Source organism: Hamadaea tsunoensis DSM 44101 (genome assembly GCF_000428945.1).
GTDB lineage: Bacteria > Actinomycetota > Actinomycetes > Mycobacteriales > Micromonosporaceae > Hamadaea > Hamadaea tsunoensis.
In genome coordinates this window covers 57,672-115,031 of sequence record NZ_AUAX01000026.1, presented here as the reverse complement: position 1 = coordinate 115,031, position 57,360 = coordinate 57,672, and the positions used below count along the sequence as shown (strand labels likewise).

50 protein-coding genes (2 of these 50 running past the window's edge) are annotated in these 57,360 nt (G+C 71.0%); 31 read left to right on the top strand and 19 right to left on the bottom strand.

The genetic code is table 11. The annotated features are described in order from the left end of the window. Positions 1–1,776 carry the 3' portion of a bifunctional FO biosynthesis protein CofGH gene (locus G401_RS49600; RefSeq protein ID WP_034593659.1) on the top strand. Its footprint begins 702 nt before the window's first position, so 1,776 of the gene's 2,478 nt are visible here — the last part of the coding sequence; the start codon falls outside the window, past its left edge; the stop codon is at positions 1,774–1,776. Between the two features lie 272 nt (positions 1,777–2,048). Then, a complete protein-coding gene (locus G401_RS0130975) occupies positions 2,049–2,306 on the top strand; it encodes a WhiB family transcriptional regulator (protein WP_027345547.1) in 258 nt (85 codons plus the stop codon). Positions 2,307–2,364: 58 nt separating this feature from the next. On the opposite strand, the gene G401_RS0130970 is transcribed toward G401_RS0130975, so the two are convergent. Next, the gene (locus tag G401_RS0130970; protein WP_027345546.1) at positions 2,365–2,808 is read right to left on the bottom strand and encodes a metallopeptidase family protein; all 444 of its coding nucleotides are present in this window, start codon (positions 2,806–2,808) and stop codon (positions 2,365–2,367) included. Between the two features lie 107 nt (positions 2,809–2,915). Between G401_RS0130970 and G401_RS55145 the strand changes: the two genes are divergently transcribed. Next, complete coding sequence (locus tag G401_RS55145) at positions 2,916–3,275, top strand: DUF3499 domain-containing protein (RefSeq protein ID WP_084557804.1); 360 nt, start codon at positions 2,916–2,918, stop codon at positions 3,273–3,275. 34 nt (positions 3,276–3,309) lie between these two features. Here the strand turns inward: G401_RS55145 and G401_RS0130965 are convergent, their stop codons facing one another. The 3 genes from G401_RS0130965 to G401_RS0130955 form a co-directional block, all read right to left on the bottom strand. Beyond that, positions 3,310–4,644, bottom strand: coding sequence for an NAD(P)/FAD-dependent oxidoreductase (locus G401_RS0130965; protein ID WP_027345545.1), 1,335 nt, complete (start codon positions 4,642–4,644; stop codon positions 3,310–3,312). Next, entirely contained in the window at positions 4,629–5,978 is a 1,350-nt protein-coding gene (locus G401_RS0130960; RefSeq protein WP_027345544.1) for an aspartate aminotransferase family protein, read from the bottom strand. The genes G401_RS0130965 and G401_RS0130960 overlap by 16 nt, the downstream gene beginning before the upstream one ends. Positions 5,979–6,131: 153 nt before the next feature. Then, complete coding sequence (locus G401_RS0130955; RefSeq protein WP_027345543.1) at positions 6,132–6,608, bottom strand: Lrp/AsnC family transcriptional regulator; 477 nt, start codon at positions 6,606–6,608, stop codon at positions 6,132–6,134. A gap of 178 nt (positions 6,609–6,786) precedes the next feature. On the opposite strand from G401_RS0130955, the gene G401_RS49595 reads away from it, so the two are divergent. From G401_RS49595 to G401_RS0130920, 7 genes are all read left to right on the top strand, one after another. Then, a complete protein-coding gene (locus G401_RS49595) occupies positions 6,787–8,271 on the top strand; it encodes a gamma-aminobutyraldehyde dehydrogenase (protein WP_051367386.1) in 1,485 nt (494 codons plus the stop codon). 88 nt (positions 8,272–8,359) lie between these two features. After that, positions 8,360–9,601: an ABC transporter substrate-binding protein gene (locus G401_RS0130945; protein WP_084557803.1), complete on the top strand. Its 1,242-nt coding sequence runs from the start codon at positions 8,360–8,362 to the stop codon at positions 9,599–9,601. Between the two features lie 10 nt (positions 9,602–9,611). Next, on the top strand, positions 9,612–10,760 hold the full coding sequence (locus G401_RS0130940; protein ID WP_027345541.1) for an ABC transporter ATP-binding protein: 1,149 nt from the start codon (positions 9,612–9,614) through the stop codon (positions 10,758–10,760). Beyond that, positions 10,757–11,677: an ABC transporter permease gene (locus tag G401_RS0130935; protein ID WP_027345540.1), complete on the top strand. Its 921-nt coding sequence runs from the start codon at positions 10,757–10,759 to the stop codon at positions 11,675–11,677. The genes G401_RS0130940 and G401_RS0130935 overlap by 4 nt, the downstream gene beginning before the upstream one ends. Further along, on the top strand, positions 11,677–12,501 hold the full coding sequence (locus G401_RS0130930; protein WP_027345539.1) for an ABC transporter permease: 825 nt from the start codon (positions 11,677–11,679) through the stop codon (positions 12,499–12,501). Before G401_RS0130935 ends, G401_RS0130930 begins: the two co-directional genes overlap by 1 nt. A 255-nt stretch (positions 12,502–12,756) precedes the next feature. Then, positions 12,757–14,169, top strand: coding sequence for an NAD(P)/FAD-dependent oxidoreductase (locus tag G401_RS0130925; protein ID WP_027345538.1), 1,413 nt, complete (start codon positions 12,757–12,759; stop codon positions 14,167–14,169). A gap of 48 nt (positions 14,170–14,217) precedes the next feature. Further along, positions 14,218–15,441 carry a saccharopine dehydrogenase family protein gene (locus G401_RS0130920; protein WP_027345537.1) on the top strand — a complete coding sequence of 408 codons (1,224 nt, stop codon included), beginning with the start codon at positions 14,218–14,220 and terminating at the stop codon, positions 15,439–15,441. Positions 15,442–15,515: 74 nt separating this feature from the next. Here G401_RS0130920 and G401_RS0130915 read toward each other — a convergent pair whose 3' ends face one another. The 3 genes from G401_RS0130915 to G401_RS0130905 all read right to left on the bottom strand — a co-directional run bounded on the left by G401_RS0130915 (position 15,516) and on the right by G401_RS0130905 (position 18,845). Then, positions 15,516–15,989, bottom strand: coding sequence for a hypothetical protein (locus G401_RS0130915; protein ID WP_027345536.1), 474 nt, complete (start codon positions 15,987–15,989; stop codon positions 15,516–15,518). 148 nt (positions 15,990–16,137) lie between these two features. Further along, positions 16,138–17,409 (bottom strand): 4-aminobutyrate--2-oxoglutarate transaminase, encoded by a 1,272-nt coding sequence (gene gabT / locus G401_RS0130910; protein WP_027345535.1) that lies wholly within the window; start codon positions 17,407–17,409, stop codon positions 16,138–16,140. A 2-nt stretch (positions 17,410–17,411) separates the two neighbouring features. After that, entirely contained in the window at positions 17,412–18,845 is a 1,434-nt protein-coding gene (locus G401_RS0130905; protein ID WP_027345534.1) for a gamma-aminobutyraldehyde dehydrogenase, read from the bottom strand. Between the two features lie 126 nt (positions 18,846–18,971). On the opposite strand from G401_RS0130905, the gene G401_RS0130900 reads away from it, so the two are divergent. The 6 genes from G401_RS0130900 to manA all read left to right on the top strand — a co-directional run bounded on the left by G401_RS0130900 (position 18,972) and on the right by manA (position 25,410). Next, the gene (locus G401_RS0130900) at positions 18,972–20,408 is read left to right on the top strand and encodes an aldehyde dehydrogenase family protein (protein ID WP_027345533.1); all 1,437 of its coding nucleotides are present in this window, start codon (positions 18,972–18,974) and stop codon (positions 20,406–20,408) included. 91 nt (positions 20,409–20,499) lie between these two features. After that, a complete protein-coding gene (locus G401_RS0130895) occupies positions 20,500–21,879 on the top strand; it encodes a phosphomannomutase/phosphoglucomutase (protein WP_027345532.1) in 1,380 nt (459 codons plus the stop codon). Between the two features lie 139 nt (positions 21,880–22,018). Next, complete coding sequence (locus G401_RS57965; RefSeq protein ID WP_027345531.1) at positions 22,019–22,180, top strand: Trm112 family protein; 162 nt, start codon at positions 22,019–22,021, stop codon at positions 22,178–22,180. Continuing rightward, positions 22,180–23,379 carry an SIS domain-containing protein gene (locus G401_RS0130885; RefSeq protein ID WP_034593658.1) on the top strand — a complete coding sequence of 400 codons (1,200 nt, stop codon included), beginning with the start codon at positions 22,180–22,182 and terminating at the stop codon, positions 23,377–23,379. The genes G401_RS57965 and G401_RS0130885 overlap by 1 nt, the downstream gene beginning before the upstream one ends. Next, positions 23,376–24,320 carry a cation diffusion facilitator family transporter gene (locus G401_RS49590; protein ID WP_034593657.1) on the top strand — a complete coding sequence of 315 codons (945 nt, stop codon included), beginning with the start codon at positions 23,376–23,378 and terminating at the stop codon, positions 24,318–24,320. Before G401_RS0130885 ends, G401_RS49590 begins: the two co-directional genes overlap by 4 nt. Before the next feature lie 7 nt (positions 24,321–24,327). Continuing rightward, entirely contained in the window at positions 24,328–25,410 is a 1,083-nt protein-coding gene (gene manA, locus G401_RS0130875; RefSeq protein ID WP_027345529.1) for a mannose-6-phosphate isomerase, class I, read from the top strand. A 172-nt stretch (positions 25,411–25,582) separates the two neighbouring features. On the opposite strand, the gene ahcY is transcribed toward manA, so the two are convergent. Then, positions 25,583–27,034 (bottom strand): adenosylhomocysteinase, encoded by a 1,452-nt coding sequence (gene ahcY / locus G401_RS0130870; protein ID WP_027345528.1) that lies wholly within the window; start codon positions 27,032–27,034, stop codon positions 25,583–25,585. A gap of 450 nt (positions 27,035–27,484) precedes the next feature. Between ahcY and efeU the strand changes: the two genes are divergently transcribed. The 3 genes from efeU (at position 27,485) to efeB (ending at position 30,831) form a co-directional block, all read left to right on the top strand. Then, a complete protein-coding gene (gene efeU / locus G401_RS0130865; RefSeq protein WP_027345527.1) occupies positions 27,485–28,360 on the top strand; it encodes an iron uptake transporter permease EfeU in 876 nt (291 codons plus the stop codon). Positions 28,361–28,376: 16 nt separating this feature from the next. Further along, entirely contained in the window at positions 28,377–29,504 is a 1,128-nt protein-coding gene (gene efeO, locus G401_RS0130860) for an iron uptake system protein EfeO (RefSeq protein WP_027345526.1), read from the top strand. A 61-nt stretch (positions 29,505–29,565) separates the two neighbouring features. Then, on the top strand, positions 29,566–30,831 hold the full coding sequence (gene efeB / locus G401_RS0130855) for an iron uptake transporter deferrochelatase/peroxidase subunit (protein WP_034593655.1): 1,266 nt from the start codon (positions 29,566–29,568) through the stop codon (positions 30,829–30,831). A 31-nt stretch (positions 30,832–30,862) separates the two neighbouring features. On the opposite strand, the gene G401_RS49585 is transcribed toward efeB, so the two are convergent. After that, positions 30,863–31,825, bottom strand: a complete 963-nt coding sequence (locus G401_RS49585; RefSeq protein ID WP_034593653.1) for an RDD family protein — start codon at positions 31,823–31,825, stop codon at positions 30,863–30,865. A 36-nt stretch (positions 31,826–31,861) separates the two neighbouring features. Between G401_RS49585 and G401_RS0130845 the strand changes: the two genes are divergently transcribed. Both G401_RS0130845 and G401_RS53555 read left to right on the top strand, forming a co-directional pair. Beyond that, the gene (locus G401_RS0130845) at positions 31,862–32,884 is read left to right on the top strand and encodes a stage II sporulation protein M (protein ID WP_245601898.1); all 1,023 of its coding nucleotides are present in this window, start codon (positions 31,862–31,864) and stop codon (positions 32,882–32,884) included. Positions 32,885–32,946: 62 nt separating this feature from the next. Further along, the gene (locus G401_RS53555) at positions 32,947–34,137 is read left to right on the top strand and encodes a hypothetical protein (RefSeq protein WP_157546601.1); all 1,191 of its coding nucleotides are present in this window, start codon (positions 32,947–32,949) and stop codon (positions 34,135–34,137) included. A gap of 204 nt (positions 34,138–34,341) precedes the next feature. On the opposite strand, the gene G401_RS0130835 is transcribed toward G401_RS53555, so the two are convergent. Genes G401_RS0130835 through G401_RS0130815 form a run of 5 tightly spaced genes read right to left on the bottom strand, consistent with a single transcriptional unit; the run spans position 34,342 to position 39,526 of the window. Next, complete coding sequence (locus tag G401_RS0130835) at positions 34,342–35,655, bottom strand: DUF58 domain-containing protein (protein ID WP_027345522.1); 1,314 nt, start codon at positions 35,653–35,655, stop codon at positions 34,342–34,344. Beyond that, positions 35,652–36,647, bottom strand: coding sequence for an AAA family ATPase (locus G401_RS0130830; RefSeq protein ID WP_051367385.1), 996 nt, complete (start codon positions 36,645–36,647; stop codon positions 35,652–35,654). Before G401_RS0130830 ends, G401_RS0130835 begins: the two co-directional genes overlap by 4 nt. After that, positions 36,640–38,058, bottom strand: coding sequence for a DUF4350 domain-containing protein (locus tag G401_RS0130825; RefSeq protein ID WP_027345520.1), 1,419 nt, complete (start codon positions 38,056–38,058; stop codon positions 36,640–36,642). The genes G401_RS0130830 and G401_RS0130825 overlap by 8 nt, the downstream gene beginning before the upstream one ends. Beyond that, positions 38,055–38,711, bottom strand: a complete 657-nt coding sequence (locus G401_RS0130820) for a DUF4129 domain-containing protein (RefSeq protein ID WP_027345519.1) — start codon at positions 38,709–38,711, stop codon at positions 38,055–38,057. Before G401_RS0130820 ends, G401_RS0130825 begins: the two co-directional genes overlap by 4 nt. Next, a complete protein-coding gene (locus G401_RS0130815; protein ID WP_245601897.1) occupies positions 38,708–39,526 on the bottom strand; it encodes a hypothetical protein in 819 nt (272 codons plus the stop codon). The genes G401_RS0130820 and G401_RS0130815 overlap by 4 nt, the downstream gene beginning before the upstream one ends. 155 nt (positions 39,527–39,681) lie before the next feature. Between G401_RS0130815 and mtrA the strand changes: the two genes are divergently transcribed. The 5 genes from mtrA to hpf all read left to right on the top strand — a co-directional run bounded on the left by mtrA (position 39,682) and on the right by hpf (position 45,621). Then, the gene (mtrA, locus tag G401_RS0130810) at positions 39,682–40,371 is read left to right on the top strand and encodes an MtrAB system response regulator MtrA (RefSeq protein ID WP_027345517.1); all 690 of its coding nucleotides are present in this window, start codon (positions 39,682–39,684) and stop codon (positions 40,369–40,371) included. Positions 40,372–40,495: 124 nt separating this feature from the next. Continuing rightward, complete coding sequence (gene mtrB, locus G401_RS49575; RefSeq protein ID WP_084557816.1) at positions 40,496–42,160, top strand: MtrAB system histidine kinase MtrB; 1,665 nt, start codon at positions 40,496–40,498, stop codon at positions 42,158–42,160. Then, entirely contained in the window at positions 42,160–44,115 is a 1,956-nt protein-coding gene (locus G401_RS0130800) for an LpqB family beta-propeller domain-containing protein (RefSeq protein ID WP_027345516.1), read from the top strand. Before mtrB ends, G401_RS0130800 begins: the two co-directional genes overlap by 1 nt. 108 nt (positions 44,116–44,223) lie before the next feature. Continuing rightward, positions 44,224–44,814 carry a ComF family protein gene (locus tag G401_RS0130795; RefSeq protein ID WP_211240889.1) on the top strand — a complete coding sequence of 197 codons (591 nt, stop codon included), beginning with the start codon at positions 44,224–44,226 and terminating at the stop codon, positions 44,812–44,814. 201 nt (positions 44,815–45,015) lie between these two features. Continuing rightward, a complete protein-coding gene (gene hpf / locus G401_RS0130790; RefSeq protein WP_027345514.1) occupies positions 45,016–45,621 on the top strand; it encodes a ribosome hibernation-promoting factor, HPF/YfiA family in 606 nt (201 codons plus the stop codon). A gap of 75 nt (positions 45,622–45,696) precedes the next feature. On the opposite strand, the gene G401_RS0130785 is transcribed toward hpf, so the two are convergent. Both G401_RS0130785 and G401_RS49570 read right to left on the bottom strand, forming a co-directional pair. Next, on the bottom strand, positions 45,697–46,812 hold the full coding sequence (locus G401_RS0130785) for a GNAT family N-acetyltransferase (protein WP_051367382.1): 1,116 nt from the start codon (positions 46,810–46,812) through the stop codon (positions 45,697–45,699). Then, the gene (locus G401_RS49570) at positions 46,809–47,381 is read right to left on the bottom strand and encodes a GNAT family N-acetyltransferase (protein ID WP_051367381.1); all 573 of its coding nucleotides are present in this window, start codon (positions 47,379–47,381) and stop codon (positions 46,809–46,811) included. The genes G401_RS0130785 and G401_RS49570 overlap by 4 nt, the downstream gene beginning before the upstream one ends. Before the next feature lie 171 nt (positions 47,382–47,552). Between G401_RS49570 and secA the strand changes: the two genes are divergently transcribed. Beyond that, on the top strand, positions 47,553–50,402 hold the full coding sequence (secA, locus tag G401_RS0130775) for a preprotein translocase subunit SecA (RefSeq protein ID WP_027345512.1): 2,850 nt from the start codon (positions 47,553–47,555) through the stop codon (positions 50,400–50,402). A 95-nt stretch (positions 50,403–50,497) separates the two neighbouring features. Here secA and G401_RS0130770 read toward each other — a convergent pair whose 3' ends face one another. Beyond that, positions 50,498–51,016 carry a DUF6912 family protein gene (locus G401_RS0130770; RefSeq protein ID WP_027345511.1) on the bottom strand — a complete coding sequence of 173 codons (519 nt, stop codon included), beginning with the start codon at positions 51,014–51,016 and terminating at the stop codon, positions 50,498–50,500. A gap of 138 nt (positions 51,017–51,154) precedes the next feature. Between G401_RS0130770 and G401_RS0130765 the strand changes: the two genes are divergently transcribed. Together G401_RS0130765 and G401_RS49565 are read left to right on the top strand one after the other, a co-directional pair. After that, complete coding sequence (locus G401_RS0130765) at positions 51,155–51,415, top strand: helix-turn-helix domain-containing protein (RefSeq protein WP_027345510.1); 261 nt, start codon at positions 51,155–51,157, stop codon at positions 51,413–51,415. Between the two features lie 109 nt (positions 51,416–51,524). Further along, positions 51,525–51,992 (top strand): Rv3235 family protein, encoded by a 468-nt coding sequence (locus G401_RS49565; RefSeq protein ID WP_157546597.1) that lies wholly within the window; start codon positions 51,525–51,527, stop codon positions 51,990–51,992. Between the two features lies 1 nt (position 51,993). On the opposite strand, the gene G401_RS0130755 is transcribed toward G401_RS49565, so the two are convergent. After that, the gene (locus G401_RS0130755) at positions 51,994–52,890 is read right to left on the bottom strand and encodes a hypothetical protein (RefSeq protein ID WP_027345509.1); all 897 of its coding nucleotides are present in this window, start codon (positions 52,888–52,890) and stop codon (positions 51,994–51,996) included. A gap of 194 nt (positions 52,891–53,084) precedes the next feature. On the opposite strand from G401_RS0130755, the gene pruA reads away from it, so the two are divergent. Continuing rightward, on the top strand, positions 53,085–54,713 hold the full coding sequence (gene pruA / locus G401_RS0130750; protein ID WP_027345508.1) for an L-glutamate gamma-semialdehyde dehydrogenase: 1,629 nt from the start codon (positions 53,085–53,087) through the stop codon (positions 54,711–54,713). A gap of 139 nt (positions 54,714–54,852) precedes the next feature. Further along, positions 54,853–57,105 carry a helicase-associated domain-containing protein gene (locus G401_RS0130745; protein ID WP_027345507.1) on the top strand — a complete coding sequence of 751 codons (2,253 nt, stop codon included), beginning with the start codon at positions 54,853–54,855 and terminating at the stop codon, positions 57,103–57,105. On the opposite strand, the gene G401_RS0130740 is transcribed toward G401_RS0130745, so the two are convergent. Beyond that, positions 57,075–57,360, bottom strand: partial view of an N-acetylglucosamine kinase gene (locus G401_RS0130740; protein ID WP_027345506.1) — the final stretch only. 704 nt of this gene lie beyond the right edge of the window; only the last 286 of its 990 coding nucleotides appear in the window; its start codon lies off the right edge, out of view; the stop codon is at positions 57,075–57,077. The genes G401_RS0130745 and G401_RS0130740 overlap by 31 nt on opposite strands.

Genomic DNA, 57,360 nt, shown 5'->3' with positions numbered 1-57,360 from the left:
CGGGTCGACGCGATCTTCGAGATGCGCCGGGCGGCCCGCGCGTACGGGCACGTCCAGGAGATCATCGTCCAGAACTTCCGGGCCAAGCCCGACACGGCCATGCGGTCCGCGCCCGACGCCGACATGCTCGACCTCGCGGCGACCATCGCCGTCACCCGGCTGGTCTGCGGGCCGGCGCTGCGCATCCAGGCGCCGCCGAACCTCGTCGCCGAGGCCGGCGACTACGGCCTGCTCATCCGGGCCGGCATCGACGACTGGGGCGGCGTCTCCCCGGTCACCGCCGACCACGTCAACCCCGAGCGGCCCTGGCCCCAGATCGAGCTCCTCGCGCAGCACACCGCCGCCGCCGGGTTCCAGCTCCGCGAGCGCCTGACGATCTATCCCGCGTACGCGCGGCGGGGGCTGTCGGGTGAGCCGTGGCTGGATCCCCGCCTGCACGCGCACGTGGCGGCCCTGATGGATCCGGCGACCGGACTGGCGGTCGAGTCCGCGATCCCGGAGGGCCGGCCCTGGCAGGAGCCCGAGGAGGCGTACGGCGGCCGGACGGATCTGCACACCGCGATCGACGTCAGCGGCCGGACCGACGACCGCCGCTCCGATTTCGACTCCGTCTACGGCGACTGGGCGGCCCTGTCCGAGACCGTGCCCAGCGTGACCGTGCCGTCCCGAGTGGACTCCGTCATGGCGGCCGCCCTCGACCGCGCGGTACGCGATCCCGCCGCCCTCCTCGACCCGGCCCACGAAGCCGAGGCGCTGGCCCTGTTCGCGGCCGACGGCCCGGAGCTGGACGAGCTGTGCCGCATCGCCGACCACCACCGGCGTACGGCGGTCGGGGACGATGTGACCTATGTGGTCAATCGCAACATCAACTTCTCCAACGTCTGCTATGTCGGCTGCCGGTTCTGCGCGTTCGCCCAGCGGGAGCACGACGCCGACGCGTACCGGCTGAGCATCGACCAGGTGGCCGAACGGGCGGCCGAAGCGGCGGCGGCCGGTGCCACGGAGGTCTGCCTCCAGGGCGGGATCGACCCCAAACTGCCGATGTCGTACTACCCGGCCGTCATCGAGGCCATCAAGGCGCGCGTACCGGGGATGCACGTGCACGCGTTCTCGCCGATGGAGATCGTCACGGCCGCGGCCAAGGCCGGCGTCCCGATCGCCGACTGGCTGGGCCGGCTGCGGGACTCCGGATTGGACACGATCCCCGGCACCGCCGCGGAGATCCTCGACGACGAGGTGCGCTGGGTCCTCACCAAGGGCAAACTTCCGGCATCCCAGTGGATCGAGGTGGTTTCGACCGCCCATGCGCTGGGGATACGCAGCTCCGCGACCATGATGTACGGACATGTGGATCACCCGGGCCACTGGCTCGGGCATTTCCGCGTACTCGCCGCGATCCAGGACAGAACCGGGGGATTCACTGAATTCGTAGCGTTGCCGTTCGTCCACACGAACGCGCCGATCTATCTGGCGGGGATCGCCCGTCCGGGTGCCTCGTGGCGGGAGAACCGCGTGGTGCACGCGATGGCCCGGATCCTGCTGACCGGACGTATCGACAACATTCAGTGTTCGTGGGTCAAGATGGGCGACTCCGGCACCGTCGACATGCTCCGGTCGGGCTGCAATGACCTGGGCGGAACCTTGATGGAGGAGACGATTTCGCGAATGGCCGGATCGGAGCACGGCTCGGCGCGTACGGTGAGACAACTACAGGAGATCGCCGCGGCGGCGGGGCGCCCGGCCCGGCAGCGGAGCACGACGTATGCCCTCCTGTGAGCCGTCGTGGGGGAATTCAGTGCGCCAGTTTGCGCCGACCCCGCAGAATTTCTTGGTACGACACGCCGAGAGGGCGTAACCAATCGGGTCGGCGAACCGATAGGGCAGTGGCGGGGTGCCCCGGTACGAACGGTCCTGACTGGTCCGTTCGCCTTGACGATGCAGACGCGGCCTGCGTGTAATTCTCAGGGGTTGTTCCGATGGCGCCGACCGCTAGAGGGCAAGAGGGGGGATGCGCCGGCCGGACCGGCGCAGTGAAGGAGGCTGGTGCGATGGACGGCCGTCCCGTCGTCGCCGATCTGCTCGGCAACGCGCCTGAATGGCAGGAGCGGGCACTGTGCTCGCAGACCGACCCGGAAGCTTTCTTCCCGGAGAAGGGCGGGTCGACCCGCGAGGCGAAACGAATCTGCTCGCGCTGCGAGGTCAAGGCCGAATGCCTGGAGTACGCGCTGGGCCACGACGAACGCTTCGGCATCTGGGGTGGACTGTCCGAACGCGAGCGCCGCAAGCTGAAGCGCCGCGCGGCCTGAGGCAGGCCGGCGAAGGTTTGGGGCGATGCCCCGGCGGAGTGATCCGCCGGGGCATCGTTCATCTGATGTCCTCGGGATTCAGCCCGAGCAGGTTGGCCACCTGCTCGACGACCACGTCCCGGACGAGTTCGGCGAGATCGTCGCGGTCCCCGGCGCGGAATTCCAGCGGCCGCCGGTAGACCACGATCCGCGGCGGTACGCCGTGGCGCCCCGGCCGGCCGGGCAGCAGCCGGGCCAGCGGCACCGAGCCGTCCTCGAGCACGTCGGAGTCGTAGACGTTGAGATCCGGCGGAACGTCCTCGACGGCGAACTCGACGCCCTGCAGTTCCTTGGAGTACCGGCGTTCGAGTCCCTCGACGGTGTCGAGCACGAGATCGTCGAAGATCTCCGCCTTGGTCCGCGACATCGGTACGCTCGCCGGCACCAGCCGGCCCCGCAGGCCCCGGCCGTGCCGGTCGCGGTGCGCCCGACTGCGCGGTCGGGGGTGGCGAGGATCGGTCACGCAGCTACCCTAGCCCGGCCGTCCGGCGTACCGAGAGCGAGTTCACCCACAGTATTCGGGCGTGTCGGGGAAGTCCTGTTGGACACGACACGCTAACGTCAGCGGCCGTGAGGTCACCGCGACGCTGTTCCCGCAACGGATGCCCCCGGCAGGCAGTTGCGACGCTGACCTATGTCTATTCGGACTCCACGGCAGTTGTCGGACCTCTCGCCATCAATCAGGAACCGCACACGTATGACCTGTGCGAGACGCACGCGCGCAGCCTGACCGCCCCCCGCGGCTGGCAGCTCGTGCGCCATGACGGTGAGTTCGAGACACCCCCGCCCACGACCGATGACCTGGTCGCCCTGGCCGAGGCGGTACGCGAGGCGGCCCGCCCGGCGCCCCGGATCGCCCAAGACGGCACGCCGCTCCCGCCCACCCCGGGCCGCCGCGGCCACCTCCGAGCGGTCCCGCCACCCCAGTAGCGGCGCCGGCAGGCGTACAGAGGGGTACGCGGGGTCAGCCGCCCAGGAGGCGGTGGAACAGGGCTGCCCTGCGGGAGGGGTGTCCGGTGCGGGCTTCCTCCCGATCGGCCGCGCTCATCAGTCTGAGGCCCGCGTTCGCCCCGAGCCAGCGCAGTGGCTCCGGTTCCCAGCGCGGTGACTCGTGCCCGACCCAGGGCAGCGCGGTCAGCGAGGTCGTCCGCCGCAGGACGAGGTCGGCGAGCGTACGCCCGGCGAGGTTGGAGGCGGCCACTCCGTCGCCGACGTAGCCGCCGGCCGCGTACACGCCGTCGGGTCGGCGGCCCACCGAGGCGTGCCAGTCGCGGGCGATGCCGAGCGGGCCGCCCCACGCGTACGCGACCGGGACGTCGCCGAGGATCGGGAACAGGTCGCGCAGGGCCGATCGGAGCAGGTCGAAGACCCGGGGCACCCGGTCGTACGCCGGCCGGACCGCCGAACCGTAGTGGTAGGGGGCGCCGCGGCCGCCGAAGACGAGCCGGTCGTCGGCCGTACGCTGGCCGTAGATGATCAAGTGGCGATGGTCGGCGAACGTCTCCCGGTGGCGCAGGCCGATGGTGTCCCAGGTGGACTCCGGCAGCGGCGGGGTCGCGATCATCAGGGAGTACACCGGCACGATCGCCCGGCGCAGGCCCGGCAGCCGGGACGTGTAGGCCTCGGTCGCGCGTACGACGGAACGGGCGGCGAGAGTGCCGCGGTCGGTGACGACCTCGCGGGCGGTGAGGCGGACGGCCCGGGTGTGCTCGTGGATCGTGACGCCGCGCCGCTCGGCCGCCGCGGCGAGCCCGCGCACCAGGCGCAAGGGGTGCAGCGCGGCGCAGTGAGGGGTGTAGGTCGCGCCGCGCACGCCGCTGGCACCGCAGACGGCGCGGGCCGCTTCGGCGTCGAGCCACAGGTCGCCCTCCGCGCGGGCCCGTTCTTCCTGCGCGGGTGTACGCGCGAGCGTGATCGTGCCGCCGCGGGCGTAGTGGCAGTCGATGTCCTCGGCGTCGGCGACCCGGCCGACCTCCTCGACGGTGTCGTTCATCGCGGTCCGGAGGGCGGCCGCGGCGGCCGGGCCGTGGGACCGGGCGACCGCGGCGTCGGACATGGGCAGCAGGGCGGAGCACCAGCCGCCGTTGCGGCCGCTGGCACCGAATCCGGCGTGCTCGGCCTCGACCACGGCGATCCGCAGGCCGGGCTCGGCGCGCGCCAGGTAGTACGCCGTCCACAGCCCGGTGTAGCCGGCGCCGACGATCGCCACGTCGACGGTCGCGTCGCCGGCGAGAGGCGGGCGGGACCGGTTCGGGCCGCCCGTCTCTTCCCAGTACGAACCGATCACAGCAGCGCCCACGCGCGCGTGAGCACGTCGCGCAGGATCTGCTCCATCTCGTCGAACTGCTGCTGCTCGGCGATGAGCGGCGGGGAAAGCTGGATCACGGGGTCGCCGCGGTCGTCGGCGCGGCAGTAGAGACCGGCGTCGAACAGGGCCTGCGAGAGGAAGCCGCGCAGGATGCGTTCGGACTCGGCGTCGGTGAACGTCTCCCGGGTCGCGGTGTCCTTGACCAGTTCGATGCCGAAGAAGTAGCCGTCGCCGCGGACGTCGCCCACGATCGGCAGGTCGTACAGCTTGTTCAGGGTCGCGCGGAAGGCGTCGGTGTTGCGGCGTACGTGGCCGGTCAGGTCCTCGCGCTCGAAGATGTCCAGATTGGCCAGGGCGACCGCGCAGCTGACCGGGTGCCCGCCGAACGTGATGCCGTGGGCGAACATCTGCCCGTCGGCCAGGAACGGCTCGATCAGGCGGTCGGCCGCGATCATCGCGCCGAGCGGGGAGTAGCCCGAGGTCAGGCCCTTCGCCGTGGTGATGATGTCGGGCTGGTAGCCGTAGCGCTGGGCACCGAAGTACTCGCCGAGCCGGCCCCACGAGCAGATCACCTCGTCCGACACCAGCAGCACGCCGTACCGGTCGCAGATCTCGCGTACGCGCTGGAAGTAGCCGGCCGGCGGGGGCAGGCAGCCGCCCGCGTTCTGCACCGGTTCCAGGTAGACCGCGCAGACCGTCTCGGGTCCCTCGCGCAGGATCGCCCGTTCGATCTCGTCGGCCGCCCAGACGCCGAAGGCGGCCTCGTCGTCCTTGCAGAATTCGGGGGCGCGGTAGAAGTTCGCGTTGGGGACCTTGATCCCGCCCGGCACCAGTGGTTCGAAGTCCACCTTGAACGCCGGCACGCCGGTGATCGACAAGGCTCCCATCGACGTCCCGTGGTACGCGATGTACCGGCTGACGACCTTGTGCCGGGTGGGCTGCCCGATCCGCCGGAAGTACGCGCGGGCGAGCTTCCAGGCGCTCTCGACGGCCTCGGAGCCGCCGGTCGTGAAGAAGACGCGGTCGAGGTCGCCGGGTGCGAGCGCGGCGATCCGGTCGGCCAGCTCGACCGCCTTCGGGTGCGCGTACGACCAGAGCGGGAAGTACGCCAGCTCGCTCGCCTGCTTGTGGGCGGCGTCGGCGAGTTCCTGGCGGCCGTGGCCGGCGTTGACGACGAACAGGCCGGCGAGCCCGTCGAGGTAGCGCCGGCCCTGGTCGTCCCAGATGTAGCAGCCGTCGCCGCGCACGATCGTCGGCACGGCGCCGTCGCGGTACGCCCCCATCCGTGTGAAATGCATCCAAAGGTGATCGGTCGGGTTGGACATCACTGCCGCCTTCGTCCGGTCCGGGGCGGTCACCGCCCGCGTGGCTACCACGGTTATCGCATACGGCAGCCGGACTTGGCAACAAGAACAGTCGTGATGTTGGAGTTTGGCAACGAAATCCGAAGGCTTCTGCGGGAACGCCCCGGAAGCGGGTCAGACGCCCCAGGTGTAGGTCTGCTTGCGCAGCTTCAGGTACACGAAGATCTCCGCGCCCCGGACGCCCTTGACCGCGCGTACGCGCTGGACGATGTCGAGCAGGTGCTCGTCCCCGCTGGCCACGACCTCGCACAGGATGTCGAAGGAGCCGCCGGTGATCACCGCGTAGTCGACCTCGTCGATCTTGGCGATCTCGTCGGCGATCTCCTCCAGGTTCCCCGTCGTCTTCACCCCGACCATGGCCTGCCGGCCGAGCCCGAGTTGCAGCGGGTCGGTGACCGCCACGATCTGCATGACACCGGCGTCGATCAGCCGCTGTACGCGCTGGCGGACGGCCGCCTCGGACAGGCCGACGGCCCGGCCGATGGTCGCGTACGGCCGCCGGCCGTCCTCCTGCAACTGGGTGATGATCTGTTTTGCCACATCGTCCAGCAGGGCGTGCTGAGCGTTGTTGAGGTGACCGCGGGCCGACATGGCGACTCCCATACATCCGTGTACGCCGGGTTGTGTAACGAAACCGCAACCCACGGGAGCCCCAGGTCAACGCAATCCGTTGTCTAAGTCGAGAATCGCAACGGAATCACTTGTTAATGAGGTACCCGCGTGCCAGTATCAGGCGCACACGATACCGCCGACCCGCTGGGGAGCAGGCATGTCACATCACGTCATCGGTGCCGATTCGCTCACCGATGCCGGCGACGAGCGGTTTTCGGTCATCAATCCGGCCGACGGTTCGATCGTGAGCACGTACGGACTCGCGGACGCCGCCGCGGTGGACGAGGCGGTCGCGGCGGCGCGGAAGGCGTACCCGGAGTGGTCGGGGGCCACGCCGAAGGAGCGCTCCGACGCGCTGCACCGGTTCGCCGGCCTGCTCGCCGAGCGCGCCGAGGAGTTCGCCCACGCCGAGGTACGCCAGACCGGCAAGCCCATCCGGCTCGCCACGGAGTTCGACGTGCCCGGCACGATCGACAACACGGCGTTCTTCGCCGGGGCCGCCCGCAACCTGGAGGGCAAGGCCGCGGCCGAGTACTCCGGCGACCACACGAGCATGATCCGGCGGGAGCCGGTCGGCGTCGTCGGCTCGATCGCGCCCTGGAACTATCCACTGCAGATGGCGGCCTGGAAGATCCTGCCGGCGATCGCCGCGGGCAACACGATCGTCCTCAAGCCGGCCGAGATCACCCCGCTCACCAGTGCCCTGTACGCGCGGACGGCCCTCGACGCGGGCGTACCGGCCGGGGTCGTCAACGTGGTGTCCGGCCGGGGACCGGTCGCGGGGGCGGCGCTCGTCGCGCACCCCGGCGTCGACATGGTCAGCTTCACCGGATCCACGGCGGTCGGGCGGCAGGTCGGCGCGGCCGCCGCCGGCGCGGTCAAGCGGGTGCACCTCGAACTGGGGGGCAAGGCGCCGTTCGTCGTGTTCGCCGACGCGGATCTGGAGGCCGCCGCCCACGGCGCGGTCGCCGCCTCGTTGATCAATTCCGGACAGGACTGCACCGCGGCGACGCGGGCGTACGTGGCCCGGCCGGTGTTCGGCGCCTTCGTCGAGCGGGTCGCCGAGTTGATGGGGAGCGTCGTGCTCGGCGATCCCACCGATCCGGCCACGGATCTCGGACCGCTGGTGAGCTTCGCCCAGCGGGACCGGGTCGCCGGTTTCGTCGAGCGGGCGCTGGCCGCCGGGGCGAAGGCCGTCACCGGCGGGTACGCGCCGGGTGACACCTTGAGCGAAGGTGCGTACTATGCGCCGACGGTGATCATCAACGCGGCGCAGGACAGTGAGATCGTGCAGCAGGAGGTCTTCGGGCCCGTGCTGGCGGTGCTCCCGTTCGACACCGACGACGAGGCGATCGCGCTCGCGAACGACACGCCGTACGGGCTGGCGGCGAGCGTGTGGACCCGCGACGTCTACCGGGCCCTGCGCGGTTCGAGCGAACTGCGCGCCGGCTGCGTCTGGGTCAACGACCACATTCCGATCATCAGCGAGATGCCGCACGGGGGGATGCGCGGCTCCGGCTTCGGCAAAGACCTGTCGATGTACTCGTTCGACGAATACACGCAGGTCAAGCACGTGATGATCGATCGTACCGGGGTTGCCGCCAAGGGGTGGCAGCGCACTATATTCGCGGGACCACACTGAAGTGACCAGGTTCCCTGTTCCGCCGACCCGCCGAAGGGTCTTGATAACCCCGCATACCCCCGTGTTCCTGGAGTAGATAGGACCCCCGATGAGCTCGCGTCCCCGCAAGCCTCTGTCCCCGGAGGCACAGGCCCTGCTGTCCGCCCTGCCCACCCGTCGCGGACTGCTGCGCGGCGTCGCCGCCGGCGGCGCGCTGGCCGCGACCGGCGCCGCCCTGGCCGCCTGCGGCACGAAGCCGAAGAATCCGGGCGCCGCGAAGGCCAGTGCCGGCCCGATCTGCTCGACGCCGGACGCGTCGGCGACCGAGCGCAAGCTGACCTTCTCGAACTGGGTCGAGTACCTGGACACCGACGAGAAGGACCCGAAGAAGCACCCCACGCTCGACGCCTTCAAGGCGAAGACGGGGATCGCGGTGACCTACCAGGAGGACATCAACGACAACGACCAGTTCCTCGGCAAGATCCGGACGCAGCTCGGCGCGTGCCAGACGGTCGACCGGGACATCGTCGTGTTCACCGACTGGATGGCGGCCAAGTTCATCAACCTCGGCTTCGCGCAGAAGTTCGAGCCGACCAAGGTCGCGACGTTCCAGAAGAACCTGCTGCCCAGCCTGCAGCACCGCGCGTTCGACAAGGACATGGTGTTCGCGGCGCCGTGGCAGTCGGGTCTGACGGGGGTCGCCTACAACGCGAAGGTGGCCAAGGAGATCAAGTCCGTGGACGACCTGTTCACGCGGCCCGATCTCAAAGGCAAGGTCACCTTCCTGACCGAGATGAACGACACCGTCGGCCTGGCGCTGCTGGCCCTGGGCAAGGATCCGGCCAACTTCACCGAGGCCGACTTCGACGCGGCGATCGACAAGATCAAGAAGGCCGTCGCGGACGGGCAGCTCCGTCGCTTCACCGGCAACGACTACAAGGACGACCTGGCCAAGGGCGACATCGCGGCGTGCATCGCCTGGTCCGGTGACGTGATCCAGCTGTCGGCCGACAATGACAAGATCCATTTCGTCGTCCCCGAGGAGGGGCTGATGATCTGGAGCGACAACATGATGATCCCGGCGACGTCGAACCACTCCTCGAACGCCCAGGCGCTCATCGACTACTACTACGACCCGAAGGTCGCTGCTGAGGTCTCAGACTGGGTCAACTACATCTGCCCGGTGGCCGGGGCCAAGGAAGCGATGAAGGACGTCGACCCCGACCAGGTCGACAATCCGCTGATCTTCCCGGACGACGCCACGCTGGCCAAGACGCATCCGTTCATGACGCTGGCCGACAACGTACGCAAGGCGTACGAGGCCAAGTTCCAGGCCGTCACCGGGGCTTAGGCAGAAGTCGATGACCGTTCCGACCCAACCGACCGGCGGCCACGCCGGCGACCTGGAGCTGTCCGCCGTGACGAAGCGCTTCGGCGCGTTCACGGCGGTCGACCAGCTCAGCCTCACCGTCCCCGAGGGATCGTTCTTCGCGCTGCTCGGCGCCTCCGGCTGCGGCAAGACCACCACCCTGCGCATGGTCGCCGGGCTGGAGGAACCGACGGCGGGCACCGTCGTCCTCGGTGGCCGCGACATCACCCGCGTGCGCCCGTACGCCCGCCCGGTCAACACCGTCTTCCAGAGCTACGCGCTCTTCCCGCACATGACGATCGCCGAGAACGTCGGATTCGGGCTCAAGCAGAAGCGCGTCGGCCGCAAGGAGATCGCCGACCGGGTCCGCGAGATGCTCGCCCTGGTGGAGCTGACCGGCTTCGACCACCGCCGGCCGGCCCAGCTCTCCGGCGGCCAGCAGCAGCGCGTGGCGCTGGCCCGGGCGCTCATCAACCGGCCGCAGGTCCTGCTGCTCGACGAGCCGCTCGGCGCGCTCGACCTCAAACTGCGCCGCCAGATGCAGATCGAGCTCAAGCGCATCCAGACCGAGGTCGGCATCACCTTCGTGCACGTCACGCACGACCAGGAGGAGGCCATGACCATGGCCGACACCGTCGCCGTGATGAACGCCGGGCGCATCGAACAGCTCGGCGCGCCGACCGAGATCTACGAGTTCCCGACCACGGCCTTCGTCGCCAACTTCCTCGGGCAGTCCAACCTGCTCACCGCCTCGGTCACCGGGGCCAACGGCGGCGACGTGCTGGTCGAGGCGTACGGGAAGCGGTTCGCCGTGCCCGCCGGCCGGTGCCGGGTCTCCGACGGTTCCGCCTATCTCGGCGTACGCCCGGAGAAGCTGCACGTGGCCGTCGACTCCGCCACGGTGCCGGGCTCCCACATCCACGTGCCCGGGGAGATCACCGACTCGTCGTACGTCGGGGTGTCCACGCAGTACCTGGTCCGCGCCCCGTGGGGCGAGGAGCTGTCGGTCTTCGCCCCGAACTCGGGGACCGAGGGGCCGCTGCAGCCCGGCGCGCACGTGTCGCTGCACTGGCACCCGTCGCACTCGTTCCTGCTGGCGAGGGACAACGAGGTCGCCGAGCCGGTACTGGAAGCGGCATGAGCACCGTTCTCGCCACGAGCGCGGGGTCGGGCACGGCGTACGAGCCGCCGCCCGAGCCGGTCGCGGGCGGCCGCCGTCGCCGGTGGCTGCCGTACGCGCTGCTGCTGCCGGGCTTCGCGTGGCTCGGACTGTTCTTCGCCGCGCCGATGGTCTCGCTGTTCACCACCAGCCTCTACGACCCGAGCGGGTCGGAGGAGACCGGCTACCAGCTGACCTGGGCGTTCGGGAACTACTGGGACGCCCTCGACCTCTACCACGAGCAGTTCCTCCGGTCCCTGCTGTACGCGTTCATCGCGACCGTGGCCTGCCTGATCCTCGGCTACCCGCTGGCGTACGCGATCGCGGTCAAGGGCGGCCGCTGGAAGAACCTGATGCTGGTCGGCGTCATCGCGCCGTTCTTCACCAGTTTCCTCGTGCGTACGCTGGCCTGGAAGACGATCCTCTCGGACCACTGGATCGTGGTCGGCGGCCTGAAGCGGGTGTTCGCCCTCGGGGACGACTTCCACCTGATCAACACCGAGTTCTCGGTGATCGCCGGGCTGACCTACAACTTCCTCCCCTTCATGGTCCTGCCCCTGTACGCGTCCCTGGAGAAGCTGGATCCGCGGCTGCTGGAGGCCGCCAACGATCTCTATGCCACGCCGTGGCGGACGTTCCGCCAGGTGACGCTGCCGCTCTCGCTGCCCGGTGTGGTGAGCGGGACGCTGATGACCTTCATCCCGGCGGCCGGTGACTACATCAACGCCGAGTTGCTGGGCAATCCGAAGACGACGATGATCGGCAACGTGGTGCAGTCGCGGTTCCTCACGATCCACGACTACCCGCTGGCGGCGGCCCTGTCGTTCGTGCTGATGGCCGGAATCCTGATCATGGTCCTCATCTACGTACGCCGCGCCGGTACGGACGAGGTGGTGTGATGCGACGCGTCGGACGTTTCCTCGCCCGCTACTGGGTCATGGCCGTCGGGCTGGCCGTGCTCGCGTACATGGCGGCCCCGGTCGTGGTCGTGCTGCTGCTGTCGTTCAACCAGCCGGCCAACCGCAGCACCACGTTCCTGCTGGACGACGGGATCCACTGGACCCTGAACAACTGGACCGACATCTGCGGCGGCTCGGAGACGATCTGCCCGGCCCTGTCGACCAGCATCCAGGTCGGACTGATCTCGACCCTGATCGCCACCGTCCTCGGTACGCTCATCGCCTTCGCCCTGGTCCGGCACCGCTTCTTCGGCCGGGGCGCCTCGAACGTGCTGATCTTCCTGCCGATGGCCACCCCGGAGATCGTCATGGGGTCGTCATTGCTGGCTTTGTTCGTGTCGGCTGGCGTACCCACGGGTTTCGGAACTATCGTTATCGCACACGTGATGTTCTGTATCTCGTTTGTGGTGGTGACAGTGAAGGCGCGGCTGGCGGGGATGGACCCCCGCCTCCAGGAGGCGGCGATGGACCTCTATGCCACGCCGTTCGCCACCTTCCGCCAGGTCACGCTGCCGTTGGTCATGCCGGGCATCGTGGCGGCGGCGCTGCTGTCGTTCTCGCTGTCGTTCGACGACTACATCATCACGACCTTCAACTCCGGCAACGTCGTGACCTTCCCCCTGTTCGTCTGGGGAGCCAACCAGCGCGGCATCCCGCCGCAGGTCAACGCCATCGCCTCGGCCATGTTCCTGATCGCCTTCGTATTCGTGGCGATCGGCCAGATCCGCAACGCCCGGCGCGCACGCCGCGCCGCCACCAGCTAGCTTCCTCGACGCCCCGCCCCGCTCGCCCGCGCGTACGCCGGCGAGGGGGCGGGTTTTCGTATTTTCAGATACCTCCGCGCCCCCGGGCGCCGAACGTCCTACAGTGACGCGCCGGCCGGGGAAGCACCGCGGACCCGCGGGTAGCCGCCTCGCGGGGCCGGGCCCGGCGCCTGGCAGCCGGTCGAGCAGCTCGATCGGCCCGTACAAGAACCACACGCGCGGGCGTGTGCGAGAGAAGAAGAAGGTGATCGGCTCATGCGAGCCAAAGGATCAAATCTGTGGGCGTCGGCCCTGCGTGACGCAGCCCCGACGCCGTACTGGACGGACCGGCTGGACCGGCCTGTCGCCCGCGAGCCGCTGAGCGGCGGTGAGAGCACCGACCTGGTGATCATCGGCGGTGGCTACAGCGGGCTCTGGACAGCACTGCTGGCCAAGGAGCGCGACCCGCACCGGGACGTGGTGCTGGTCGAGGCCGGACTCTGCGGCGACGCCGCCTCCGGCCGCAACGGGGGATTCTGCTCGGCGAGCCTCACGCACGGCCTGGCCAACGGGGCCGAGCGCTTCGGGGCCGAGGTCGCCCGCCTGGAACGGCTGGGCCGGCGCAACCTCCACGAGATCGAGCAAACCCTCGACCGCTACGACATCGCGTGCGACTGGGAGCGCACCGGTGAACTCTCCGTGGCCGTCGAGGACTACCAGGTCGCCGACCTGCACACGGCCGCCGAGGACGCCCTCGACTTCGGCCACGACGTACGCCTGCTCGGCCGGGACGAGGTGCAGGCGGAGGTCCATTCGCCGACCTACCTCGCCGGGCTCTGGGACACCGAACGGGTCGCGATGGTCGACCCCGCCCGGCTGGCCTGGGGACTGCGGGCGGCCGCGATCCGCCTCGGCGTACGCGTCTACGAGCACACCCCGGCCGTGAAGATCGTCAGGGACGGCTCCGGGATCGCCGTGTTCACCCCGTTCGGGGTCGTACGCGCCCGGCACGGCGCACTGGCGACGAACGCGTACCCGCTGTTGCGGCGGTTGCGGCGGTATCTCGTTCCGGTCTACGACTACGCCCTGATGACCGGCCCGTTGACGGCCGCGCAGCGGGCGAGTCTCGGCTGGGACAACCGGCAGGGGCTCGGCGACATGGCGAACCAGTTCCACTACTACCGGATCACGCCCGACAACCGCGTGCTCTTCGGCGGGTACGACGCCATCTACCACTTCGGCAACCGGATCCACTCCGATCTGGAGCGTCGCTCGGCCACGTTCGAGAAACTGGCCGAACACTTCTTCGCGACGTTTCCGCAGCTGAAGGGTGAAGTCACCTTCTCGCACGCATGGGGCGGCGTCATCGACACCTGCACCCGGTTCTGCCCGTTCTTCGGCACGGCCCTCGACGGCCGACTGGCGTACGCGGCGGGGTACACGGGGCTCGGCGTCGGTGCCACCCGCTTCGGCGGCCAGGTCATGCTCGACCTGCTCGCCGGGCAGGAGACGGAACGCACCCGGCTGCGCTTCGTGCGCTCGAAACCGCTGCCGTTCCCGCCGGAACCGCTGCGTTCCGCCGGCATCGCCATCACGCGCTGGTCGCTCGCCCGCGCCGACGCCCAGCAGGGCCGCCGCAACCTCTGGCTGCGCGCCCTCGACCGGGCCGGCCTCGGCTTCGACTCCTGACTTCTCGCGCACTCCCAGACGGCCCGCGGGCCAGCAAGGACTTCCATCATGCGTATCCTGCTCATCGGTGCGGGCGGCGTCGGCAGCGCCGCCGCGGCCATCGCCGCACGCCGATCATTCTTCGACGCCTTCGTCGTCGCCGACTACTCCCTGGCCCGGGCCGAGAAGGCCGTCGCGGCCCTGGACATCCGGTTCACCGCGGCCCAGGTCGACGCGTCCAGCGCCGTCGCGGTCGCGGAACTCTGCCGCGAACACCGCATCACGCACGTGCTCAACGCCGTCGACCCGCGCTTCGTGCTCCCGATCTTCCACGGGGCGTACGCGGCGGGCGCCGACTATCTCGACATGGCGATGTCGCTGTCCACGCCGCATCCGGACCGGCCCTACACCGACACCGGGATCAAGCTCGGCGACGAGCAGTTCGCCGCCGAGCGGAAGTGGCGGGAGGACGGCCGGCTCGCCCTCGTCGGCATCGGCGTCGAACCCGGCCTGTCCGACATCTTCGCCCGTTACGCCGCCGACCACCTGTTCACCGAGATCGACGAGATCGGCGTACGCGACGGGTCGAACATCACGGTCGACGGCTACGAGTTCGCGCCGAGCTTCTCGATCTGGACGACGATCGAGGAGTGCCTGAATCCGCCGGTGATCTGGCAGGAAGGGCGCGGCTGGTTCACGACCGAGCCGTTCAGCGAACCGGAGGTGTTCGACTTCCCCGAAGGCATCGGCCCGGTCGAGTGCGTCAACGTCGAACACGAGGAAGTCCTGCTGATCCCGCGGTGGATCAGATCCCGCCGGGTGACCTTCAAGTACGGCCTGGGCGCGGAGTTCATCGACGTGCTCAAGACCATCCACAAGCTCGGCCTCGACTCCACCCGCCCGGTACGCGTCGGCGGCGTCGACGTGTCCCCCCGCGACGTCCTCGCGGCCCGGCTGCCCGACCCGGCGACGCTGGGCGACCGCATGCGGGGCAAGACCTGCGCGGGCACCCTGGTCACCGGAGTCGGAACGGACGGGGAGTACCAGGAGGTCTACCTCTACCACGTGGTCGACAACGCCTGGTCGATGGACGAGTACGGCCACCAGGCGGTCGTCTGGCAGACGGCGGTCAACCCGGTGATCGCGCTGGAGTTGCTCGCGTCGGGGCAGTGGTCGGGGACCGGGGTTCTGGGTGCGGAAGCGTTCGACGCGCTCCCGTTCCTCGACAAGCTCGGCGAGTACGGCAGCCCGTGGGGGATGCGGATCGGCGCGGCCCGGCTCGCCGACGCCTAGGGTTGCAGTGCTTTCGGGGCGGGGTCGTCGCATGATGCGGCGGCCCCGCCCCGACCTCCAGCCAGCGCTGTCGGCTAGCCGATCTTCAGGTGGTCCAGGATCAGATCGATCTTCCCGCCCAGTGTGTCGACCTTCTGGGTCAGCTCGCTGTGCACGCCGTCGATCTTGCTGTTGAGCTGGTTCATCCGCTCGTCGGCCGCCGCGAAGCCGCGGTCCATCTTCGCGTCGGCCTTCGCGAACTCGACACGCATCTGATGCTCGGCCATAAAGAACTTGGTATTCATCGATCGTTCGAGATCATCGGCACGAACCTGCGCCCTGGCGTCCACCTCTTCGATCCGGGTCTCCAGAGTGTCGAAGCGGCGAACCGTCTCCGCGCGAAACTCCGTGAACTCGCCGTGGAGTGCGGCGACCTTCCGGCCGACGGTGCTCACACCCGTATTGGCCTCCTTCACCATGTCGTAAAGGGCGGCGTCGTCCTCGCCCAGTTTGCGCACGTGGTTGTCCTCCAGTTCGCGCACTCGGGCCTCCAGCTGCGTGTAGGACACGGTTCCTCCTCCAGAGTAGCGTCCATTGATTCGCCTCGCGGATCGACTATTCAGCGCGTCGGCGGAGTCACTGTAGGTCGACCGTTCGAGGCACATCTAGGACACTTCCGGGCCTGAAGCGTGCTCTCTGTCTATATTGGAACAATGGTTAATGGTTATTATCGAATGCGTGGGAAAGGATGTCGAGTCCGCGCTCCAGAATGGCGTCCGGCATGACGAGCGGCGGGAGGAATCGGAACACGTTTCCATAGGTGCCACACGTCAATGTCAGTAGTCCCGCCGCGTGGCACGCCTTGTTGATGGAGGACGTGAGGGCCGCGTCCGGTTCGAGGGTGCCGGGCTTGACCAGTTCGACCGCGACCATGGCGCCGCGGCCGCGTACCTCGGCGATGGCGGGGTGGTCGAGGGATGCCAGGCGGTCGGTGATCGTGGCTCCGATCCGGCGGGCCGCCGCGGCGAGGTCGAGCGTACGCATCGTCTCGATCGCGCCCAGCGCCGCCGCGCACGCGATCGGGTTGCCGCCGTAGGTGCCGCCGAGACCCCCGGCGTGCACCGTGTCCATGATGGACGCCCGGCCGGTGACTCCGGCCAGCGGCAGGCCGCCCGCGATCCCCTTGGCCGTGGTGATCAGGTCGGGCTCGATCCCCTCGTGGGTCGAGGCGAACCAGTCGCCCGTGCGGCAGAACCCGGTCTGGATCTCGTCGGCGATGAACACGGCACCCGCCGAGCGGGCCCAGTCCGCCAGCGCCGGCAGGAATCCAGGCGCCGGTACGACGAAGCCGCCTTCGCCCTGGATCGGCTCGATCAGGATCGCGGCCACGTTCGACGCGCCGACCTGCTTCTCGATGATGTCGATGGCGCGGGCCGCGGCAGCCTCGCCGGACAGCCCGTCACGCAACGGGTACGACATCGGGGCCCGGTAGATCTCCGGCGCGAACGGGCCGAACCCGTCCTTGTAGGGCATCACCTTGGCGGTCAGCGCCATCGTCAGGTTCGTACGCCCGTGGTATCCGTGGTCGAAGACGACGACGGCCGGGCGGCGGGTCGCGTACCGGGCGATCTTGACGGCGTTCTCGACGGCCTCGGCGCCGGAGTTGAACAGGGCCGACCGCTTCTCGAAGGTGCCCGGCGTCAGCGCGTTGAGCTGTTCGCAGACGGACACGTAGGACTCGTAGGGCGCGACCATGAAGCAGGTATGCGTGAACCGGGCGACCTGGTCCTGGACGGCCTGCACCACGAGTGGGGCGCTGTTGCCGACGCTGGTCACCGCGATGCCCGCGGCGAAGTCGATCCACTCGCGGCCGTCGACGTCGGTGAGCGTACCCCCGGCGGCATTGTCCACATAGGAGGAGATGGCCGAGGTGACACCGGGGGCGACGGCGGCGAGGCGGCGCTTGTGCAGGTCTTCGGAGGCGGACATGATCACATCCCGATGTTGTGCATGACGTGCTTGACCCGGGTGTAGTCCTCCAGGCCGTACATGGACAGGTCCTTGCCGTGGCCGGAGTGCTTGAAGCCGCCGTGCGGCATCTCCGCGACCAGGGGGATGTGGGTGTTGACCCAGACGCAGCCGAAGTCGAGCGCGCGGCTGACCCGCATCGCCCGGCCGTGGTCGCGCGTCCAGACGCTGGAGGCCAGGCCGTAGCGGACGTTGTTGGCGAGCCGGATCGCGTCCGCCTCGTCCTCGAAGGACTGCACGGTGATGACCGGGCCGAACACCTCGTCCTGGATGATCTCGTCGGTCTGGCGTACGCCGCCGATCACCGTGGGGGCGAAGAAGAACCCGCGGTCGCCGACGCGCTGCCCGCCGGTGGTCACGGTCGCGTGGTCGGGCAGCCGGTTCAGGAAACCCTGGACCCGTTCCAGCTGGTGGACGTTGTTCACCGGGCCGAAGAGCACGTCCTCGTCGTCGGGCCGGCCGGTCCTGGTGTTGCGGGCCTGCTCGGTCAGGGCGGCCAGGAACTCGTCGTGCACGGCCGGCGCGACCAGCACCCGGGTCGCCGCGGTGCAGTCCTGGCCCGCGTTGAAGTAGCCGGCGAGCGCGATCGCCTCGGCCGCCGCCGCGAGGTCCGCGTCCTCGAAGACCAGCACCGGCGCCTTTCCGCCCAGCTCCAGGTGGGTGCGCTTCAGGTCCGGCGCGGCCGCCGCGGCCACCTCCATGCCCGCGCGCGTCGAGCCCGTGATCGAGACGAACTGCGGGTCCGGGTGCGTGACCAGCGCGCGGCCCGTGTCCCGGTCGCCGCACACCACGTTGAGTACGCCTTCCGGCAGGAACTCCGCCGCCAGCTCGGCCAGCCGCAGCGTGGACACCGGCGTGGTGTCCGACGGCTTGAGGACGACGGTGTTGCCGGCCGCGATGGCCGGGGCGAACTTCCAGACGGCCATCATCAGCGGGTAGTTCCACGGCGTGACCTGGGCGCAGACGCCGATCGGCTCGCGGCGTACGTAGCTGGTGTGGCCGGCGAGGTACTCGGCGGCGGCCCGGCCCTCGAGCATCCGGGCCGCACCCGCGAAGAAGCGCAGCTGGTCGACGGCGGGCGGGATCTCCTCGCTCATCGTCAGGCCGAGCGGCTTGCCGGTGTTCTCGCTCTCCAGCGCCACCAGCTCCTCGGCGTGCGCCTCGACGGCGTCGGCGAGCTTCAGCAGGGCGCGCTGGCGTTCGGACGGCGTGGCGTCGCGCCAGCCCGGGAACGCGGCGCTGGCCGCCTTCATGGCGAGGTCGACGTCCTCCGCGGTGGAGACCGGCGCGGACGCGAACACCTCGCCCGTGCTCGGGTCGACGAGGTCGGCGTGGCGGCCCTCGGCCGGTGCCCGGTGTTCGCCGTTGATGAAGTTACGCAGCGTTCTGTCCATCATCCGCTCCGGATTCGGGTTGTTTCTGAGCATCCTTGCCACTGATTTCGTCGCAAGCAAGATGGTCGGCAACTATTTCCGTGTCGAGGCCTTGGTATCGCCCACCGGGGCTGGACTAGGCTCGGGTTCATGGTCGAGCCCATCTGGATCGCCGGCAAGCCTGAGCACGGCGCGGCGGAACTTCCCGTCCTTTCGCCCTACGACGGACGGGAGGTCGGCCGCACCACGTACGCGACGCCGGAGCAGGTCGACCGGGCGGTCCAGGCCGCCGCCGACGTGGCCGCCACCTTCGCCGGTACGCCGGCCGCGACCCGGGCCGCCGCGCTCGACCACGTCAGCCGCCGGATCGCCGAGCGGGCCGAGGAGTTCGCCGCCCTGATCACGGCCGAGAACGGCAAGCCGCTGGTCTGGTCGCGGGGCGAGGTGGGCCGGGCGGTCTCGACGTTCCGCTGGGCGGCCGAGGAGGCCCGCCGGTTCTCGGGCGAACTGCAGCGGCTGGACACCGACGCCGCCGCGGCCGGCCGGATGGCGGTCGTCCGCCGCTTCCCCAAGGGGCCCGTGCTCGGCATCTCGCCGTTCAACTTCCCGCTCAACCTGGTGGCGCACAAGGTGGCCCCGGCGATCGCGGTCGGCGCCCCGATCGTGCTCAAGCCGGCGCCGGCCACGCCGCTGAGCGCCCTGCTGCTCGGCGAGATCCTCGCCGAGACCGACCTGCCCGCCGGGGCGTACTCGGTGGTGCCGGTGCCCAACGAGGACGCTCCCGGGCTGGTCGCCGACCCTCGCCTGCCGGTCGTCTCGTTCACGGGATCCGGGCCGGTCGGCGCCTCCATCCGCCGGGCGGTGCCTGACAAGCACGTCACCCTCGAACTCGGCGGCAACGCCGCGGCCGTCGTGTGCGCCGACTGGTCCTCCGACGCCGACCTCGACTGGGCGGCCCAGCGGATCGCCCTGTTCGGCAACTACCAGGCCGGTCAGAGCTGCATCGCCGTGCAGCGGGTCATCGTCGCGTCCGGGCTGCTGGACCGGTTCACGCCCCGCCTCGTCGCCGCCGTCGAAGCGCTCAAGACGGGCGATCCGGGGGCGGACGGCGTACAGGTGGGGCCGGTGATCAACGCCGCGGCGGCCGATCGCATCGAGCAGTGGGTCGCCGAAGCGGTCGCCGGCGGCGCACGGGTCCTCGCCGGCGGTACGCGGGACGGCTCGACCATCGCGCCGACCGTCCTGACCGACGTCCCCGCCGACGCCAAGGTGAGCTGCGAGGAGGTGTTCGGCCCGGTCCTCGTCCTCGGCCCGGCGGACTCCGATGGGGATGCGTTCGAGCAGGTCAACGACTCGGCGTACGGATTGCAGGCGGGGGTGTTCACGCACAGCCTGCAGACGGCCTTCCACGCGCACAGGGTGCTCCAGGTCGGCGGCGTGATCGTCGGCGACGTGCCGTCCTTCCGGGCCGACCAGATGCCCTACGGCGGGCTCAAGGGCTCGGGCGTCGGGCGTGAGGGCCTGCGCAGCGCCATGGACGACTACACCGACCCGAAGGTGATGGTACTGACCGGCATAGATCTGTAGCACTCGATCTGTAGCGGCCTCGGCTCGCGGCCCGGCCCGGCTTGACTAGGCTGTGACGCGAGCGATCCGCCGAGTCATGAGGAGTGCAGCCGTGCCCGATCTGTCCCAGATCATCAAGGCGTACGACGTTCGGGGAACGGTGCCCGACCAGCTGAACGCCGACATCGCGCGGGCGATCGGCACGGCGTTCGCCCGGGTCCTCGTCGAGCGCGGCGTGACCCAGCGGACCATCGTGCTCGCCCACGACATGCGCGAATCGGGCCCCGGCCTGATCGAGGCGTACGCCGAGGGCGCGCGGGCGGAGGGCTTCGACGTGATCAACGTCGGCCTCTGCTCGACCGACGAGCTGTACTACGCCTCCGGCATCCTGGACCTGCCCGGCGCGATGTTCACCGCGAGCCACAACCCGGCCAAGTACAACGGGATCAAGCACTGCTACCCCGGTGCGAAGCCGGTCGGGCAGGAGTCGGGGCTGGCACGCGTACAGGAGATCGCCCAGGAACTGCTCGACAGCGACGCCAAGACCGGCGAGCTGGTGGGCGGCTACTCCGAGCGGGAGATGCTCGCGGACTACGCGGCGCACCTGCGCGGGCTGGTGGACCTGTCGGGCATCCGGCCGCTGAAGGTCGTGGTGGACGCGGGCAACGGCATGGGCGGCCACACCGTGCCGGCCGTGCTCGGTGACGCGCTCCTGCCGGCGCTGCCGCTGGACATCGTGCCGATGTACTTCGAGCTCGACGGCTCGTTCCCGAACCACGAGGCCAACCCGCTGGAGCCCAAGAACATCGTCGACCTGCAGGCGCGGGTGGTCGCGGAGGGCGCGGACCTCGGCGTCGCGTTCGACGGCGACGCCGACCGCTGCTTCATCGTGGACGCCGACGGAGCGCCGGTCTCGCCGAGCGCGATCACCGCTCTGATCGCCACCCGGGAACTCGCCAAGTACCCCGGCAGCACGGTCATCCACAACCTGATCACCTCGAAGGCGGTGCCCGAGATCGTCACCGAGAACGGGGGCCACCCGGTGCGTACGCGGGTGGGGCACTCGTTCATCAAGGCGGAGATGGCCACCACGAACGCGGTGTTCGGCGGAGAGCACTCGGCGCACTACTACTTCCGCGACTTCTGGGGCGCCGACACCGGCATGCTGGCCGCGATGCACGTCCTCGCCGCCCTGGGCGGTCAGGACCGGCCGCTGTCGGAGCTCGGCGCCCGGTTCGAGCGGTACGCCGCCAGTGGTGAGATCAATTCCACTGTGACCGACGGCAAGGCGAAGCTCGCCGAGGTCAAGGACCACTTCGCCGACCGGCCGCAGGACGAGCTGGACGGCCTCACGATCACGTTCGACGACGGCGCCTGGGTCAACCTGCGCCCGTCGAACACCGAGCCGCTGCTCCGGCTCAACATCGAGGCCCCGTCCGCCGAGCGCGTGGCCGCGTTGCGTGATGAGGTTCTCGCCATCGTGCGCGGGTAGGCTGCTGCGCATGTCTGCTGACCGAACTCCTGGCGGCTCGGGCGAGCCCTCCCCGGCTGGCCGAACTCCTGGCGGCTCGGGCGAGCCCACCCCGGCTGGCCGAACCCAGGGTGGCGGCTCGCCGGAGGGCTCGCCGACGCTGGATCCGCTGCTGCTCGAAGTCCTGGCGTGTCCCGCGGAGGACCACGCGCCACTCACGTTCGACGACCAGGCGCAGACCCTCACCTGCACCTCGTGCGGCCGGGTCTTCCCGGTCCGGGACGGTCTGCCGGTGCTGCTGCTCGATGAGGTGATCCAGTGATGAACCCCGTCGACGGCGCGGCCGGCGTACGCGGCTCCCGCACCGTCGACGAGGCGCTGCTGGACGACGCGGCCGGCCTGGAGGCCAACGATCCGGGCGGCATGCTCCGGGCGACGGCCTCCGCCGGCTCCCAGGTACGCGAGTCGACCGCGCTGACCGCCGAGGTGAACCTGACCCGGCTGGCCGACGAGGGCCGGCCCCGGGCCATCGTGATCGCCGGCGCCGGCACGGCCGCGCGTACCGGTGATCTGCTGGCGACCGTGGCCGGACCGCGCTGTCCCGTGCCCGTGCTCGCGCACCGCCACTCCGGCGTACCCGGCTGGGTGGGCGCGGCGGACGTGGTGATCGCGGTGTCGGCGAGCGGCCGTTCCCCGGAGGCGCTGGCGGCGGCCGAGGCCGCGGCGCGGCGCGGGGCCCGGCTGGTCGCGATCGGTGCTCCCGGTTCGCCGCTGGAGGCGGTGGCCGAGCGGGCCCGGGCGCCGTTCGTCGGTGTACCCCGGCGGGCCGCCGCGCGGGCGAGCCTGTGGGCGCTGACCGTGCCGGTGCTGCTCGCGGCGCGGGCGCTGGGCCTGGTGAAGATCACCGAGGCGGACCTCGCCGAGACGGCCTCGCGCCTGGACGCGGACGCCGACCGGTGCCGCCCGACGGCCGAGAGCTTCGTCAATCCGGCCAAGAGCATGGCGATCGCCCTGGCCGGCTCCGTGCCGGTCGTGTGGGGTTCCTCGCCGCTGGCCTCGATGGCCGCCCGCCGTTTCGGCGACACGCTGTCGGCCAACGCGCGCTACCCGGTGATCACCGGTGAGCTGGGCGAGGCCGGGCGCGGCCGGGTCGGTCTGCTCGACGGCTACTTCGGCGCCCTCGCCGAGTCCACCCGCGACATCTTCGCCGACCCCGAGGACGTCGACGACACGGCGACCCGGCTGTCGGTGACCCTGCTGCAGGACGGCGGCCTCGCCGACGACGAGATCAGTACGCCCGCCGCCGTCGAGCAGCGCCGTATCGAGGCCGTCCAGGCGCTCTGCGACCGCCGGGGCATCCGGTGCACGCTGGTGACCGCCGAGGGCGGCTCGGTGCTGGAGCGCTTCGCGTCGCTGGTGGCCGTCCCCGACTTCGCGTCCGTCTACCTCGGGCTGGCGCATGGATTGGACCCGATGGCGGTGCCGGCCGTCACCGAGTTGAAGGAGAAATTGCGAGCGTGAGCTCTGGAGGAGGCACCAAGGCCGTCATCGCGGCCCTCTCGGCGAACCTGGGCATCGCGGTGACGAAGTTCATCGCCTTTGCCCTGAGCGGTTCGTCCTCGATGCTGGCGGAGGCCATCCACTCCGTAGTTGACTCAGGTAATCAGGTTCTGCTGCTGGTCGGCGGCAAGCGGGCCAAACGGGAGGCCACCCCTCGGCACCCGTTCGGCTACGGCCGGGAGCGCTACATCTACGGCTTCATCGTGTCGATCGTGCTGTTCAGCGTCGGCGGCCTGTTCGCGCTGTACGAGGCGTACCACAAGTGGCATGATCCGCACCCGATCGAGAGCTGGGCGTGGCTGCCGATCCTCGTCCTGGTCGTCTCCATCGGCCTGGAGGGCTTCTCCTTCCGCACCGCCATCCAGGAGGCCAACCACATCCGCGGCAAGGCGAGCTGGAGCCAGTTCATCCGCCGGGCCAAGGCGCCCGAGCTGCCGGTCGTGCTGCTGGAGGACTTCGGCGCGCTGATCGGCCTCGTCTTCGCCCTGATCGGCGTGGCGATGACCCTGGTGACCGGCGACGGCCGGTGGGACGCGGCCGGCACGGCGATGATCGGCCTGCTGCTCGTCGCGATCGCGGTCATCCTGGCCTTCGAGACGAAGAGCCTGCTGCTCGGCGAGGCCGCGACCGACACCGACGTGGACGCGATCGAGCGGGCGATCCTGTCCGGCGACGAGGCCGAACGGATCATCCACATGCGTACGCTGCACCTCGGTCCCGAGGAACTCCTCGTGGCGGCGAAGATCGCGATTCGGCACGGCGACTCCGCCGAGCGCATCGTGACCGGGATCGACGCGATCGAGCAGCGCATCCGCGCGGCCGTGCCGATCGCGCGCGTCATCTACATCGAGCCTGATCTCTACCGGGTTCCGGCCGACGATCCCGCCCCCGCCGTCGGGTAGCCCGGTCATGCAGCCCCTCACCAGCATCATTCAGCCGTACGCCTGGGGATCGCGTACCGCCATCGCCGCCTTGCAGGGCCGGCCGGCGGCCGACGGTCCCGAGGCGGAGCTGTGGATCGGCGCGCATCCGTCGGGGCCGTCCCGGTTGCCGTCCGGTCCCCTGGATCAGGCCATCGCGGACGAACCCTCGCTGCTCGGTGACGCCGTCGAGCAGCGGTTCGGGCCGCGGCTGCCCTACCTGCTCAAGGTCCTCGCCGCCGACGCGCCGCTGTCCTTGCAGGCCCATCCGGATCTGGACCGGGCCCGCAGCGCGTACGCCGCCGGTGACGTGAACTACGTGGACGGCAATCACAAGCCCGAACTGCTGGTCGCGACCGAGCCCTTCGACGCGCTCTGCGGATTCCGGCCGGCCGACGCGTCGGCGAAGGTCCTCGACGCACTCGGCATCCCCGCGCTGGCCGTTGTGGTGGACTTGCTCGCGGCCGGCGACCTCCGCCAGGCCGTGGAGACGCTGCTGCGCTGGCCGGCGGGGGAGCGCCGGGAGCTGGTCGCGGCCGCCGCGGCGCACCCGCTCGCCGGCGAACTGGCCGCCCGGTACCCGGACGACATGGGAGTACTGGTCGCGCTCCTGCTCAACCACGTCACCCTCGAACCCGGCGACGGGATCTGGATGCCGGCGGGGAACCTCCACGCGTACCTGCGGGGGGTGGGGGTGGAGATCATGGCGGCCAGCGACAACGTCCTGCGCGGCGGGCTCACGCCCAAGCGGGTCGACGTGGACGAGTTGCTGGCGGTCCTGCGCTTCGAGCCGCTCCTCGATCCGATCCTGCCGGCGGTCCCGGTGCGGGACAACGTTGTCACCTGGCCCGTTCCGGTCGACGACTTCGCCCTGCACCGCATCACCGGAACCGCGACTCTCGACCCGGAGGGTCCGCGTACGGTCCTCTGCCTCCGAGGCGAGTTCACCGTCACCGACGACGCCGGCCCGACAATGCTGCGCGGCGGTGAGGCCGCGTTCGGCGCGGCCGGCGGCGGCCCGCTGCGCATCGAGGGAACCGGCGAGCTGTACCTGGCGACCATCGGGGACTAGCAAGATCAACCCCGCTCACCCAACTGCGCCGATCTTGCGCGAATGTCCGGGCAATTCGGCCACACCGGACGAAATTCGAGACACTCGCGCAAGATCGTCGGACGTGAGCGTCGGTAAGTCGGGCCCGGGACAAACAGATCTTGATCTTGAATGCCCCGGGCCCGAAGAATGATCAGTACCGGTAGTGGTCCGCCTTGTAGGGGCCCTCGACCGGGATGCCCAGGTACTCCGCCTGCCCCTTGCTGAGCTCGGTGAGCTTGACGCCGAGCGCGTCGAGGTGCAGGCGGGCGACCTTCTCGTCGAGGTGCTTGGGCAGCACGTAGACGCCGACCGGGTACTCCTCGGTCTTGGTGAACAGCTCGACCTGGGCGATGACCTGGTTCGTGAAGCTGTTGCTCATCACGAACGACGGGTGGCCCGTGGCGTTGCCGAGGTTCAGCAGGCGCCCCTCGGAGAGCACGATGATCGTGTGGCCGTCGGCGAAGATCCACTCGTCGACCTGCGGCTTGATGTTCTCCTTGGCGACGCCCGGCAGCTTGGCCAGGCCGGCCATGTCGATCTCGTTGTCGAAGTGGCCGATGTTGCCGACGATCGCCTGGTGCTTCATCCGGGCCATGTGGTCGGCGGTGATGACGTCCTTGCAGCCGGTCGCGGTGACGAAGATGTCGGCCGTCTCGACCACGTCGTCCAGGGTGGTGACCTGGTAGCCGTCCATGGCCGCCTGCAGCGCGCAGATCGGGTCGATCTCGGTGATGATCACCCGCGCGCCCTGGCCGCGCAGCGACTCCGCGCAGCCCTTGCCCACGTCGCCGTAGCCGCAGACGACCGCGACCTTGCCGCCGATCAGGACGTCGGTGGCGCGGTTGATGCCGTCGATCAGCGAGTGCCGGCAGCCGTACTTGTTGTCGAACTTGGACTTCGTCACCGAGTCGTTGACGTTGATCGCCGGGAAGAGCAGCGAGCCGCCGGTGTGCATCTCGTAGAGCCGGTGCACGCCGGTCGTGGTCTCCTCGGTCACGCCCTTGATCTGGGCCGCGACGTTCGTCCAGCGCTTGGCGTCCTCGGTCAGCGAACGCTGCAGGACCGACAGGATGACCGCGTACTCCTCGGAGTCCTCGGGGCCGGCCGACGGAACCGCGCCCGCCGCCTCGAACTGCACTCCCTTGTGGACGAGCAGGGTCGCGTCGCCGCCGTCATCGAGGATCATGTTCGGGCCCTCGCCGCCCGGCCAGAGCAGGATCTGCTCCGTGCACCACCAGTACTCTTCGAGAGTCTCGCCCTTCCAGGCGAAGACCGGTACGCCGGCCGGCGCGTCGACGGTCCCGGTCGGCCCGACGACGACCGCGGCGGCCGCGTGGTCCTGCGTGGAGAAGATGTTGCAGCTCGCCCAGCGTACGTCGGCACCGAGCGCCACCAGCGTCTCGATGAGGACCGCGGTCTGGATGGTCATGTGCAGCGAGCCCGTGATGCGGGCCCCGCGCAGCGGCTGCGACTGCGCGTACTCGCGGCGCATCGCCATGAGGCCGGGCATCTCGTGCTCGGCGAGCTGGATCTCCTTGCGCCCGAAGGCGGCCAGGGAAAGGTCGGCGACCTTGTAATCGCCGTTGACCAGGGTGCGGGTCATAGATGAACTCCTGTCGGTCGGCTGACCAGCGTCCGACGTCGCGACGCTTCGGTGATGCGACTTTCACCCTACAAGTCGCCGTAGGCCCGGACGTGCGCGGATGTCCCCGCGGGGGTCCCTGTGGCGGACATGTGCGTACGCCGGTGGTCGCCGTTCGCGGACCCTCCGCTCCCGGTGACCACCGGCGTACATCCCCCCGGTTTGGTTCCCCCGCGCGCGACGCCGGGATCCCCGGCCTCACGCTGCGTGGTTATAGGCTTACATCGCGTAAGGGACATGTCAAGCAAAAGGGAACATTTGGTCACGCGTCGCGTATCGCTTGCGACCCGAATGAGATCTGGGCCGGATTCGCGCCCTCCGCTTGACGGCACCCCCGGTCGGGGACTTAAGGTGTGGCTGCCCTAACTTAGGGCCGCCTCAGCTAAGTAACCGAGACCCCGGGAGCGCGCCATGACGGGCAACGTCTTCCTCGCCACGTTCCTGACCGGACTACGCGAGGGCCTCGAGGCAACCCTGGTCGTCACCATCCTGGTCGGCTTCCTGGTGAAGTCCGACCGCAAGCGCCACCTGCCGCTCGTCTGGGGCGGCGTGGGCTGCGCGGTCGCGCTCTCCGTCGCGGTCGTCCTGATTCTCGGGTACGCGTCGGAGCGCCTGAACGGTCCCGGCCGCGAACTCTTCGAGGCGATCACGTCCGTCGTGGCGGTCGTGTTCGTGACCTGGATGATCTTCTGGATGCGCCGGGCGGCCCGCTCGATGGCGGGGCAGCTGCGCGCGCGGCTCGAAGACGCGATCAAGCTCGGCCCGGTCGCGGTGGTGCTCATGGCGTTCCTGGCCGTGGCCCGCGAGGGCGTCGAGACGTCGGTGATCTTCGTCGGCATCGTGCAGGGCGCCCCGTCGGTCTGGTCGGTCGTGGCGATCTCCGCCGGCATCCTGACCGCCGTGGGCCTCGGCTTCGGCCTGTACGCGAGCCTCGTGCGGATCAACCTCACCAAGTTCTTCACCTGGACGGGCCTGCTCCTGATCCTGGTCGCCGCCGGCATCTTCAAGTACGGCGTGCACGACTTCCAGGAGGCCGGCGTCCTGCCGGGGCTCAGCAACCACGCCTTCGACATCTCCGGCTGGTTCGACCCGACCTCGTGGTACGGGATGCTCCTGTCGGGCATGTTCAACATCACCGCCCAGCCTTCGGTGCTGGAGACGATCGGCTGGTGTGTGTACGTGGTGCCGGTACTCGTTCTCTTCCTGTGGCGCAAGAAGCCGGCGAAGCCCGCCGCGCAGCCGTCCGCCGCGGCGCCGGCCGGTGCCGCACCGTCCTCCGTCAACTGATCGTTGGAGTCATCAGATGCGTAGACACCTGCTCGTCCCGGCCGCCGTCCTCGGCGTCGCCATGCTCGGCCTGACCGGCTGCGGCAAGGACGACAAGACCACGACCGGTGACGCCGCGGGCGGCCCCATCGCGGTGAGCGCCAACGACACCGCCTGCGACGTCGCGAAGGCGGAGGCCCCGGCCGGCACGGTCACCTTCAAGGTCACCAACAGCGGCTCGAAGGTCACGGAGTTCTACGTGTACGCGGCCGGCGACCGGGTCATGGGCGAGAAGGAGAACATCCTGCCCGGCGTACCCGTGGAGCTGAAGATGGAGCTGCCTGCGGGCGCGTACGAGACGGCCTGCAAGCCCGGGATGATCGGCGACGGTATCCGCGCGAAGTTCACGGTGTCCGGCTCGGCCGCGCCGCTGACCGCGGACGCGAAGCTGGCCGCGGCGAGCGAGAACTACCAGGCCTACGTGAAGACGCAGACCGACGGCCTGCTGGTGAAGACGCAGGAGTTCGCCGCCGCCGTCAAGGCGGGCGACGTGACGAAGTCGAAGGCCCTGTACCCGGTGGCGCGGACCTATTACGAGCGGGTCGAGCCGGTGGCGGAGAGCTTCGGCGACCTGGACCCGAAGCTCGACGGCCGGGAGGACGACGTCGAGGCGGGCACCGAGTGGACCGGCTTCCACCGCCTGGAGAAGGACCTGTGGACCGGCTCGATCGCCCAGGACGGGCCGATCGCCGACCAGCTGGTCAAGGACGTGCAGGAGCTGGTCGCCAAGGCCACCACAGAGAAGCTGAGCCCGCTGCAGCTGGCGAACGGCGCCAAGGAACTGCTCGACGAGATGGCCGCCAGCAAGATCACGGGCGAGGAGGACCGCTACTCGCACACCGACCTGTGGGACTTCGCGGCCAACCTGGAAGGCTCGAAGGCGGCCATCGCGGCGCTGCGCCCGTCCCTGGAGGACAAGGCGCCGGACCTCATCGCCAAGCTGGACAGCGGCTTCAAGGGCGTCGAGACCACGCTGGCGAAGCACCGCGCCAGTGACGGCTGGAAGCTGATCACGACCCTGTCGAAGGACGAGCTCAAGGAGCTGTCCGACTCGATCAACGCCGTGGCCGAGCCGGTCAGCAAGGTCGCCGCGGCCATCAGCTGAGTACGCAGTCCGGGCCCGCCGCGACCACGGTGGGCCCGGCCGTCTAGGTAGGAGAGACGTCATGGTGTCCAGGCGCAAGGCGCTGACACTCGGAGGACTCGGGGCCGCGGGCGCGGCGGGGGTCGCCGCGGGAGCGACGGCGCTGCTGTCCGGCGGCGGTACGCCCGCCGCGGCGGCCAAGGCGGCGGCCGACGCGATCGAGTTCTACGGCGAGCACCAGGCCGGGATCGTCACGCCGGCCCAGGACCGGCTGCACTTCGTGGCGTTCGACGTGATCACCAAGGACCGCGCGGACCTCATCGAGCTGCTGCGCCAGTGGACCGCCGCGGCCGCGCGGATGACGCAGGGACACGACGCCGGGCTGATCGGTGCCGTCGACGGGATCGCCGAGGCGCCGCCGGACGACACCGGCGAGGCGCTCGGCCTGCCGCCCAGCGGCCTCACCCTCACCATCGGCTTCGGGCCGACGCTGTTTCGCACGGCCGACGGCGTCGACCGGTTCGGCATCGCCGACAAGCGCCCGGCCGCCCTGGCGGACCTGCCCGCGTTCCGCGGGGACGCGCTGCAGGCCGAGATCTCCGGCGGCGACCTGTGCATCCAGGCGTGCGCCAACGATCCGCAGGTGGCCGTGCACGCGATCCGCAACCTGGCCCGCATCGGGTTCGGCAAGGTGAGCGTGCGGTACTCCCAGCTCGGGTTCGGGCGTACGTCGTCGACGTCGCGGGACCAGGCCACAGCGCGCAACCTGCTCGGGTTCAAGGACGGTACGCGCAACCTCAAGGCCGAGGACACCGAACTGCTGCCGCAGCAGCTCTGGGCGGCGGCCGAGGACGGCGCGAACTGGATGTCGGGCGGCTCCTACCTGGTCACCCGGCGCATCCGAATGATCATCGAGACCTGGGACCGGACCTCGCTCGGCGAGCAGGAGCAGATCTTCGGGCGTACCAAGGGCGAGGGCGCTCCGCTGGGTTCGGCCAAGGAGTTCGACGAACCGAACTTCGACGCCAAGGACGGCGACGGCATGCCGCTGATCGCCAAGGACTCCCACGTACGCCTTGCCCACCCCGACCACAACGGCGGCGCGCACCTGCTCCGGCGCGGGTACAACTTCGTCGACGGGTCGGACGGCCTCGGACGGCTCGACGCGGGACTGTTCTTCATGGCGTACCAGCGGGATCCGCGCAAGCAGTTCGTGACGGTGCAGAAGAGCCTGTCGCGCAACGACTCGCTCAACGAGTACATCCGGCACGTGTCCAGCGGTGTCTGGGCCTGCCCGGCGGGTGTGAGCGGCGCGGCGGACTTCTGGGGCCGGGCGCTGTTCGCCTGAACGACCTCCCGCCAGGCGCCGGGCGCTCCGGCTAGAGCAGGCGCTGAGGCGGGATCGGGGCGGCCGGGCGGACCGGCTGTCCGGGGATCGACGGGCTCGGCGCCGGCATCGGTGACCAGGGAGCCGGTGCCGTGAACGTGTGCGGCGCCGGCGGTGCGACCGGGAACAGCTCCGGCCAGAGCGAGGCGTGCGTCGCCCGGGCGGCCGCGAGCCGGGCCGCGCTGCGCCGGTGCCGCTCACCCAGAACCGCCGCCAGGTACGCCCAGCCGGGCGTCTGCGGTGGCGGCGGCGGGGTCGTCTTGGCCATGACCTCGGTCGCGAGCACCATGCCGAGCCGCGTCCGGAAGGGCTCCTTCAGCTGACGGCTGCGGGCCAGGAAATGGCGGACCGACAGGGCGAGCTCGTCGTCGAGGCCGGTGAGGTCCAGTGTGGACGCCCAGGCGGCCAGCGGCGGCGGCGTGGCCGGAATCCAGCCCCAGGTCGCCGGGGAGCGCTCGTGGATGACGAGCGTGCCCGCGGCCACGTCGCCCAGCCGTTTGCCCTGCGGGTTGACGGCCATCGTGCCGATCGCCGCCACCCAGGTCACCACGGGCATCAGCAGGCCGGGCCACTCGACGGCCGCCCCGATCAGCGACCGGACGAGCGCGTGCCGGAACTGCACCGGGCCGCCGTCGTCGCGCACGACGCGCAGGCCGACCGCGTACTTGCCGGGGGTGCGGCCGGCGGTCAGGGTCTCCCAGATCGCCTGATGACCGACGAAGACGATCACGATGATGGTCACGCCGACCGCGCCGGCCAGCGCGGCGTCGCCGAATCCCGCCGCGAGCGAGGCGATCCCGACGACGACCCAGAGCACGAAGAACAGCAACAGCTGGATCACGATGTCGATCATCAAGGCCAGCGCCCGCGACCCGGGCCGGGCCACGCGCACGTCGAGATGGACCGCCTCGCCGCTGACCAACTGCGTCGGTGGCGTCTGCAGCACCGTCGTCACGTGTGTCACCTCCCCCGGGCGATTGGAGCTTACGCTGTGCGGGCGACCCCCGCTGTCGGCGTACGCGTGGGGTCCGGACCGGGGGAGGGGCACGTGGATCTCGACGCGTTCGTGGCCGAGCACCAGGCCGAATGGCGGCGCCTGGAGCAGTTGAGCCGGCGTCGCCGGTTGAGCGCCCGGGAGGCGGACGAGCTGGTCGTGCTCTACCAGCGGGCGGCCACGCACCTGTCGGCGGTCCGCAGCCGCCTGCCCGACCCCGCCCTCGTCGCCCAGCTGTCCCGGCTGGTGCTCACGGCACGGGCGGCGGTCACCGGCGGGCAGGGCTTCTCGTGGCGGGCCGTCGGGCGGTTCTTCACCCACGGCTTCCCGCTGGTGGTATACCGGGCCCGCTGGTGGTGGGCCGGCACGACGATCGCGTCCCTGGCGGTCGCGGTCGCCGTCGGCGTGTGGTTCACGGAGAACCCGGACGCCCTGGCCGCGTTGATGTCGAACGACCAGGCCCAGCGCATCGTCGACAAGGAGTTCGTCTCGTACTACAGCGATTACGCGGCCCAGAACTTCGCGGCCGAGGTCTGGACCAACAACGCGTGGGTCGGCGCGCAGACCTTCGCCGGCGGCGTGCTCATCCTGCCCGCGCTGTGGGTGCTGTTCACCAACGCGCTCAATCTCGGGCTGATGGGCGGCCTGATGATCAGCCACGGCAAGGCGGACGTCTTCTTCGGCATGATCGCGCCGCACGGCCTGCTCGAACTCAGCGCCGTCTTCGTCGCGGCCGCCCTCGGGCTGCGGATCGGCTGGGCGGCCCTGGCCCCCGGCCCGCAGCTGAGCCGCGGCGCCGCCGTCGGGTACGCGGCGCGTACCGGGCTGCTCGGGGTGCTCGGGCTTGTCGCCGTGTTCGCCGTCGCGGCCTGCCTCGAAGCGTTCGTGACCCCGTCTCCGTTGCCGATGATCGTCAAGGACGCGATCGGTGCCGTGGTGTGGCTCGGATTCATCGCGTACGTGCTGATCCGGGGGCGGGCGGCGGAGGCGGCAGCCGTCCAGGTGGACGTCGAGCACTGATCCGGCGGTCCGGCGGGATCGGGGGGCTCCGCGAACGCGCCGCGACGGCTACTCTCACGCTCGTGTCGCAGCCCGATCCCTGGCAGTCCCCGGCTCCGCAGCCCGAATCGCCGTCCCCGGCGGTTCCCCTGCCCGAGTCGCAGCCCTCCTCGCCCGAGGCCGAACCTTCCGCGCCTGGAGAGCAGCCTTCCTCGCCGGAGGCGGAGCTTCCCTCGCAGGGAGAGCAGCCCGCCGTGCCCGAGGCGGAGCTTCCTGGGGCGCAGCCTTCCGCCGCCGAGTCGCAGCAGAGCGGGCCGGCAACGCCGCCGGAGCCGTCCGCCGTCGACCAGCCCGCTGCCGGGCAGTACGCCTACCCGCCGGGCTACCAGAACCCTTATCCCGCACAGTATCCGGGCCAGGCGTACCCGGCGCCGGTCTATCCCGGACAGGCGTACCCGGCGCAGCCCTACCCGGGACAGGCATATCCGGGTCAGCCGTATCCGGGGCAGCCGTACCCGCAGGCGCCCTACGGCTACCCGCAGGCCGGCTATCCGCAGGCGGGATATCCCCAGCCCGGTTACGCCCAGCCCGGTTATGCCCAGCCGGGATATCCGCAGCCGGGATATCCGCAGGCGGGCTACCCGCAGACCGGCTATCCGCAGGCGGGTCAGCCGCAGGCCGTGACCCCCGGTACGCCCGGTACGCCTGGTACGCCGAAGAAGCGCCGGTCGATCTGGCTGCAGCTGGGCATCTTCGCGGTGGTACTGCTGCTCGTGTGCGGCGGGGTCGGCGTGTGGGCGTACACCTCGTTGACCAAGGGGTACCCGGCCGCGGTGGGCTTCCCGACCGAGATGCCCGGCTACTTCAACACCAACTCCGGGATGTCACCGTCCGGTGTGGACATCGAGGGGCTGCTGACCGATCTGGGCACCTTCGACAAGGTGCAGGCGACCGCGTACCGGCGGCCGTCGGGGCACCTGTCGGACAACATCGCGATCGCGGTCGGCACGGGCTACGTCTTCCAGCCCGAGACGACGCTGCGGCAGGTGATGGGCTACGCCCAGTCGTTCACGTTCACCGACCCGGACAAGTTCGACGCCGGTACGCAGGGCGGTGTCGTCCTGTGCGTCGAGCACCACGGCGAGAGCATCGTGGACACGCTGTGCGGCTGGGCCGACCACGGCAGCGTCGCGTTGCTGATCTTCGGTGACCGCCGGGCCGACAAGGCGGCGGCCGAACTGCTCACCCTCCGCGACGCCCTCGAAACCCACTGAGACACCCGCTCAGCCCCAAGCCCAGTCCAGCCCTCGCCCCAAGATCCCGCCCGACCCCAAGATCCTGTTTGGATCAGGGAAATCACCCGAATCATGGACCAAGATTCGGGTGAAAAACCTGATCCAAACGGGATCTTGGGGCCGGGCCGGGCCGGGCCGCGCCGGGGCAGGGCGGGGCGGGGCGGGGCCGGGGCGACACGATGGTCAGAGGCGGCCGGTGGCTTTGAGGTCCAGGTAGACGTCGGTCACCTCGGACGCGAACCGGTCCGCGGCCGCGTCGAGGACGCGTACGCCGTGCCGTGACAACGACCGCACGACCAGCGACCGGTCTTCGCGGGCGCGCAGCCCGGCGACCCGGCGGTAGACGGCGGACGCGTCGGTGGGCGGCGTCTCGATCAGCTCGCCGATGATCGGATCGTGGACGGCCGCGACCAGCACGGTGTGCCGCGCGGCGAGCCGGGGCAGCACGGGCAGCAGGCCTTCGCCGAGCGCGCCCGGTTCCAGCGCGGTGAACAGCACGACCAGGCTGCGCTTGCGCTCGGTACGCAGGATCTCGCTGGCGATGAGTTCGAAGTCGGTCTCGGCGGTGGCCGGGTGCACCGGGGCGAGCGCGTCCACGAGCCGGGTCAGCAGCGCCCGGCCGGCCGTACGCGTGACCGTGGCCCGGACGCGTTCGTCCGCGACGATGAGGTCGACCTGGTCGCCGGCCTTCTCGGCAACGGCCGCCAGCAGGAGCGCGGCGTCGATCGCGTGGTCGAGCCGGGGCACGTCGCCGACGCGTACGGCGCTGGTGCGACCGCTGTCGAGGACGCAGACGACCCGCCGGGACCGCTCCGGCCGCCAGGTCCGCACGACGACGTCGTTGCGCCGCGCGGTCGCCCGCCAGTCGATCGACCGGACGTCGTCGCCGACCACGTACTCGCGCAGCGCGTCGAACTCGGTGCCCTGTCCCCGGCCGCGGATGGCGGTCGCGCCCTCGACCGTGCGCAGTTTGGACAGCTTCTCCGGCAGGTGGCGGCGGGAGTCGAAGCGCGGCAGCACCCGCAGTGTCCACTGTGGCGTCATCGCGTCGGCGCGGGCGTGGCGTACCTGCTTGAAGGCGAAGGACCACGGCCCGTAGGCCCGCAACGTCACGCGTACCGCCGGTCGGTCGCCCCGGCGGGTGGGGTGCAGCCTCGCCGGCAGAGTCACCGTCGCGCCCGGCTCCAGCTCGACCGTCTCCGCGTACGCGGCCTGTCCCGCCGAGGGCACCCAGGCGTCCCGGACCCGCAGCTTGTACGCGTACGGCGTGGGGTTGTGCACGAGCAGGTCCACGACGGCGTCCTCGCCGAGCCGCACGACCTTGGCGCCCGACCGGCTGAGGGTGAGGGCGGCGGGGCTGGGCGTGGCGATCAGGTCGCCAAGGCTGACGAGGGCGACCAGGCCGATCAGAATGAGCAGCGCGAGCCAAGGCCAGGGCAACCACCAGACGGTGAGCAGCCCCGCGGCGAACAGCAGGGCCGGCTTCCAGGTGATCATCGCGGCGTCGGTACGCCGGCCAGCACGGTGTCCAGCACTGCGTCCGGGGTGACGCCTTCCAGCTCGGCCTCGGGGCGCAGCCGCAGCCGATGCCGCAGCGTCGGCCGGGCCATGATCTTCACATCGTCGGGCGTGACGAACTGCCGGCCGGCCAGCCAGGCCCACGCCTTGCTGGTGTTGAGCAGGCTCGTGGCGCCGCGCGGGGAGGCGCCGAGCTCGACGCTGGGCGTGGTGCGGGTGGCCCGGCACAGGTCGACCAGGTACGCGAGCACCCCGTCGGCCACGGTCACCTTGCGGACCTGCTCGCGGGCGAGCATCAGCTCGGCCGGGCCAGCGACCGGGCCGATCCCGGCGGCGCGCAGGTCGCGCGGGTCGAAGCCGACGTGGTGGTTGCGCACGACGCCGAGCTCCTCGTCGCGGCTGGGCAGCGGGACGGTCAGCTTGAGCAGGAACCGGTCGAGCTGCGCCTCCGGCAGCGGGTACGTGCCCTCGTGCTCGATCGGGTTCTGGGTGGCGGCGACCAGGAACGGCTCGGGCAGCCGCCGGGCGACGCCGTCCACCGAGACCTGCCGCTCCTCCATGACCTCCAGCAGCGCGGCCTGCGTCTTGGGCGGCGTCCGGTTGATCTCGTCGGCGAGCAGCAGGTTCGTGAACACCGGGCCCTCGCGGAACTGGAAGTTGGCGCCGCGCGGGTCGTAGATGAGCGAGCCGGTGACATCGCCGGGCATGAGGTCGGGGGTGAACTGCACCCGCTTCATGTCCAGCGACAGCGCGGCCGAGAACGCCCGTACGAGCAGCGTCTTGGCCACCCCGGGCGGGCCTTCGAGCAGCACGTGTCCCTGGCAGAGCAGGGCGATCGCGAGCCCGGCGACCACGCCGTCCTGGCCGACGACCGCCTTGGCCACCTCCAGGCGCAGCCGGTCGAAGGCCGCCCTCGCGGCCTGGTCCTCGTCGATGCGGGCCGCGTCGACGTCGGGGGTGAGCTCAACCACGGGTGTCTCCTCGTTCGGGGTCGTACGTCGGAGTGCTGACCAGCGTCAGCAGGCTGTCCAGGGCGCGGGCCAGCTCGACCAGCTCGGCGTCCTTCTTGGGCAGGTCGTCCGCCAGGACCGCCAGGTATTCCGCGGGATCGCCGCCGTGCCGGGCGGCGATCGCCCGGGCCAGCGTGTCCGCGTCGGCGGTCGGCGGGAGGCCCAGCGCCGCCGCGATCCTCGGTCCGGTCTCGCGGCGCAGGGTCTGTGATCCGGTCAGGACGGCGCCCGCCCGCCGGTAGAGCCGCGCGCGGCCGAGCACCGTCTCGGCGCCCTTGACCGCGAACGGGATCGGCTCGGCGACCGGCGGCCCCAGCCGCCGCCCGCGCCACAGCGCCAGCAGAAGCCCCAGCAACAGCAGGCCCGTGAGGGTCGCCCAGAGCCCGGCGGGGAACAGGGTCCAGATGGGCGGCTGGTCGGCGCCCGAGGCCTGGTCGTCGTCCGACCCGCCGGAGCCGCCGCCACCGTTCGACCCGCTGCCGCCGTCGCCCTGGCCGGAGCCGCCGCCGTCGCCCGTGCCGGTGCCGTCCCCGCCGGGAGCCAGCGACGGGGGTACGCCTTCCCCCGCCGACGCGTTCGGGTCCACCTGGGGCCCGGCCTCGCGCCGGTGGACGTCCAGCCACACGACCCGGGAGTGGCCCGACAGCAGGCCGACGGCGAACGCCGAGTTGTCCACCTCGTCGATGCGGTCGTTGCGGAACGGGTCGACGCTGCCGGCCACGGTCAGCTCGGTCGACTGCCAGCCGACCGAGGCCAGGCCGCCGCCGTAGCAGGAGCGGAAGTCCGTCACGTCCGCCCCCGGCGCGTACGCGGTGCGCAACGCGGCGGCGGGGCCGGCCCGGTCGACGAGGTCGATCTCGCACCCGCCGGCCGTGTCGTCGTCGCGATCCATCACGGCCGACGCCCATCGGCGACCGCTCGCGACGACCGGTGCGTCCGCCCGGTTCAGCTCGTCGGTGCCCGGTTCGACCAGGACGACCCGCGTACCGGTGGGCAGAAGGCTCAGCATGGTGAGGTAGCCGGTGGGCATCAGTTCCGGCGCGGGCACGAACAGCGTCGCGTCCCCCTTGTACGCCGACACCAGCGCGTCCGACGTGCTGGTCTGCCGTTCGACGGTGATTCCGTTGGCGCGCAACCGGTCCGCCAGCTTCGACGAGCCGAGCGGCGCGGTGCTGCCGGGGGAGAGGAAGGACAGGTCGGTCCGGTCCGGCTCGTTCAGGGCGTGCAGCACGATCGTTCCGGCGACGAGCAGGAACAGCACCGAGAAGGGGATGACGACCCGGTGCCGCCGGCGGCGTCGCTTCGGCGTCGGCGTTTCGGCCGCCGGGGGTGCGGGGGCCGCGGTCGCTGTCGTGGTCACCGTGGCGGTCATCGGTTCACCAGCCGCTCGTGGACGTCGTGGGCGTAATCCCGCATCCGGTCGTCGTGCTCGGCGGTGGCGGCGTGCTCGGCGTACCAGACCTCGCTGAACAGGCCACTCGCCGCCCGCAGCGGTACGCCGACCGCCGGCCGCGCGGTCGCCGCCGCCCCGGCCAGTTCCGCGACCGTCCACCCCGGACGGTTCTCGACGACCCCGTTCTGGACGAGGTCGCGTACGGCCGACCGGTAGCGTTCGCGGAGCGCCTCGGCGTACCGGCCTTCGGCGGCGAGCCGGTCGGCCAGGGACAGGTAGATCTCGGCGGGCACGGCCGGCAGCTCGTCGGGCGAGGCGATCAGCTCGGCGATCTGTTCCTCCACAGTGGCCGGGCCGGACTTCGCGGCCCGCCGCCGGCGCCGCCAGAACCGCAGGTCCGGCCAGCGGAACCGGGGCCGCCGCCAGTGCGGCCACCGCAACCGGGGCCGGCGGAGGCGCCAGCGCGGGAACCGGGCCCGCCGCCGCCAGAAGCCCCGGCGGGGAATCCAGGCGGGGAAGAAGTACCAGAGCGCGGCGACGAGCGCGGTCACCGCCACGAGGACCAGCAGCAGCAACGGCAACGAGAGCAGGTCGGACAGCATCGCCACGAACTCGGTCCAGGTGCGGCTCACACCGTCACCGCCAGGTGCGCCGGGCTCAGCGGGGCGGCCGTGCGGCTCAGCGCGATGTCGAGTCCCTCCGTGCGTACGCGTGTCTCCAGGTGCAGGACGGCGTCCAGACCGGCCAGGGTGGCGTACGCGAAGGAGTTGGCGACGGCCGTGAAGGCCCCGGCGACGAGGAGCGGGACGGTGTGGCCGCGCAGCCCGACGAAGTCGGCGACGGCGAGCCCGCCGAAGAGGAAGGCGAGCCGCAGCGGCAGCCAGCCGAGGTAGCCGAGCAGCCGGATGCCGATCGGCCGCCCGCCGGTACGAAACAGCATCTTGACCCCGCGCCCGAGCCCGCCGAACACCCCGCGGCGGTCGATGACCAGGGCTGGGACCGCGAGCCCGAACAGTGGGTACGCGATCACCCAGCCCAGCGGCAGCAGCGTGACAGTGCCGGTGGTGATCCCGGCGATCAGCCCGATGAGGACGGCGCCGGCCAGGTCGCCGAGGCGGAACGCGGAGCGGGCCGGGAGCGCCTGGCCGACGAAGGCGGCGGCGGCCGCCCGGCCGGCGACCACCCCCAGCAGGGCCAGGATCAGGGATTCCAGCCCGGCACCGATCGCGACCGCGCCCCAGGCCGGCCCGACGAGCTTGGTGGGGTCGGGCAGCACCGCGCCGTCGAAGAACTCCCGCCGCAGGAAGAACATGACGGCCTGCTCGGCGACGCTGAGCAGGAGCGCGACCGGCACCAGTACGCGGGCCGCGCCTCGGGTCACGTCGACCGCCGTGTCGAGCAGCTCGCCCACGGTCAGCGGCCGCAGGGGAAGGGTCCTCGCTGGCACGCGCGTCATCGTGGCACGCGCGCGCTCGTCCCGCGTACCCGTGTGGACGCGGTGCGAGGTGTTTCAGGGTCTTTGTCGGAAATATCGGCGGGTCACCGTTAAAGATCCGCACGGCGGCTGTGAGCCGGGCTGGGCAGGGTGCATTATTGGTCCCCATGAGACCCCGGGTTCTAGTGGTGGACGACGATCCCGCCCTTGCCGAGATGCTCGGCATCGTGCTGCGCAGCGAGGGCTTCCTGCCCGCCTTCGTGGCCGACGGCGAGCGGGCGCTGGCCGCCTTCCGCGAGGCCCGGCCGGACATCGTCCTGCTCGACCTCATGCTGCCCGGGATGAGCGGGATCGACGTATGCCGGGCGATCCGTGCCGAATCGGGCATCCCGATCGTCATGCTCACGGCGAAGAGCGACACCGTGGACGTGGTGCTGGGCCTGGAGTCCGGCGCCGACGACTACGTGGTCAAGCCGTTCAAGCCGAAGGAGCTCGTGGCCCGCGTACGCGCCCGGCTGCGCCGCGGCGAGGACAACACGCCCGAGATGCTGACCATCGGCCCGCCCGGCAACCAGATCTCGATCGACGTTCCGGCCCACACGGTCACCCGGGACGGCGAGGAGGTCAAGCTGACCCCGCTGGAGTTCGACCTGCTCGTGGCGCTGGCCCGCAAGCCGCGCCAGGTCTTCACCCGCGAGGTGCTGCTGGAGCAGGTCTGGGGCTACCGGCACGCCGCCGACACCCGCCTGGTCAACGTCCACGTCCAGCGCCTGCGCGCCAAGATCGAACCCGATCCCGAGCGGCCGGAAATCATCCTGACCGTTCGCGGGGTGGGGTACAAGGCGGGTACCAGCTAGCCTGGGTACTCCTATGAGCGCACCCCCCTCCCCGCCCCCCGCACCGGCACTGGTCACCCGCCGTGCGGTGAAGCGTGCGGTCAAGCAGGCGCTGGTCAAGGCCGGTCCGGTCGGCCGGAAGCTGATGCCGCCGCTGACGGTCGCGTACCGCACCTGGCGCCGGTCGCTGCAGCTGCGGATGGCGCTCATCACCGTGGTCCTCTGCGGCGCGCTGGTCGGCGGGTTCGGCTGGCTGGTCGCCGAGCGCAACACCTCGGCCCAGATCCGCGGCGCCCGCGACAGCGTCCGCGTCCAGCTGGACAACGGCCGGGAGTACGCGACGGGCCAGCTGACCGGCTACACGGTGCCGAGTTCGGCGGTGAACGCGCAGGTCGAGAGCATCCTGTCGCGCCTGATGATCACGCCTGAGCAGGGCGGCGGCGTCATCGTGGCGATGTCGGCGGAGGCGGCCGAGGCGACGACCACGGACTCCCGGCTGTTCACCGGCTTCAAGACCGCGCCCCGGTCACTCAACCTGAACGGCGCGATCACCCCCGAGCTGCGCCATGAGGTCGCCGGCCGGGGGAACATCGCCAGCCAGATCGTGTCGGCGCAGATCGCGTCATCCGAAACCGGCGTCACCATGGGCCGGCACACCTACCTGGTCTTCGGTACGCCCGTCGCGACCCGCTGGGGCCAGCTGGAGCTGTACTACCTCGTGCCGATGGACACCGCCGAGCTGGTCAGCAAGGACTTCCGGACGTCGGTGCTGCTGCTCGGCGCGCTGCTGGTCGTGCTGCTGGTGGCCGTGGTCATGCTCGTGACCCGGCTGGTCGTCTCGCCGATCCGGATCGCCGCGCGGACCGCGCAGCGGCTGTCGGCCGGGCTGCTCGACCAGCGCATGACCGTCGTCGGTGAGGACGACCTCGCCCTGCTGGCCAGCTCGTTCAACCAGATGGCGGCCAACCTGCAACGCCAGATCACCCGGCTCGAGGAGATGTCCCGGCTGCAACGGCGGTTCACCTCGGACGTCTCGCATGAACTGCGTACGCCGCTGACGACCGTGCGGATGGCGGCCGACCTGCTGCACGGCGAGCGCGAATCGTTCGACCCGGCCGTGGCCCGCAGCGCCGAGCTGCTGCAGCACGAGCTCGACCGGTTCGAGAGCCTGCTGTCGGATCTGCTGGAGATCAGCCGGTTCGACGCCGGGTTCGCCATGCTCGACGCCGAGCCGGCCGACCTCGTGCCGATCGTGCACCGGGTGGTCGAGCGGCTGGCCTCGGTCGCCGAGCGGGCCGGCGCCGACGTCGAGGTACGCGCGCCGCAGGCCCCGGTCGTCGCCGAGGTGGACGCCCGCCGCATCGAGCGGATCCTGCGCAACCTCGTCGGCAACGCGATCGAGCACTCGGAGGGCCGCCCGGTCGTGGTGACGCTGGCCGCCGACCCCCAGGCCGTCGCGGTGACCGTCCGGGACAACGGCATCGGCCTGAAACCCGGCGACGAGAAGCTGGTCTTCAACCGGTTCTGGCGGGCCGACCCCTCGCGGGCGCGGCAGACCGGCGGCACGGGCCTGGGCCTGTCGATCGCGCTGGAGGACGCCCGCCTGCACGGCGGCTGGCTGGAGGCGTGGGGCGAACCGGGCCGTGGCGCCCAGTTCCGCCTGACCGTCCCGGCTCGGGCCGGTGACCGGCTGAGCGGCTCGCCGCTGCCCCTGATGCCGAGCGGCAGCGCGATCGGCGACACGGCCGACATCCCGCTGCAGTCGATCGCCGAGCTGGCCGAGGCCGACCGGACCGCGGGGGTTTCCTGATGGATCGTCGTACGCTGCTGCGGGCCGTCGCGCTCGGCAGCCTGAGTGCCGTGGCCGGCTGCGGTGTGGCCTCGCGCAACGGAGTCGTCGTGGACGGCCCGGGCCCCTCGGCCGGCCAAGGCGGTACCGCGCCCGGCGGAAGCCAGCCGCCCCCGTTCAAGAGCGGCCTGACCCCGGAGGCGCTGATCCAGAACTTCCTGCGCCAGGGCGCGGGCGACCCCGGAGATCTCGCCTCGGCGATCGAGTCCTACCTGTCGTACCTCGGGGGCGACTTCGAGCCGACGATGAAGAACCAGCTGGCCGACGCCGCGCACACCAAACTGACCGTCGTCTGGTACGACTCGGAGATGCTGGCCGGCCAGAGCCCCGCGATCACTCCCCTGGGCAGCACCGGATACGCGGTCTCCCTGCCTGTGGTGGTGTTGGGAACGCTGAACCAGAGGTGCGTCCTCGAACCGCCGGCGTCCGGCCAGACAACGCCGCGCATCGACTTCACCCTGACCAAGTACGATGACAAGATCCACGGCGAGACGCTACGCATCTCCAACATCAAGAATGCGCCGCCCGGGATGATCATCTCGTCGGACGCGCTCGCGGACTACTACAACTATCGCAGCGTCTACTTCTGGGACGCCGCCGGCGAATGCCTCGTCCCCGACCCCCGGCACGTTCCGATCGTCTGGGACGAGGGCGTCCGGCGCAAGCACCTCATGGAGTGGCAGATCGGCGACCCGGTGAGCTGGCTGGCGTCGGGCGTCACCTCGCTGACGCCGGGTGCCACCGATCCGCCCACCATCGTCGGCAAGAACATCGTGGTGAACATCTCCCACCAGGTGCTGCAGAACGGGCAGGGCCAGGTCGACGCCTCGCGGGTGATCACGCAGCTCACCTGGACGCTGTACGACGACGCGATCCGCCTCGGCGCGTTCTCGCCGACGGCGGAGTCGCCGATCAAGCTGCGGATCGACAGCACCGACAACCGCACCGGCGGCCGGTTCTACATGGACAACCTGACGGCGGCCCGGACCGAGGGCCGCGCGGCGGCAGCGTTCGCCATCCTCGACAAGGACCACAAGGTACGCCGCCTGCCGTCGGGCAACGCCGAGGACGGCAGCCCCGTTCCGCTGCTGGAATCGGCCGATCCCGCCAAGACGCAGAACAAGGACGTCGAGTGGGCGGCGATGATCCGCGACCGGGCGCACGAAGACGAGGGGCCCGCGACCATCGCAGTCGTCCACCGCGACAAGAGCGGCTTCAGCCTGCGGGTCGGCGCCGCGCGGCGTGACGGTGCCAAGGCGGGTGACGACTTGGCGGTGCTGCGCGACGTCAAGCTGACCGGCCAGAAGTTCCTGCGGCCGGGCTTCTTCGACGAGCGCATGATCGTGGCGGTCTGCGACGGGCGGCTGTACTGCGTACCGCGGGACGGGAAGGCCTCGGCCACCCTGGTCACGGTGCCGAACGTGGACGGGGTGATCCAGGCGTTCGCACTGGCCCCCGACGGTCGCCGGATCGCGCTGGTGACCGCGCGCGGCCTGTACGTCGCTGCGCTCTCGCGCTCCGGCCAGGCTGTCGCGGCCGGGCCCGCGCAGCGCATCTCGACCATCCTGGACCAGCTCAGCGGGGTGGCCTTCACCTCCGAGAACTGGTTGGCGATCTCCGGCCGGTACCCCTACAACCAAACGCCGCGCATCGTGGAGATATCGCTCGACGGCGGCCTCGTCGGGCGTACCAGCAGCAGCCCTTGGTACGCGAAGATCCAGGGCACGCCGGTCATCACCTCGCTGACCGCGCACCCGGACGCGCCCAACACCTTCGGACGGGCTCGCGTCTTCTACACGGCCAACGGAGCCGCCTGGGAAGCCAGCGGTACGCCGACGGAGCTGACCCCGGAGCTGGAGACGCTGGCACCCGTACCTCCCCACGAAACCGCGGTGAACGCCTTCTTCCTGGAGTGACTCGTGCTCGGTACGCTCGCGGACCTGCTCCTGCCGACCGCGTGCGCCGGATGCGACGCCACTTCAGTTCCGCTGTGTAGTGGGGTGTGTTCCGAGTGTGTCGAGGTCATGGTGAACCTCGTCCCGCACGAGACGAGGCCGACACCCGCCCCGGCCGGACTTCCACCGTGCCACGCCCTGGGCGCGTACGCGGATCCGCTGCGCTCGCTGGTGCTCGCGTACAAGGACCGGGGGCGGCACGGGCTGGCCCGGCCACTCGGGAACCTGCTCGCCGCCGTGGTGGCGTCGGCATCGGCGGACGGCGTACCGGTGCTGCTGATCCCGATCCCGGACACCCCGGCGGCGGCCCGCGAGCGGCACGGCGATCACATGGCCCGGCTGGCCCGCACCACGGTACGCGCGCTGCGTGCGAACAACATCGACGCACGCTGGGCGTACGCGTTGAAAGGTTTGAAGAAGGCCGATTCGGCGCACCTGTCCGCGGTGGAGCGCGCGGCGGCGGCGCGCAACGCGTTCGCGCCGCGGGGGCGCCGGCCGGCGGCGGACCGGCGGGTGATCCTGGTGGACGACGTGCTCACGACGGGTGCGACCCTCGCGGCGGCGGCCGGTGTTCTGCGACACGCCGGTGTCGCGGTCGCCGCGTGCGCGACACTGGCCGCGACCCGGCGTAAAGATCCAGGCCGGGGCTGCGACGTTTGAGCGTCCAAGCCCCGAACGGGCGAATCGCGGGCGAACGGTCTTGGGCCAAAGGATGACGAGCGGGCCACGAACAGCTAGCGTCAGAGGCCAGAGCTAGTCCCGCTCCCCCGGGGGAGCTTGCGGAAGGAAGGAGGCCGCAACGTTCCCGCCCCGAGCGAGGACGCCGGGGCGCCACCACAGAAAGACCGTGGGAGGTCAGGCGTGGACATCGTCGTCAAAGGTCGCAACGTCGAGGTACCCGATCACTACCGGGTGCACGTCGCTGACAAGCTGCAAAAGGTAGAACGCTACGACCAGAAGATCCAACGCATCGACGTCGAGCTACTCCACGAGCGCAACCCGCGACAGTCCGAGCACTGCCAGCACATCGAGATCACCTGCGTCAGCCGAGGGCCCATCATCCGGGCCGAGGCGACCGCCGGCGACTTCTACACCGCCCTCGACCTCGCCGCCGCCAAGCTGGACTACCGCCTGCGCCGTGCCGCGGACCGGCGGCGCGTGCACCGGGGCCTCAAGTCGCCCATCTCGGTCGGCGAGGCCACGGCCGGGTTGCCGATGTTCGAACCACCCTCCGCCGACGGAATCTCCGTCGACGGCCACGGCGTCGATCACGACGAGGACCAGCCGTGGCACATCGTGCGGGAGAAGGAATTCTCCGCCGTCCCGATGACGATCGACGACGCCCTGTACCAGATGGAACTGGTCGGGCACGACTTCTTCCTGTTCAACGACAAGGACTCCGGCCGCCCGAGCGTGGTCTACCGCCGCAAGGCGTACGACTACGGAGTCATCGCGCTGGCGCTGTAGGACGCCCGCCGCGCCCGGCCCCTCACGCCTGGGGGCCGGGCGGCCTCGTCTCCGGGCACCGCTTCCCGCGATGTCCTACTTCCCGCGGAAGCGGACCCACTGGATGTCGTCCTCACGGGTGCCGTCGCGGCCCGGCAGGCGTTCCTTGCAGTACGCCTCCTGCTCGAAACCGGCGCGCCGCAACACATTGTGCGAACCGGTGTTCGTCGGATTCGTGCCCGCGATGACGCGGTACATGCCGGCGTGGCCGAACGCCCACTCCGTGATCAGGTCGACCGCGCGGGTGGCGAAGCCCCGGCCCCGGAACTCGCGGCGCAGGCTGTAGCCGATCATCGCCTCCTGCAGCGGCGGCACCGGATGGAACAGTCCGATGTCGCCCGCGAAGGCGCCCGTCGCGGCGTCCGTGACGACCAGGTCGGCCCGGGCGCCGGCGAGCCACTGGCCGGCCGCGTGCGCGCAGCGTACGCCGATCTCGTCCCGACCCGACGGGCCGAAGCTGGTCGCCGCGACCTCGGGCAGGTTGAGCAGCTCGAAAATATCGTCGGCGTCCCCGGCGACCAGCGGCCGCAGCGTCACCACCCCGTCGCTCAGTACGCCGCCCGGCAGGTCCGGCAGCCCCGGCGGGACCGGCGTACCGTCGTCGGTCCGCAGGCGGGCGAACGCGACGAGATCGTGCCGGGTGCAGACGCCGTCGCGGACCTTGCGCAGGGCCTGCCGGCGTACGCCCTCCCGGCGGAAACCGGCGGCCAGCGCGACCCGTTGCGACGCGATGTTCTCCCATTCGGCGCAGACCTCGATGCGCTCCAGTCCGGCGGCGAACGCGGCCTCGGTGAGCGCCCGGACGGCGGCCGTCGCGATCTTCCGGTTCCGGGCGGCCGGCGCGACCCAGTAGCCGAGTTCGGCCTGCGCCCGGTCGGGCAGGACGCGCTGGACACTCGCGCCGCCGAGGAACTCGCCGGTCGCGGGGTCGGTCACGGCGTACCGGCGGCCGCCCGCCTGCCGGAACTGCCGCGCGCCCTCGGTGCACCAGTACAGCGCGTACCCCGGGTCCATGGGGATGGGGACGCTCGGCAGGAAGCGGCGGGCGTCCGGATCGTCGAGCGCCGCGGCGACGGCGGTGGCGTCGGCGGCGACGGGGTCGCGCAGCAGGAGGCCGGGAGCGGTGATCCGGGCCGGCAGCTCGTACGTCATGAGACGAGGTCGCGGGGCAGGTACGACGCGATCCAGGCGTCGAAGCGGCGGCCGTGCGCGGCGCAGCCGTCCCGCAGCACGCCCTCGAAGGTGAAGCCGGCCTTCTCGGCGACGCGGCGGCTCGCGTCGTTGCCGACGTGCGCCTTCCACTCGACCCGCGCCAGCCCGAGCTCCTCGATCGCGTACCGGGCCACGAGGCGCAGCGCGGCCGTCATGTAACCCCGGCCCCGGGCCGGCGGCGCGGTGAGGAATCCGATGTCGGCCACCTGCGGATCGGCCGTCACGCGCAGGTCGATCTGGCCCGCGTACGCGCCGTCCGGCCCGGCGAGGACCCAGCAGCCGCCCTGCCGACGCTGCCACCAGCCGGGCGCGTACTCGGTGATGAAGCCGACCGCGCGGTCGTGGTCGTAGTCCGGCGCGATCGTCGTCCACCGGAGGGTCTCCGGATCGGTGCACGCCGCGACGAGGCCGTCCGCGTCCGCCGACTCCGGTACGCGAAGAGTGATCTTCTCGCCACGGTCCGTGACGGCATGTAAGGTCGGCTGCGGAGAGTCGTAGGGGCTGCTCATGACCCGAGTCTGCCACCCCGGCAGCGGGGTGTCCGGCGGGGTGCTCGCGGTATACAGTGCCGGTATAAGCGGTTTATGCCGCTTTTGGTGCACGGCCCTCGGTCGGGGTGGGAGATACGCCGTTACTCCGCCTAGGATGGGTCGGCAGACCATCTAGGGGAGCGCTGACCCGTGTCGATTTTTGAGAAGATCCTCCGTGCCGGTGAGGGTCGTATGTTGCGACGCCTGCAGGCGATCGCGACCGCGGTGAACTCGATCGAGGACACCTACACCGAGCTGACCGACGCCGAGCTGCGCGAGCTGACCGACCAGTTCCGGGATCGCTTCGCCGACGGGGAGACCCTGGACGACCTGCTGCCCGAGGCCTTCGCCACGGTACGCGAGGCCGCCAAGCGCGTGCTCAACAAGCGTCACTACGACGTGCAGATCATGGGCGGTGCCGCGTTGCATTTCGGCAACATCGCCGAGATGAAGACCGGTGAGGGCAAGACCCTCGTGTCGACGCTGCCGGCGTACCTCAACGCGCTCTCCGGCCAGGGCGTCCACGTCATCACGGTCAACGACTACCTCGCCCAGCGCGACGCCGAGTGGATGGGCCGGGTGCACCAGTTCCTCGGCCTGACCGTCGGCGTGGTCCTGCCCAACCGGCCGGCCGCCGAGCACCGCGCCGCGTACGAGTGCGACATCACCTACGGCACGAACAACGAGTTCGGCTTCGACTACCTGCGCGACAACATGTCCTGGTCGCAGGAGGAGCTGGTCCAGCGCGGGCACAACTTCGCGATCGTCGACGAGGTGGACTCGATCCTCATCGACGAGGCGCGTACGCCGCTGATCATCTCCGGCCCGGCCGAGCAGTCGGCGCGGTGGTACACGGAGTTCGCCAAGGCCGTGGCCCGCCTGTCCCGCGGCAAGGACGGCGAGGGCGACTACGAGGTCGACGAGTCCAAGCGGACCGTCTCGATCACCGAGTCCGGCATCGAGAACATCGAGCGGCGCCTGGGCATCGACAACCTCTACGAGTCGGTGAACACCCCGCTGGTGGGCTACCTGAACAACGCCATCAAGGCCAAAGAGCTCTACAAGAAGGACAAGGACTACATCGTCTCCGACGGCGAGGTCCTGATCGTCGACGAGTTCACCGGCCGCATCCTGCACGGCCGCCGCTACAACGAGGGCATGCACCAGGCCATCGAGGCCAAGGAGAACGTCGAGATCAAGCAGGAGAACCAGACCCTCGCGACGGTCACCCTGCAGAACTACTTCCGCCTCTACGAGAAGCTGTCCGGCATGACCGGTACGGCGCAGACCGAGGCCGGCGAGTTCAACAAGGTCTACAACGTCGGCGTCGTCTCGATCCCGACCCACCGCCCGATGGTCCGCAAGGACCAGCCGGACGTGATCTACAAGTCGGAGAAGGCCAAGTTCGAGGCGGTCGTCGAGGACATCGCGGAGCGCCACCAGAAGGGCCAGCCGGTCCTGGTCGGCACGGTCTCCGTCGAGAACTCCGAGATCCTGTCGCAGATGCTGCGCCGCAAGGGCGTCGCGCACTCCGTCCTCAACGCGAAGTACCACGCCCGCGAGGCCGAGATCATCGCGCAGGCGGGTCGCAAGGGCGGTGTCACGGTCGCCACCAACATGGCCGGCCGTGGTACCGACATCCTGCTCGGCGGCAACCCCGAGTTCCTCGCGGCGGCCGAGCTGCGCCAGCGCGGCCTCACGGAGGAAGAGCACGGCGACGACTACCGCAAGGCGCTCGACGAGGTCATGCCGAAGTGGGAGGAAGCGTGCGTCGCGGAGGCCGAGGAGGTCACCGACGCCGGCGGCCTCTACGTCCTCGGCACGGAGCGGCACGAGTCCCGGCGGATCGACAACCAGCTGCGCGGCCGGGCCGGGCGGCAGGGTGACCCGGGCGAGTCCCGGTTCTACCTGTCGCTGCAGGACGAGCTGATGCGCCGGTTCCGGTCGGGTGCCGTCGAGGCGGTCATGGACCGGCTCGGCCTGCCGGACGACGTGCCGATCGAGTCGAAGATGGTCAGCCGCCAGATCCGCGGCGCGCAGACCCAGATCGAGGCGCAGAACGCCGAGATCCGCAAGAACGTCCTCAAGTACGACGAGGTCATGAACAAGCAGCGCCAGGTGGTCTACGCCGAGCGCAAGCGCGTCCTGGACGGCGAGGACCTGCACGACCAGGTCCGGCACATGCTCGACGACACCATCGAGGGCTACGTCCAGGGTGCCACCGCCGACGGCTACGCCGAGGACTGGGACCTCGACCAGCTCTGGACCAGCCTCAAGCAGCTCTACCCCGTCGGTATCACCGTCGAGGAGCTGATCGAGGAGGCCGGCGGCGACCGCGCCGGGATCGACGCGGACTTCCTGCGGGCGCAGCTCCGGGAGGACATCCACGCGGCGTACGAGCGCCGGGAGGAGCAGCTCGGCACCGACGCGGTGCGGGAGCTGGAGCGCCAGGTGCTGCTCGCGGTCATCGACCGCAAGTGGCGCGAGCACCTCTACGAGATGGACTACCTGCAGGAAGGCGTGGGCCTGCGGGCATACGCCCAGCGTGACCCGCTCGTCGAGTACCAGCGCGAGGGCTTCGACATGTTCGCCCAGATGATGGAGGGCATCAAGGAGGAGGCCGTCGGCTTCCTGTTCAACCTTGAAGTCCAGGTCGAGCAGGCCGAGCCCGCGGCGCCCGCCGAGTCGCAGATCAACCTGAGCCTGCCGGTCCCGGTCTCCGAGGCCGCCGTCGAGGTCAAGGCCAAGGGGCTCGGCGGTTCCGCCCAGCCGCGCAACCTGAGCTACACCTCGCCGGCCGAGGGTGGCGGCGCCAAGGTGGAGCAGGCCCCGGCCCTCGGCATCGGGACCGCCGCCGCGCAGGGCCGCAAGCCCTCACCGCGGGGCGGCGCGCGTACCCAGGCGCAGTCGAGTGAGGTCGGCGTCGCCGCCTCCCGCAACGCCCCCTGCCCGTGCGGCTCGGGCAAGAAGTACAAGCGCTGCCACGGCGCCGCTTCCTAATCACGAGTACGCGTCAACGGGGCCGTCCGATTCGTCGGACGGCCCCGTTCGCATTGGCCGATCAGGAATTCGGGCCGGTCGGGAATTCGGGTCGGTCAGGAGTGGCCGACGCTGTTCAGGAGCTCGTCGAGCTCGCTCGGCGCGTACCAGAGCAGATCGTGGTCCTCGGCGCCGTCCACGGTGAACTGGGCGTCCGGATCGCCCGCGGCCGCCTCCTCGACGACGTCCGCCGCCGCGGCCACGTCCGCCTCGGCCTCCGCGTCGTCCACGTGGTACGCCGCCACCGCCGTCAGCCGGACCTCGCCGCCGACGCGTACCGTGCTGGAGCCGAGTTCGCCGTCGGACGGGCGTACCGTCGCGGCCGGCACGTCCGCGGAGACGACGACCCGTCGCCGGGCGGCACCGTGGTCGGCCCGCAGCAGCCGCAGCGCGTCCTGGGCGGCCCGGGTGAACGCCACGAACTCCAGCTCCTCCTCGTCGCCCTCGACGTACCACTCGCGCAGGGCCGGTGTCACCGCGTGGGCCGCCGCCGGCTCGACCAGGCCGGCGGACCGGGCCTGGGCCAGCATCGGCAGCGTCGCGGCCAGGTACACCCGGACCATCTCGTTCGCCACCCTGGGCACCTCCCTGAATGAAGTCTGTGTGTGTATTTAGTACACCCGGGCCGCGTGGCGCGGGGGACCGGATCGGGGCTTGCGTCGCCGCCATCCCGTGGCAAACTGAAGCAAACGCGGTCTGGATGAGGTTTTCGGATGGAACAACGCCGTTTCCTGGAGTTGAGCGACGTGGCCGAGGAGCTCAACATCTCCTTCGCCCAGGTCTACGCGCTCGTGCGCCGGGGCGACCTGCCCGCGATCAAGATCGGCGGCCGGGGCCAGTGGCGGGTCGAGCGGTCGAGACTCGAAGACTTCATCTCCCGCATGTACGCGGAGACCGCCGACTTCATCAAGGACAACCCGTTCGTCGGCGGCGAGGCCGAGACCGCGGCCGCCTTGCGGGCTGCGAACTCTTGACCCTCCCCTGTAGAGTGCCCTATAACTGAATCGGGCTCACGCAAACACAGGCAAACTCAAGATCCGGCAAGCAGGCGAGGGAGACCACGATGACGGCGGAGGTTGGGCGATGACTGCGGTGCATCGGCTACTCCCGGCGCCGTCGCACGAGCCACCTTATGTGGACCCGGCGACCGACGCGGCGGCCGCCCCGCCTCTACCGCTGGAGGCCCTGGTCGGCGCCTCGGGCGTGTGCCAGACGGCCGCACGGCGATTCCTGATGCTGTGCCTGGAGGTCTGCCAGGGATTCCGGCCGAGCGGCCAGCTCGCTCGCATCTGCCGGCCCGCCGAGGCCATCCAGATCACCGAGGAGATCTCCCGGCTCGCGCGTCGGGTCGCCGAACTCCGCCCCGCCAACACGGCCGCCCGCTCGGGTGCCGTCGTCAAGCCCCGCCGGCTGCGCGTCTGCGAGCCGCGTCCGGGGATCGGGGAGGCGGCGGTGGTGCTGAACGCGTACGGGAACGTGATCGCGTTCGCCTTCCGGATCGAGCGGCAGGACGACGGCAACTGGCTCGCCACCGCCGCCGTTCTTCTCTGACCTACTCGGTCGGGCGCTTGATGGAGCGGCCGTAGCCGATGAGGGCGGCCAGCGTACCGATGAAGAAGACGACCAGCGCCTGATTTGTCCGGTTTCCCTCGCCCCAGGCGTACAGGGTCTTGTCGAGCACGCTCACCTCGGACGCCATCGACAGCAGCCAGCTTCCGGCCAGCCGCGTGAACACCTCCGCGGCCCCGATCACGAGGCCGGGCAGGCCGCCGGCCAGCGCGTACGCCCAGGGCTTGAAGGAGCGGCCCCGGACGAGCAGGTAGCCGACGATTCCCGCCACCAGGCCCTCGACCAGGGCGGTGGTCATGCCGACGTAGCCCGAGGCGCTGTAGTTGTGCGCGGCCGTGCCATCCCCGCCGAAGAGCTTGAGCAGCGGGGAGGCGACCGGGCCGACGCCGAACACGTACTCGAGGATCAGGACGGGCAGGGTGGCGAGCAGGCCGGCGGCGATCATGCGGACCGGGCGGGCCGCGCCGATCGCCCCGCCGATGCCGCCGGCGATGACGACGGTGGCCGCGAGCGCCCGGGCGGCCGAGGCCTGGATGCCGTACGCCAGCAGGATGGGCGCGGCGGCCAGGGCGCCCACGACGGCGCCGGTGCCGACCGCCACCAGTACGCGGGTACGCGTCGCCACGAGCGGCGCGGTGATCGCGAGGCTGACCGAGGCGGCGCCGAAGAGCGCGGCCTGGACGAGGGCCGGGAGGCTGAGGACGGCGGTGGACAGGGCCACGTCGCCGGCCCGGCCGTGCAGGGAGCCGTGGCCGACGGCCAGCGTGACGGCGAGCCACACGAGGCCGATGACGGCGACGGCGGTGACGGCGCCGCTGCGCGCGGGCGTCGTGGCGGCGCTGGTCACGGGCTTGCGTTCGGCGAGGCCGGACTGGCTCATGGGGTACTCCTTGTCGAGGGGCGGCCTGAAGCCTATCGAAGGTCGGTAGGAGGAGTGGGCAGCGTGTGACGCAAGGGGCGCACGGTTGTGCGGTCGCCGTCACACGGGGTGCCGGGACCAGGCATTCGACGGGCCGGAGCGTGCGAGGATGGCCACGAGGCATTGCCACTGTCGTCAAGGTCTGGGAGCACTCGATGGACGCCCTCTTCGTCACGCCGGAACCTCGCAACGAGCCGGTACGCGGCTACGCCCCGGGTAGTCCGGAGCGCGTGAGTCTGGAACGCCGCCTCGGCGAACTCGCCGCCGACCGGCTGGATCTGACCATGACCGTCGACGGCCGGCAGCGGATGGCGAGCGGGGCGGCGATCGACGTCGTCCAGCCGCACCGGCGCGCGCACGTGCTGGGAGTCACCCACAATGCGACTAACGCGGACGCGGTGGCGGCGGTGACGGCCGCGAAGAAAGCTGCCCCGATGTGGCGGGAATTGTCCTTCGAGGACCGCGCGGCCATCTTCCTGAAGGCCGCCGAGCTGCTCGCCGGGCCGTGGCGCGACACCCTCAACGGGGCCACGATGCTGGGGCAGTCGAAGACGGTGCAGCAGGCCGAGATCGACGCCGCCTGCGAGCTCATCGACTTCCTGCGCTTCAACGTCCACTTCGGTCACAAGCTGCTGGGCGAGCAGCCGCAGTCGTCGCCAGGCGTCTGGAACCGGTTCGACCACCGGCCGCTGGAGGGCTTCGTCTACGCGGTGACGCCGTTCAACTTCACCGCGATCGCCGGCAACCTGCCGATGTCGCCCGCGCTCATGGGCAACACGGTGGTCTGGAAGCCGGCCACCACCCAGCAGTTCGCGGCGCATTTCATCATGCGCCTGTTCGAGGAGGCCGGCCTGCCGCCCGGCGTCATCAACATGGTGACCGGGGACGGCATCGCGGTCTCCGAGGTCACGCTGGCCGATCCGGACCTCGCCGGCATCCACTTCACCGGTTCCACCCGCGTCTTCCAGCACCTGTGGCAGCAGGTCGGCCAGAACATCGGGGGCTACCGCAGCTACCCGCGGATCGTCGGCGAGACCGGCGGCAAGGACTTCGTGCTGGCGCACCCGTCGGCCGACCCGGCCGCGCTGGTCACCGCGCTCGTCCGGGGCGCCTTCGAGTACCAGGGCCAGAAGTGCTCGGCGGCGTCGCGGGCGTACGTGCCGCGGTCGCTGTGGGAGGGCGGCGTCCGGGACGACCTGGCGGCCACCGCCGACTCGCTCACCTACGGCGACGTCACCGACCTGCGCAACTTCGGCGGCGCGGTCATCGACGCCCGGGCGTACGCGAAGCACAGCGACGCGCTGGAGATGGCGGCCAAGTCCGACGTCTGCACGGTCATCGCCGGCGGCACCTGTGACGACAGCGAGGGCTTCTTCGTCCGGCCGACCGTCATCGAGTGCACCGACCCCGCGCACGAGGTGTTCACGACCGAGTACTTCGGGCCGATCCTCGCCGTGTACGTGTACGAGGACGCCGACTTCGAGGCGACCGCCCGGCAGGCCGAGAGCGTCGCCCCGTACGCGCTCACCGGCTCGATCTTCGCCAACGACCGGCGGGTCGTCGAGTGGGCGACGAACACGATGCGGTTCGCGGCGGGCAACTTCTACATCAACGACAAGCCGACCGGCGCCGTCGTCGGCCAGCAGCCGTTCGGCGGGGCCCGCGCGTCGGGTACCAACGACAAGGCGGGCTCCTGGCAGAACCTGGTCCGCTGGATGTCGCCGCGCACGATCAAGGAGACCTTCGTGCCGCCGACGGATCACGCGTACCCGCACATGGGATGAGCCGGGTACGCCCTCCGTGTACCCGACGGCTGCCACGCCGCGTAACGGCTGACCTCTGTGGAGTGATGAGTCGGCCGATGTTGTCCACAGCCCGGGCGCAGCGATTGACCGGCGCGGGCTGTGGCGTGACAGTGGCTGCGTGACCGAGGACCGCGTGACCCGCTGGCTCGCCGGGCACTCCTCGGAGCGCCTCGCCGCCCTCCTGCTGACCCATCCCAGCTTCTTCGGGGTGGCGGGGCCGGCGGGCCCGGTGCGCTCGCTGACGGAGGTCGCCCGGCGGCTGCGGGATCCCGGCGTCGCCCGCGAGGTCATCGTCACGATGCCGAAGCCGCTGCTGCAGGTGTGCGAGGCGCTGGCGGCGCTCGGCCCGGAGCCGGTCGGCCACGACGCGCTCGCCGCGTTCCTCGCCCGCGACCCCGCCGACGTCGAGCTGACCGAGGCGCTGACCCAGCTCAGCCGGGTCGGCGTGGTGGTCGCCGAGGAGGACGAGCTGGTGGCGCCGGCCCCGCTGCGGGTCATCTTCCGCCGCCCGCTCAAGCTCGGGCCGCCCGCCGCCGACCTCTACGGCCGGCTCGCCCCCGCCGAACTGCTCGCGGTCGCCGAGCGGCTCGGCCTGCCGACCGCGCACCGCTCGCCGCGCAAGGTCCTGGCCGCGCTGGTCGCCTTCGCCCGGGATGCCGAACGCGTACGCGATCTCGCCGCGTCCGCGCCGGGGCGTACCAGTGCGGTTCTGCGGTCCTATGCGGACGGTGGGCGTACCGGCGACCTCGGCGACGCCGACGCGTACTGGGGGCTCGAACACGGCCTGCTGGTCCGCGTACCGGGGTGGGACGCCGGGGTCGAGATGCCGGCCGAGATCTGCCTCGCGCTGCGGGGACCCGGCTACGTCGCGCCGTTCGACCCGAACCCGCCGGTGGTCGCCGCCTATCCGGCCCCGTCCGGATTCGTGGAACGGGATTCGGCCGCGGCGCTCGCGTCCGCTGTGGAGGGTCTGCGGGCCGTCGTCGACGAGTGCGGCCGGCAACCGCTGGCGCTGCTGCGTACCGGCGGGGTGGGCGTACGCGAGCTGCGCCGGCTGGCCAAGCGGGTCGGCCGGGACGAGCAGGAGGTCCGGCTCTGGGTGGAGATCGCCGAGGGGCTGGCCGCGCTGTCCAGCGACGACGCCGAGACGATCTGCGTGACGGACTACTACGAGAGCTTCCGCCGCCTGCCCCCGGCGCAGCAGGCGGACCTCGTCGTGCACGGCTGGCTGCACGCGCCGACGCTGCCGACCTGGCGACCGGCCGACGGCCGCCAGGAGCCGGCGCTGCTGAGATATGGCGCGGAAGCACTGCTCTCGCAGATCCGCATGACGGTGCTGGAGGTGGCCGGCCAGGTCCTGACCGATGTGGACGGTCGCCCGCTGGCCCTGCCCGACACGCCGGCCGGGATGGCCGCCTTCGTCGCCGCCGTCGCCTGGTACGCGCCGGTCCTCGCGGCCGACCTCGCCGACGGGATCCTGGCCTCGATCTGGACCGAGGCGGCCGTGCTCGGGCTGGTGGCGCAGGGCGCGCCGACCCGGCTCGGGCTGGCCGCCGTGCGCTACGCCGAGGACGAATGTCCGATCAGGACGGTCACCTCCGCCCTGGTCGGCCCGGCGACCGAGGCCGGCATCTTCCAGGCCGACCTGACCGTCCTCGTCCCCGGGTTCGCCTCGGCCGCCCTGTGCGACCTGCTCGACAGCGCGGCCGATCGGGAGAGCCGCGGGATCGCCTCCACGTGGCGGTTCTCCGAGAACTCCGTACGCCGCGCGCTCGACGCCGGGGCGACCGCCGACGGGCTGGCCGAGTCGCTGGCCGAGGCCGCCCGGCCCGGATCGCTGCCGCAGCCGCTGCGCTACCTGATCCAGGACGTCGCCCGGCGGCACGGTGCCCTGCGCGTACGCCAGGCCGGCTGTGTGATCAGCTCGGCCGACGAGACGCTGCTGGCCGAGGTCCTCGCCAACACCCGGCTGCGGGCGCTCGGCCTCTGGCAGCCCGCCTCGGCGGTGCTGGTGTCCGGCCGGGGCGTCGCCGAGACCTTGGCCCACCTGCGCGCCGCCGGGTACGCCCCGGTCGAGCAGGGCCCCGGTGGCGGCCTGGTGCTGGAGCGGCTGGAGGTCCACCGGATCCCGGCGCCGGTCGCCGAAGGCTGCGACGCCGGGCCCGGTGAAGACTTCCTCGACCCGGTCCCGGCCGAGGCGGGCCTGTTCGACCCGCTCGACCTCGCCGAACGGCTGCTGCGTGAGCACGACGAGAGCAGTGATCACTACTCGGCGACCCCGGCCGGCGACGGCGACGAGACCGGCGGCGCGGTCGGGCAGGACCGGGAACAGGAGATCGACTACCTGGAGCGGCTGTTCCGGATGGAGTGACGCACGGCCGCCTTGGCCTCCTCGGTGGCGCCGAGCGCGTCCAGGCCGAGCAGGACCGCACCGGTGACAGGCGGTTCGGCGAGGATGCGTACGCGCGCCCCGGGCACCTCCTCGGCCAGGCCGCCGAGGATGCCCTCGTGCAGCAGGTCGTGCCGGGCGGTCAGGACGCCGCCGCCGAGCACCACGTCGACCTGGCGGTCGAGCAGCCCGATCCGGCCGGCCGCGACCGAGGCGAGGGCCACGATCTCGGCCGCC

Excerpts from the sequence above, each read along its gene's own strand:
- G401_RS0130975 (WP_027345547.1), top strand. The coding sequence starts at position 2,049 with ATGGACGGCCGTCCCGTCGTCGCCGATCTGCTCGGCAACGCGCCTGAA.
- G401_RS0130960 (WP_027345544.1), bottom strand. The coding sequence starts at position 5,978 with ATGTCCAACCCGACCGATCACCTTTGGATGCATTTCACACGGATGGGG.
- G401_RS0130955 (WP_027345543.1), bottom strand. The coding sequence starts at position 6,608 with ATGTCGGCCCGCGGTCACCTCAACAACGCTCAGCACGCCCTGCTGGAC.
- G401_RS49595 (WP_051367386.1), top strand. The coding sequence starts at position 6,787 with ATGTCACATCACGTCATCGGTGCCGATTCGCTCACCGATGCCGGCGAC.
- G401_RS0130945 (WP_084557803.1), top strand. The coding sequence starts at position 8,360 with ATGAGCTCGCGTCCCCGCAAGCCTCTGTCCCCGGAGGCACAGGCCCTG.
- G401_RS0130940 (WP_027345541.1), top strand. The coding sequence starts at position 9,612 with ATGACCGTTCCGACCCAACCGACCGGCGGCCACGCCGGCGACCTGGAG.
- G401_RS0130935 (WP_027345540.1), top strand. The coding sequence starts at position 10,757 with ATGAGCACCGTTCTCGCCACGAGCGCGGGGTCGGGCACGGCGTACGAG.
- G401_RS0130930 (WP_027345539.1), top strand. The coding sequence starts at position 11,677 with ATGCGACGCGTCGGACGTTTCCTCGCCCGCTACTGGGTCATGGCCGTC.
- G401_RS0130925 (WP_027345538.1), top strand. The coding sequence starts at position 12,757 with ATGCGAGCCAAAGGATCAAATCTGTGGGCGTCGGCCCTGCGTGACGCA.
- G401_RS0130920 (WP_027345537.1), top strand. The coding sequence starts at position 14,218 with ATGCGTATCCTGCTCATCGGTGCGGGCGGCGTCGGCAGCGCCGCCGCG.
- gabT (WP_027345535.1), bottom strand. The coding sequence starts at position 17,409 with ATGTCCGCCTCCGAAGACCTGCACAAGCGCCGCCTCGCCGCCGTCGCC.
- G401_RS0130905 (WP_027345534.1), bottom strand. The coding sequence starts at position 18,845 with ATGATGGACAGAACGCTGCGTAACTTCATCAACGGCGAACACCGGGCA.
- G401_RS0130900 (WP_027345533.1), top strand. The coding sequence starts at position 18,972 with ATGGTCGAGCCCATCTGGATCGCCGGCAAGCCTGAGCACGGCGCGGCG.
- G401_RS0130885 (WP_034593658.1), top strand. The coding sequence starts at position 22,180 with ATGAACCCCGTCGACGGCGCGGCCGGCGTACGCGGCTCCCGCACCGTC.
- manA (WP_027345529.1), top strand. The coding sequence starts at position 24,328 with ATGCAGCCCCTCACCAGCATCATTCAGCCGTACGCCTGGGGATCGCGT.
- ahcY (WP_027345528.1), bottom strand. The coding sequence starts at position 27,034 with ATGACCCGCACCCTGGTCAACGGCGATTACAAGGTCGCCGACCTTTCC.
- efeU (WP_027345527.1), top strand. The coding sequence starts at position 27,485 with ATGACGGGCAACGTCTTCCTCGCCACGTTCCTGACCGGACTACGCGAG.
- efeO (WP_027345526.1), top strand. The coding sequence starts at position 28,377 with ATGCGTAGACACCTGCTCGTCCCGGCCGCCGTCCTCGGCGTCGCCATG.
- efeB (WP_034593655.1), top strand. The coding sequence starts at position 29,566 with ATGGTGTCCAGGCGCAAGGCGCTGACACTCGGAGGACTCGGGGCCGCG.
- G401_RS0130835 (WP_027345522.1), bottom strand. The coding sequence starts at position 35,655 with ATGATCACCTGGAAGCCGGCCCTGCTGTTCGCCGCGGGGCTGCTCACC.
- G401_RS0130825 (WP_027345520.1), bottom strand. The coding sequence starts at position 38,058 with ATGACCGCCACGGTGACCACGACAGCGACCGCGGCCCCCGCACCCCCG.
- mtrA (WP_027345517.1), top strand. The coding sequence starts at position 39,682 with ATGAGACCCCGGGTTCTAGTGGTGGACGACGATCCCGCCCTTGCCGAG.
- mtrB (WP_084557816.1), top strand. The coding sequence starts at position 40,496 with ATGCCGCCGCTGACGGTCGCGTACCGCACCTGGCGCCGGTCGCTGCAG.
- G401_RS0130800 (WP_027345516.1), top strand. The coding sequence starts at position 42,160 with ATGGATCGTCGTACGCTGCTGCGGGCCGTCGCGCTCGGCAGCCTGAGT.
- G401_RS0130795 (WP_211240889.1), top strand. The coding sequence starts at position 44,224 with ATGGTGAACCTCGTCCCGCACGAGACGAGGCCGACACCCGCCCCGGCC.
- G401_RS0130785 (WP_051367382.1), bottom strand. The coding sequence starts at position 46,812 with ATGACGTACGAGCTGCCGGCCCGGATCACCGCTCCCGGCCTCCTGCTG.
- G401_RS49570 (WP_051367381.1), bottom strand. The coding sequence starts at position 47,381 with ATGAGCAGCCCCTACGACTCTCCGCAGCCGACCTTACATGCCGTCACG.
- G401_RS0130765 (WP_027345510.1), top strand. The coding sequence starts at position 51,155 with ATGGAACAACGCCGTTTCCTGGAGTTGAGCGACGTGGCCGAGGAGCTC.
- G401_RS49565 (WP_157546597.1), top strand. The coding sequence starts at position 51,525 with ATGACTGCGGTGCATCGGCTACTCCCGGCGCCGTCGCACGAGCCACCT.
- G401_RS0130755 (WP_027345509.1), bottom strand. The coding sequence starts at position 52,890 with ATGAGCCAGTCCGGCCTCGCCGAACGCAAGCCCGTGACCAGCGCCGCC.
- pruA (WP_027345508.1), top strand. The coding sequence starts at position 53,085 with ATGGACGCCCTCTTCGTCACGCCGGAACCTCGCAACGAGCCGGTACGC.